Genomic DNA, 57,671 nt, shown 5'->3' on the forward strand with positions numbered 1-57,671 from the left:
TACCTTTGGATACTTTGTTCCTATTTTTATATGACCAATCTTTTCGTATAGTTTTGCATTTGGAAGTGCTGCAACTATAAATTTACACACACCAAGTTTTAAATCTAAAACCTCAAAATAGTCTTTTTCACTTTCAAGAAGCGTATCCTTACCAACTACTCCAATGTCAGCGACACCATGTTCTACGTAAGTTATGGAATCTTTAGCTTTAACTAAAAAATATTTTACATCTTCTTTTGTGTCATTAAAAACAAGCTTTCTTCCTTTATTTTTAAGTTCATCTATGCCGTATCCAACTTTCTCTAAAATCTTTACAGTATCGTTCTCAAGACGCCCCTTAGTTAATGCAATACTTATGCTCATTCTAAGTCACCCCCACTATATACATAAAAAAAATCATCATCATTTTCTTTTAAAAATATTTTAACTCTACTTCCAGAACTCCTTAATTTGTTACTCTCACTAATTGCTTGTACTAAATTATTTTTTCCATAATAAATAGTACATTCTTGTATTTTTGCATCTTCATTTAAACATTCCTTTTCCCAAATTAAATCAACATTAATTGAAAATCCAACTGCCGGCAAATCCCGACCAAAGGATTTTATTAAATTATCATACCGTCCCCCACTTAAAACAGCAGCCCTTGCACCATTTACATATCCTTTAAATATTATTCCTGTGTAATAATTAACCCCTGGAACCATACCCAAATCAAAAGTTATATTATTTTCATAGCCTAATTTATTTAAAATTTCATTTATTCTTTTTAAATATAAAAGAGTATCCTTTATCCTATTGTCAGTTGTCATTTCAATTTCTTTATCTAATATTGTTTCATCTCCAAAAAGCCACGGTAATTTTTTTAAAAAATTTTTACTACTTTCTTGTATATTTAATCCATTTAAAAAATCCTCTAATTCAATTAAACTTTTACCTTCAATTAGAACTGCTAACTTTTCTCTTTCACTTTCATCTATTTTTGTTTGCTCAAATAATGAATTGAAAAACTTAATATTACCTATTTCAATTTTAAAATCTTTTATATTTAAATTTTCAAATGCTTGAAGTGCTGCAGTTAATATTTCAATATCTCCTTCTAATTCCTTAGCTCCAACAAGTTCAACTCCACAGTCAACATATTCATTTTTCTTACCACCAAATGTTCTATTTACCCTAAAAACATTTGATGTATATCTAAGTCTAATAGGTGGCTCCACTTCTTTCATCTTTGTACTTATAACTCTACAAATTGGCACTGTCATATCAGGTCTTAGTGAAAGTATTCTGCCATTACCATCAAAAAATTTATAAACCTCTTCTTCATTAATACCTTCTTTCCCCCTAAAGAAAGTACTATAATACTCTATCGTTGGAGTAATTACTTCATCATAACCCCATTTATCAAATGTATTCTCTAAGCTACTTATTATACTTTTCTTTCTCCTGCATTCATTAAATACTAGATCTCTAGTCCCTTCTGGAATTACATTTTTACTTATCATACATTCGCCCCTAACCATTACTTTATTACGCTAAATCGCTAAATCATTAATATAATAATAAATTACCAATTTATGTATGTCAATCTTTTTTATTTTTAAGCACTACAACATACATGTTAGAATTATCTATAATAAGCTCTTTATCTAAATAATCTTTTGTTATATACGCAACTTCTTCTCCTTTAATTAAGTCTATAGATATTCTTTTCGCCTCACTATTTTTACTATGGATATTATTTATTTTTTCCCTGCTAAAATTATGACATATAACTAATCGCCCATTATTAGCTAATAGACCACTTAAATTTTTAAGTATTTTTCTTTGGTAAACTAGGTGTGGAAACGCATTAAATATTATTATTAACTCAAACTCTCCACTATTTATTTCATATATGTCCTCACATAAATATTCTATATTCTCTTTATCAAATTTTTCCTTTGCTATTTCTATCATTTTAGAAGATATATCAACACCTAAAATATATTTTGGATTATATTTTAATAAATAGCTTTCTAATATGCCTGTACCACAACAGACATCTAATATTCTACTGTCTTCCTTTACGTTTATAACTTCAAGTATTTCTTCTATACGTTCAGTGCTACTTCTTTCATCCCACGTATCTGCCATTTCATCAAAAAATTTCTTAACTCTATGCATTTACAAATCCCCTCTTTTTTAAACTTTTATAAATTAATGGTATTAATACTATTTGAATAATAATTCCAGGAATAGATGTAACAAACGCGCCTATAATAAAAGATGAAAATACAAATGTATTTTTAAAGAGTCCAAAAAATATTATATTTCCAATAAGAGCAACTATTCTTCCAGCTAATAAGGTTATTATAAGTGAAGTAATTATATTATATTTTTTAAGTAAAAATCCAAGCACTCCCCCATAGCATGCAAGCTCTAAGCTCATAATAATTCCAACTGGAATTAGTGGTGGCATTCCAGTTAATACTGAAGATACTATCGGCACTATAAAACCACAAATCATTCCATATTTATAACCACATACTATCGCGCATATTAAAACTGGTATATGCATAGGTAAAAACATATTTCCAGCCATATTTGCAGTGTGAAATATAGATGGTAGTGCAATTCCAATTCCTATAAACATTGCTGTAAATACAATGTTTTTTGTAACTGTAGATTCTTTAATATTTTCCATTTAAACCCCTCCTAATATATATAATTTATCTTATTACATTAATTTACTTATTAGTATTAATTATACATACACTTTTTTACTTTTACAATTTTAAAAATAAAAAAGCACTAGAAAGTTTATTCTTTCTAGTGCTTTTAATACTATTAATTTTATAACTCTATATCTTGTGGCTTTCCAAAGAATTCATAGTTTCTGTTTTCTTTTGGAACTCCAAGGTCTTTAAGATATTTGTTTAATAACTTCATGAATATTGGAGGTCCACAGAAGTAGAACTCCCCGTTTAATGGTAAATTATCTTTAATCCACTCTTCTGAAATATATCCTTTTACATCGTAATCTTTACCAATTACATCACTTTCTAATGGGCTATCAAAAAATACTTTATGAGTAACTAACCCCTTTTTAGCATATTCTTCAATTTCACCTGATAATGCTTGTAATCTTGAGTTTTGATTACATTCTACAAAGTATATTTTATTTCTTTTTCCTACAGCTTCATGTAACATAGATAAAACTGGAGTTATGCCAATTCCTCCACTTAATAAAACTAAAGGTACTTCTTTTGGCTTATCCTTTAATACAAAATTACCAAAAGGCATTCTAACACCTATTGTATCTCCCACTTTAGCTTTATCATGCATATATGAGCTTACTTTTCCACCTTCAATTCTCTTTATACTTAATCTATAATAATCATTATTTGGTTTTAAAGATAAGCTATAAGTTCTAATAAGACCATCATACTCTTTATCATCACTATTAATTCTTATAGGCAAAAATTGTCCTGCCTTATGTGCGATAACCTTGCTTCCGTCACATGGTACCAAATAAAATGATTTTACTTCTGGATTTTCTGAAACTATTTTTTCTATCTTAAACTCTTTTACACCACTCCATGGTTTTGCTATATTTTCAGTCATTATACTTCCCTCACCTTCTCTTGTTTTTTTACTTTTATTATACTTATATTATATCACTTTCTATAAATCTAATATGTATACAAATATAAAATAAAAAAGACTAAACTTTAATTATTTTTAAAGTTTAGTCCTCATAATTCTTATTAATTTGAACTTATATAAGTGTATATTTCTTTAGCAAGTGGTGTAATTATTTTACTTGCATCTCTATATTGCTTGTTTTTAATAAGTTCCTCTGACTCTTTTATTTTACTTTCAATTTCTTTTCTCTTTGCCTCATCAATTCTTTTTAAATTGATACTCTTTATATCATCTAATTGCTTTGTAAGCTTTGCTTCATCTTCTTTTTCTGCCTTTGCAACTAACGCATTCATTTTACTTTCAATTTCTGGCATCGCCTTTACATTTCTGTATTCTATAGCTTGCTTGCTTTGCTTTATTAAGCTTGCGTATTCTTTATCATCACTACCAATTATGTATTGTGAAAATTCGCCTTCCTTACTTAATAAATATTGTTTAAAGCTTTCAACCTTTTTAGTTTGACTTTCTGTAACTGCAACTAAACCTGTTACAACAACTACTGCAATTATTATCCCTATTATTATCTTCTTCATATAATTCATTCACCTTCAAAAATATAGTCTTTTGTCTATTTTACACTAAAGTTATATATAAATTGTTTTCATATTTTTAAACATTTGTTAAAACTTTATTACAATTTAACTTAAATGAAACTCCTCAAAAAATTTATTTAAATAATTTTCCATATAATCTGTTCTTTCTTTGGCTATTACTTTTCCGCTATTTGTAATCATATCACTTTCTAACTTAAGTAATTTTTCATAAAAATGATGTATTATAGACTCACTCTTTTTAATTAAATTATACCCATTATCATCTAATTTAATCCTATCATTATACATATCCTCATTTATATATTGACCAAACATAAATGCTCTTGCAATTCCTATAGCTCCAATAGAGTCTAAATTATCTGAATCCTTTAAAGCTATAGCCTCAATCGGGATATTAATATTATAATCCTCTCCTTCAGAGAAAGAATGTTTATCTGTGCATTCAATACATAATTTTACTTTCTTTATAATATCCTTATGCAAATTAAGTCTTATACAAAGTTCATAAAATACTATACCCATTTCATGAGAATGTCTAAGTTCCTCATTACAATCAACTTTAAGTCTATGAATATCATGCATATAGCTTGCTAAACATATTATATCCTCATCACCATTTAAATTTTCTTTTTTATTTATATATAAAGCCATTTTATATACTCTATCTAAATGATATATATCATGAGCCCCATCTTTACAATGTTTATTAATTAATTTTAGCATTTCTTCTCTTACTAAATTATAATACTTACTCATACCATAGTTCCCCACATTCTATAATTTATTAAACATTCTACTCTTTTAAAGCTAACTCTCTTATTTTATCACCAGCTAGTCTATATACTGTCCATTCACTCATAGGAACAGCTCCCATGCTCTTATAGAATTCTATAGATGGAGTATTCCAATTTAAGCAACTCCACTCCATTCTCTCACATTTTGCTTCATATGCAATGTTTGCAATAACTCTAAATATCTCTTTCCCAATTCCACGCCCTCTATATTCTGGTTTTATATATATATCTTCCAGATAAAAACCTGCTTTACCTATAAAAGTTGAATAATTAAAGAAATATAGTACATAACCTGCTTCCTTGCCATCAACTTCAGCAATCATAACCTCAGCTTCTCTTTTTTCGAAAATAGATTCTATTATGCTATCTTCAGTTGCAACTACTTCATCTAACATATTTTCATAAACTGCAATCTCCTTAATAAGTCCTAATATTAAAGAAGCATCCTCCCTTGCAGTTTTTCTAAGCTTAAACCCATCAATTTTAGTATTTATATAATTCATAATACCCCTCCCAATCCACATATAATATGTTATATTATACCATCTACTTCTTGTAACTTAAAGGTTTAAAAGTAGATCAATATTAAAAGAGCAACTTATAAACCATTAAGATTTATAAGTTGCTCTTTTTAAATGTATCTATTTATTCCATAGCTACAAAATCAACTTTTTCAACATGATTCATAGATGATAAACTATCTAAAAATACAGATATATCACACTCTAAATGTGACATGTCTATAGTTATACTTAGATTAGCAGATCCTCCTATTGGAATACCCTGGTCAATTGTTAGTATGTTTCCACCTTTATCAGATATATGATTTAATATATCTGATAAAACACCTTTTTTGTGCTGTATTATCATACTGAAAGTCATCTTTCTTCCTTGTATACTTTCAACAAATTCAAAAACATGATCTTTATACTTGTAATAAACACTTCTGCTTATTCCGATCATTTTGGTTGCTTCTGTAATTTCTTTTATTTTACCTTCTTTAAGTAACTTCTTTACTTCTAATACCTTTTCGTATACATCTGGTAAAACCTTTTTATCAACAACTAAATAATTACCTTTCATTCGTTACCACCTTCTATAACAATTGCCCCCTTGTTATCTTTAGACAGTTCTAAAACTTCAAAGTTAAGTCCTTCTCTTTTTAATACTTCTTTTATCTTATTGCTAAAGTCGCTACCTTTTAAAACTATTGCCATTATAGTTGGCCCCGCACCGCTTAAGAAAGATGCTAATGCCCCATTATTATATGCTTCTTTCTTAATAATATCAAACTTTTTTATTAAACTTCCCCTATAAATTTCATGAACCCTATCAGTACAAGCATATTTAAGTATATGATCGCTTCCATTTGTAAGTGCTGTTACTAATAAGGCTACCCTACCAATATTAAAAACCACATCTTCCATGCTTATATTTTTCTTTAGAACACTTCTTGCTTTTTCAGTTGATAACTTAAAATCTGGTACTATTGCAACAAATTTTAAATCACTAGCTACTTTCACTGTATCATAAATTGTTTTTCCATCTTCCTTTATTGCAATTACAACTCCCCCAAGAAGTGCTGGTGCAACATTATCTGGATGTCCCTCAATTTCAACTGCAAGATTTAAAAGTTCATTTTCTGATAATTTATTTCCCATTATACCATTTGCTCCAATTAATCCTGCAACTATGCAGCTAGAACTACTTCCAAGCCCCCTTGAAATCGGTATATGTTGTTTAATAATTGAGATTTTCAATCCTTTTACTTTATAATTGTATTTTTCAAAACATCTAATCATTGCTGTATATATAATATTTTCTTCATTACAAAATTCTTCTTCTATTCCTTCAAACTGAAGCCCCTCTTCAATCTCACTGAAAGAATACTCATTATATAAGTTTAAAGCAATCCCTAAAGAATCAAAACCAGGCCCCATATTTGCAGAAGTAGCTGGTACTCTTACTTTAATCATACTAATCCTCACCTTCTAAATACGAGATTAGTTCATCTTTCATAAGTTCTTTAGCACATTCATCTTTATGTCTTACTTCTTTAAACTTTAAATTAGACAAACACTTCGGTATTGCACTGCTACTTTGTTGAAATAAAGCTTTAAGTACTTCAAAGTCATCCATAAATTCCACATCAATTCCTAAAGAATTACATATACTTCTCGGAAACTTATAAGGACTTGCAGTTGATGCTATTAAAACTTTTCTATCATCCATAGTTTTTTTCTTATATTTATCATATACAACATATGCTACAGCTGTATGAGTGTCCATTAAGTAATTTTTTTTAAAAAATTCCTTCCTTATACCTTCATACACCTCTTCTTTAGTTGAAAAATCTCCATAAAAGTCTTTTAGAAAGTCTTTCATCTCATCATTTATTTTATATGATCCACATTCTGAAAGTTCATTCATAAGCTTATTTATCTCTTTTGAATCTCTTCCACTAGCTTCATACAGTAATCTCTCTAAATTAGAAGATACAAGTATATCCATTGATGGTGACTCAGTTAAAATAAGTTCTCTTTCCCTATTATAAATTCCATTCTTAAAGAAATCAGTAAGAACGTTATTTTCATTTGATGCACATATAAATTTATGAATAGGTAGCCCCAGTTGTTTTGCATAATATGCTGCTAGTATATTACCAAAGTTTCCAGTTGGAACAGCAACATTTATTTCTTCACCTTCTTTAATCTTATTTTTATTTAAAAGATTAAAGTATCCATAAAAATAATAAACTATTTGTGGAATAAGTCTTCCTATATTTATTGAATTTGCAGAAGATAAAATATAGCCTTTATCTTTTAATTCTTCTTTAAGTTCATTATCATTAAATATATCCTTTACTCCTCTTTGTGCATTATCAAAATCGCCTATAATAGCTATTACTTTAAGATTTTCACCTTCTTGAGTAATCATTTGCCTCTTTTGAATTTCACTTACTCCATCCCTTGGATAATAAACAACTACTTTAAATCCTTCAATATCTTTGAATCCTGAAAGAGCTGCCTTCCCCGTATCCCCTGATGTTGCTGTAAGTATAACAATATCCTCTTCAATTTTACATACCTTTTTTGCTTCCTTCATTATTTGTGGAAGAAATAAAAGTGCTGCATCTTTAAATGCACATGTAGGTCCATGATATAGTTCTAAAAATTCATTTTTTACTTTAACTTTAAATTTTTTCTTGTAAGCATTTGTAATAGCATTTTTCAAATCATCTTCTTCAATATCAGTAAAGAATCTTCTTATAATATAAAATGCAATTTCTTCATAACTTGCTTGCCTCTCTTGTATTAAATCACCATAAATATTTGGAAAGCTATCTGGAACGAATAAGCCCCCATCTTTTGCAATTCCTTTAATAATTGCTTCCGATGCTCTTATTCCTTCTTCTGCCCCTCTCGTACTTCTAAAAATCATTATAATCACCCCAAAATCATAATTTTAGAAAAATTCCCCTTATTTTATATATAATATCATGTGTTTTCTGTAAACACAACTGTATTTCTTTTAGAAACATCCATTGATTACATTTACATTTTATTAAAGCTCTATATTTCTAAATATATCTACCATTTTTATCCATATAAACATAAAAAATAAGGTAATCATTATTGACTACCTTATTTTACGCATTTCGAATTATAATTGTTCATTAAATTCCATTCCCTATGCAGTTTAATATAATTCCACCCTTTATTGAGACATTATTATTTTTAACAAATTCTTTAGCATCTTCTATTTTCACTTTAATTACTTCTATTTCCTCATCATCTTCAACATTATCAGTGTTAGGTTCTCCGTACACTTCCATCTTGACAATAGCTGTTGTTTCATCTGTCATTCCAACTGATGAGTAGCTTGGTTTTAAGAAAACTTCATAACTTGATGCTTTGAGACCTGTTTCTTCATATAATTCTCTTTTTGCTGCTTCTTCCATCGATTCACCATCATCTATTATTCCTGCTGGTAACTCATAAATATAATCATCAATAGCTGGTCTATATTGCTTAATTACTATAACTTCATCTTCTTTTGTAATTGGAATTATCATAACTCCATCAGCTCTACTATGATCTTTTGTAACGCAGGATAAATTTTTTTCATCTCTTCTGCTTGCAACAAAATATTTTTTCTCATTTCCTTTTTTATTTTCTAGTTGTAGTTCATACATGTTAAGAAACTTATTGTTAGTTTGCTTTTTAATACTTAACCTCTTCATCACTTATCACTCTTTCCTTATTACATAATCTTTTATATTTACACTTATTACATTTATAATCTTCTTCACACATAATAAATGTATCCTTCTCTTTTGGAATATTAAGCTCTTCATCTTTTAATAAAGCATTTATTACGTTTATCTCTAACGATATTCTATTTTTGATATTTATTATATCTTCATCTGTAAATTCATATTCAGAAGATTCTCCTGTAAGTAAATATTCAACTCTGCCTTTTATTTTAGTAACAGGGACTTTATATTTTTCCATTACATATATTAAATAAACTAGAAGCTGTTCTCTATCTTCTTCATTCGGCTTACCAGTCTTCCAATCTACTATTATAACGTTCCCTTCTTTATCTAAATATAATAAATCTATAAGTGAAAATACTTTAACACCTTCAATTAAAAAATAATCAAAATCTCCTTCATCAACTTCTAATATATCTAAATATTCTCCTCTATTTAAATCAAAGAAAGTTTTACTTTCAAAGAAATTTTCAACGCACTGTTCAATTCTTTCTTTTATTTCTAAAATATCATCTCTTTCTAACTTTCCATCATAATAGTATTCTAAAAGCATTTGGCCTTTAGGATAATTATCCCATTTAACTATACTGTCCTTCCTACTACTTTGTTTAACGACAACATTTAAATTTGTTCTTACAAAATCTTTAAGTGCATCAACATCAATTTCTTTATCTATATTATTCTTCTTGAAATCAATAATATTCTTAATTGCTTTATGAAGTATATCTCCAAACACTAACCATATATTAGTTAATTTTTTAAGTCTCCATGCATATTTCTGCTCATTTGAAGCTTCATATTCCCAGCCTCTATGGGAGCCATAATAAGTATAGTAATATTCTCGCAAGCAAGATTTTATTGTCTTAATTCTTGAAATACTCCATGACTTTTCTGGATATTCTTTTATAATGAACTCTCTTTTTGCCATAAATCCCTCCAAATTAATAATAAGTTAGTTCTTTAAATATCTATACATTCATTACAAATGTCATTACTACTGAACTTATTATAAAAAATCCTAATATAATTGTTATTACTATTGCCTTTTCATTTCCATAATTGAAGTCAAATCCCATTCCCATTCTTCTCTCAATTAGTAATGCTGGATCTTTTTTATTGTAATAGAATACTCCCCATTTAAACTTATCATCATCATCAGTATAATATTCTTTTGAATCGCTATCATACTTCTTATAAACATCTTTATTTTTGCTCATTAAATATATTGTATATATTGTAACATATATTACCATTCCAAATGTTAATACCATAGTAATATCAAAACTAGTTTTATTAGGTTTAACAATTCCTAAAGTTAATAGAACTACCCATAACATTATTATTGATAATGAAAAAGCTGTACCACCCATCATACTATTTAATGCTTTCCCACTTATCTCTTTCTTTTCTTGTATTTGATAATAAGTTCCACCATTTAATCTAGCGCTTTTTCTTTTTTTATAATCTAGCGCTGTACAGAAATACATAATAAAAACTAATATTATACTCATAATTGGAATCATAAATAATTCTATTTTTCCTAAAGTAGTCTTTAAATCAGCAAATCCGTCTGGTTCTCCATTAAATCCAAAATGTATTGGCACAAGATCTGGTAGACTGCTATATTTAACTATAGTAAGCACTAATGTAATTATTGCAATTGCAAATGATGCTATAAACCATCTTTTTCTTATATCATAATTATTGTTATCATCAATATTTTTTTTAGAACTTTTTATTTCTATATAAACTTTATTTTCGAATTCTTTTTTCCAACCTATTTCTTCTTTTACCTTTTTCATTTCTTTATTTGCTAAAGAATATAGGTAAAACTGTAAAAATATTATTATAAATATATAAATTAAGCTTACCCAAGCTTTTGGTATTTTAAATATCATAATTGAAAATATAATAGTTAGTAAAATTACGCTTATTACCGCTCTCTTTTTATACTCTCTATCAATTAATTTTATTTTCTCATCTCTTCTATATTTGTTTGGTACTCTAACACCATAAACTATTCCAGTATAGTTGAAATTATTTATATTAAGTGACATACCAATAAATAATATAAACATTGTGCCAATAATAATTTCATAAGTTAAAGCTAATTCATTTGAGCCCATAATAATCCCCTCCTATTTATTAAACTTGTCATATTCTTTTTCAATTAAGTTTACTAATTCCTCTTTCTTAATTCCTCTTGCATAACATTCTGCAACTCTGATTTCAAATTCTCTTTCTAATTTATATTTATAATTTTTAGTTGTATCTTTTAAGTTTAGAGATATAAAGGCTCCCTTCCTCTTATCAATTTGTATGAATCCTTCTTCTTTTAATGCATTATAACTTTTGTTTACAGTGTGCATATTTACTCCGATACTCACAGCTAAACTTCTAACTGAAGGTAAGTCATCTCCATCTTCTAACTCCCCAATTGCTATTCCTTTAACAATCTCGTTTCTTATTTGACTATAAATTGGTTCTTCTGAATCAAAATCAATGCTTAAAATCATTATTTTCCTCCTTTCATACCTGTTATAGTATATGTATAACAATCTGTTATATTTATACTATAACAGATTATTATTTATTTCAATATTTTTATATTTTAAATCTTAAATATTTCTAAATGATATGTATTATTTATAATAACTTATTGATTAATACATATCATTATCATATACTATCTATACTTAGATGTTATTGAAAAAATTTATATAGGAGGTTAATTTATGAAAAAATTATATAAGGTTCCTAGTCTAGGCAAAATAAGCGGTGTTTGCCAAGGTTTATCAGAATACTTTAATGTTGATGTAACTTTAATAAGATTACTTTGGGTTATATTAGGTTTTATATCTTGTGGTGCTGCCATTTTCGGATACATAGCTTGTATTCTTATAATCCCTAATAAAGAGGATGTTATTTAAGAGCCTTTTAAAGTGCTCTTTTTTTTTGTATTTTTTAAATTTTCAGAATATATTTACTTTAATTGGTCAAGCCCTCTATTTCTGCCAAAGTAAATTTTATTAAATAAATCTTCGATAATTTTTTAACAATAACTATTGAAACCTAAAGTTCTTCATTGTAAAATATATAGGTCGGTATTCTTAATGAAACTGAACGCAAATTACAAAATTATATAATTGTTTTTTGCCGAATTATATCCTTATTAAGGGGAATAAGAACGGAGGGTTTAAAAAATGGAAAGAAGTACATCACACAGAACACTTGGACTTCGCAAAATGGTAATCGTAGGTATGCTATCAGGTATATCAATATTCATGGGTCTTACAGGACTTGGATTTATTCCACTTCCATTTATGAAGGCAACAATAATGCATATACCAGTAATAATTGGTGCTATTATTGAAGGACCTATTGTAGGGGCGCTTGTAGGAATGGTCTTTGGGCTATTTTCAATGTATCAAGCATTTACAGCTCCAATGCCAACATCATTTATTTTCTACAATCCTATAATTGCAATTGTTCCAAGAGTATTAGTGGGCATTGTTGCTTACTATGTATATCGTGCACTTAAAAATAAATTTAAAAAGGAATCTATACCAATTGGTGTTGCTGCAGTTCTTGCAACAATAACTAATACAGTAGGTGTTTTAGGATTTACTTATGTATTTTACTTAGAACAATACTCTAAAGCTATTGGTATATCCACATCAGCAACTGGAACTGCTCTTGCTACTATAGGAATTACAAATGGTATTCCAGAAGCTTTATTATCAGCAGTTATTACAATACCAGTAGTTATGACACTTAAAAAAATTAAAAGATAATGAATTTTATGCTCCTATATTTTATAGGAGCTTTTAATATACCATATTAAAAAGGAGCTTATTATGAGAGAAATTAAATTTACTGATATAGATAATATAAAACTTGGTCATTCACAAAATGAGGAAGGAGGAACTGGTTGTTCTGTTATTATATGCAAAGATGGTGCAACAGGTGGCGTCGATGTTCGTGGTGGCGCACCTGGAACTCGTGAAACTGATCTTTTAGATCCATCTGAAATGATAGAGAAAATCCATGCAGTTGTTCTATCAGGTGGAAGTGCTTTCGGTTTAGATGCCTCTTCTGGAGTTATGCAATATTTAGAAGAACATAATGTTGGCTTTGATGTTTCAGTATGTAAAGTTCCAATTGTATGCCAGGCTGTCTTATTTGATTTAACTTTTGGCGATCATAAAATAAGACCAAATAAAATAATGGGGTATAATGCCTGCTTAAATAGTGAAAGCTACGAAGATGACATAAATGGAAATATTGGAGCTGGCTATGGCGCAACTGTCGGCAAAATATTAGGACCTCATACTTCTATGAAAGGTGGTCTTGGTACTTATGCTGTTGAAGTTAATGGTCTTCAAGTTGGTGCTATAGTTGCTGTTAACTGTTTAGGCGATGTTGTTGATCCCTCTAATTCAAAAATTATTGCTGGTGCTTTAAACAAAGAAGATAATACATTTTTAAATAGTGAATCTATTTTAATTAATAATATTAAAAATAAAAAGGAACCATTTAAAGGTAATACTACAATTGGATTAATTGTAACTAATGGTATATTCACTAAAGCTCAATCTAAAAAAATTGCATCTATGGCTCATAATGGCTTTGGAAGAACTATGAGACCTGCTCATACTATGTTTGACGGAGACACGATATTTACTATGGCAACAAACAAAGTTGAAGCTGATGTAACTACTGTAGGTATGCTAGCTGCTAACGTTATGGAAAAAGCAATTATTAGAGCTATAAAGGAAGCAAGATCATTAAAAGGTGTTATATCTTTTAATGATTTAAATAGATAATTGGATTATTTATCCTAATGATATTTAAAATTCCATAATTACCTTAAATATAATAGTTTAGGATTCCTCCTAGGGCACATACTATGAGTGTAAAGTAAATCAAACAAACTTTACAAATTAATTTATCTCGTAAGGAGGAATGTAACATGGCACAAAAATTAGTACCAGAAGCAAAAAACGGATTATCAAAATTCAAGAATGAGGTAGCTAATGAAATGGGCGTTCCATTTTCAGACTACAACGGAGATCTTTCTTCAAAACAATGCGGTAGCGTTGGTGGAGAAATGGTTAAAAGAATGGTTGAACAATACGAGAGTACAATTAAATAATCACTAAACAAGAAAAAATGGTAGAATTTATTCTACCATTTTTTCTTTTACAAGTACTTTATTTTTGAGTCTGTAAGTTATATCTGAATTTTTGGCTATATCATTATTATGAGTAACCATAATTAAGCATTTGTTTTCTTTTTCAACAATATTTCTAAAAAGCTTAATTATATCCTCTGATGTTTTCTCATCTAAATTACCAGTTGGTTCATCGGCTATTATAATTTCTGTTTCTGATACTAACGCTCTTGCAATGGCTACTCTTTGTTGCTGCCCACCACTTAGTGTTAGTACCTTTTGATTACACTGCTCATCTGAAAAACCAACTTTTTTTAACATTTCTAATGCTCTTTCTTTTTCATTTTTAACTTTCAATCCTTTTATTGAAATAGCTGAAATAACATTTTGCAGTGCTGTCATATAAGTTAATAAATTATACCCTTGGAATATTATTGATACACATTTATTTCTAAAGTTTGTTAATCCTATTTCATCTATACTTTTTCCACAATATAATATTTCTCCATCTTTTCTTTTATCAAGACCTGAAATCAAAGATAAAAATGTTGTTTTACCACTTCCTGATGGTCCTATAACTGTATAAAACTTTCCTTTTTCAAAATCAACGCTTAAATTATCTATTATTTTTTTATCTTTATCGTACCAATATGAAACTTCTTTAAGTTCTAATATTTTTTCCATATAATCACCCCTAATCATGCCTACTTAATATTTCTTTTGGTTGTAATTTCATAATGCTTATTGATGGTAGTAATATTCCTATAAGACATATTAATATGGCAATTCCACTCATTTCTAAGTAATCCATTCCTGTTACACTTACATTTAAATCATCTACAACTTCAACTTTAGATGATTCTATATTATTTGGTCCTCTAAAGCTACCTATTCCCATTTCTCCACCAGGCATGCCCATTTCTCCACTAACACTATTTTTACTTTCTTCTACAGCTGTAACTTCTTTTGAAATTAACTTATTTGCCATAACATTACTTATTGAATTGCCAAGCACCGCTGCAGTTCCAAGTGCTAAAACTAAAATCAATAATACTTCAACTATAAACTGTGATATTACTTTATATTTCTTTTCTCCTAGTGAAAGTAATATTCCAATTTCATTTCTTCTCTCTTTTATAGAAAGCATAATTATTAGTGCAAGAATTAATGCACCACAAACTCCAACTATAATAACAGTAGTTTTTGCAAATGAAGCTACATTTTCTATTGGTTTAATCATCTGCTCGTACTCTCTACTATTTGCATCTAGCTTATATTTATCAAAATCAATGTCCAAATTTTTACCGTTTTCTAAAAACGTATCTACATTTACAGGATCATCTAAGTAAAAGACCGCACTATCTACTTTATCTTTATAGTCTGATCCTTTTAATGTATTAGCTACAGTATATGGAGTATAAATCTTATTATATGGATTCATAGCTTCGTTTCTCATAGCACCTTCATTTATTTCTGAAGTACTCTCATATATTCCTATAACTTTAAGTTTAACTTCTTCATCTGTATTTGTTGTTGACTTAACTTTTATTTCATCTCCAACTTTCAAACTATTTTGTTCTGCTAAAGTCTTTTCTATAACAGCAACATTTTTATCTTTATCTTCGCTTGTAATTCCTGTTCCTGAAGTTAAAGTAGATTCACCACTTGTAAATGCACTTACTCCATCTAAGCTTAAAACTCCATCAATGCTTACATTTCCCATGACTCTATTACTATCTGATGGCATTTTCATTCCAAATTCATTATTACTACTTTGACTAGTTGTACTTTCACTACTAGTTATAGGGTTAAATCCATCTGCAACACCTTCTGTTGATGATGTGATATTATATCCTGTAATATGATTTAACGTTAAAACTTTATTAACATCCGCAATTGAAATTGGAGTCCTCTCCATCTTAAATGCCTCTTTACCGCCTCCCTCTGACCTCATTTGCTCTTTTAACTTCTCCATATTAGGAGAAAGAGTTACTGTAGCTCCAAGTTTTTGCCTTGCTAATACTTCAGATTTTTCTGTTGCACTTTGGATTGATAATCCTGAAAGTACGAATACACAAATTGTTGTCATTACAAAAAATAAAATTGCGGATTTACCTATTCTCTCCTTTACACTTAAATATGCCCTAAATAAAAAATCCATGTTTTCCCCTCTTTCCTTTTTGGTATGTTTATATAATAACTATACAAACTGTAAGTAAAGTGAAGCGAACATGAATTCTATATGAAATTAATTATTTTAATTTAAATTGAATATTAAATATGAAATACCCAAGTTCTGTACTTATGTTGTAATCAATATCTTCATGCATATCTAAAAGTGTTTTTACTATATAAAGTCCTAGACCATTCCCTCCAGTTTCTTTATTTCTTGATTTTTCTACTCTATGGAAAGCTTTAAATAAATCTGCTTTATCAACTTCTGAAATTTCATTACATTTATTAATTATTTGTATAGCACCATTTTTTTTAACATTTATATTTATTTCACTATCTTTAAGTGCATATTTAAAACTATTGTTTATTAAGTTAGATAATACTTTCTTTATTATATTTTTATCACCAAATACATTTAAATCAGCCTCTTCAGTTATCTTTAATTTCAATCCTCTCTCATTTCTTAAAAACTTATGAGAACATATAACTTCCTCGATTAATTTATTTAGATTAAATATTTCTTTTCTTAAAGAAACCTCTTCTTCATACTTTGCAAGATTTATTATTTCTGAAACTAAATCCTTAAGTTCTAATGCACTATCTAAACTTTCTCTTAAATATTTATCCCTATCTTTATATGGGCCTATATTATAAATCATCCCTTCAAGTTGACCATTAATAACAGTTATAGGTGTCTTTAATTCATGTGATATTGCTTTTATAAAATCTCTTCTTCTCTTATCTTGTAATTTTTCCTTTTCTATATCACTTAATAATTTCTTATTTACATTTTCAAGATTCCCAATAGTATCTTGAAGATTTGTGCTTATTAAATTAATACTACTTGAAAGTTCTGCTATTTCGTCATCTCCAGAAAACTTCAGCTTTTCATCAAAATTAAGCTTTGATATTTTCTTTGCTACACCATTTATTTTAAGTAAGGGTTTACTTATTACAGCTGAATATATATAAGCTGATAGTATTCCTATGCATATTGTTATTAATATTATAATTGGGAGTATTTTTATCATTATTCTTTTCCCATCATTAAATATTTTAGTTGGTGTATGTATAGTAATAGTACATTCTTTTCCTATTGCTTTAAAATAAAACTGTTTATTTATAGATATTTCTTCATCTTCTCTTTTGAGTTCTTTAAAGGGCTTCCTATTAAATTCATCCATCATCGGTTTTCCAATGAATCCATTAGAAACATATACAAGATCTCCATATACTGTTGTTATTATGACCATACTTCCATTTTCATAAGAAAATGTATTAAGTTCATCTATGTACCCCGTATTTGTATCTTTTTCAAGCTTACTAACAATTTGTTCTGTTGAATTTTTTATATTATTTTGTTTTATACTTAAATACACATTTGGAATTATTAAAAATAATGCGGTATATATTGCTATAGATGTTATAAGTACTAACGACGTTGAAATTATAAATAATTTACTTTTAACTCCAATATCATTCCACTTATTTTTTAAGTACATATCCAACCCCCTTAACTGTATTTATACACTCCTTAGGTATTTTTTTTCTTATGTTCTTAATGTGAGCATCAATTACTCTCATATCACCATAGTAATCATATCCCCAAATTTTATCCATTAACATCTCCCTCGATACTACCGTTGGATAATTTTCTATCATCATCTTTAATATATTGAACTCTTTTAAAGTGAATTCTATTTCATCACCATCTATATAACATTTATAAGTATTTATATTTAAATCGATACAATCAAATTTTAATATATCGTCATTATTACTTCTTTCACTTCTTCTAAGGACGGCTTCTACCCTCTTTATTAATACATGAAAAGAAAATGGTTTTGTTATAAAGTCATCTCCCATTGCATCAAATGCTTTTATTTGGTCTTCATCTTCATTTAATGCAGTTAGAAATATTATCGGCACATCACTTTCTTCTCTTATTAAGTTGCATAAACCATATCCATCTAACTTTGGCATCATAATATCTAATATGATTAAATCATAATTATCTTCTTTAAATTTTGAATATCCTAAAATCCCATCACTTGCACTATGTACGTTATAGTTTTCACTTTTCAAAAACTCAACTATAAGCTCTCTTATTTTTGAATCATCTTCAACTACTAAAACATTCTTCACCTTTAAACAACTCCTCTTTAGTATAATTTTATCATTAAGAAGTTTATTTTTTATCAATTTCACAGAGAATTCACATTGAAACTAACATATTTTTTAAATTATTGTTATACTTCATCTTACCGTGTATAATATCCTTATATATCAATCAACTGTAAAAATGTGGTTGTATAAATACATTTCATTTGAAAGGGGTTACTAATTTGAAAGACTTAACCAAAAAGCTAAAGACTTACTTATTATTATCTACGTATATAATAGTTTTAGCTTATCTTTTATTAAATATTAAATCTGTATTTGGAATTCTTGGTTGGACTCTTAATATTATAAGTCCATTTATTATGGCAATTGCTATTGCCTTTATTTTTAACATTCCAATGAAAATATTCGAAAATACTGTCTTTAAATTTATGGATAATAGTAAATATCCGAATTTAATTAAATTTAGGAGACCTTTATCGATTATATGTACTTTTGTACTTATTATAGGTTTACTTGCTACTTTAATTGTATTTGTAATTCCTCAACTTGTTGCTAGTATGACAACCCTTGTAGATAGCGTTCCATATTATTTAGAAGCATTTGAAAAGCTTGTATCTGATAATTTAGGTTCAATACAAGGATTTGATAAAATTTGGCAAGATGTCTTAAATGCATGGAAAGATATTCTTGGATTTGCAGGACAGTTCTTAGGTGTTACTTTCAATCACATACTTAGTATAACAATTAGTGTTACATCTGGAGTAGTTAACTTCTTCTTAGCAATTGTTTTTGCAATTTATATGCTTGCAAGTAAAGAAAAGCTTATTTTGCAAACAAAAAAAATCCTTTTTGCTTATTTAAAAAAGGATCACTGCGAAAAAATCCTAAAGGTTGGTAGAATATCAAATGAGACTTTCTCAAGCTTTATCGGTGGTCAGTGTTTAGAAGCTGTAATAATTGGTACTCTTTGCTTTATTGGTATGTGGATATTAAATATGCCGTATTCTTTATTAATTGGATTCATAGTTGGTGCAACAAGTTTAATCCCAATATTTGGAGCATTTATTGGAACTATTCCCTCAGCATTTATAATACTTTTAATAGATCCATGGAAAGCATTATTTTTTATAATATTTATAATCGTACTTCAACAAATAGAAGGAAACTTTATATATCCAAGAGTAGTTGGAAATTCAATCGGGTTATCTGCTATATGGGTAATGTTTGCAATGTTATTAGGTGGAGGAACTCTTGGGTTCTTAGGTTTATTAATTGGAATTCCAGCATTTGGAGTAATTTATAAATTATTTAGAGAACATACTAATAACAAATTAATAAAAAAAGAAATTTCAGTAACTGACTTAAGCTACAGTACTGATTCTGAAGATTAAATAAACCAATTAAAAAGCCTGTATCTAGATTTCTAGATACAGGCTTTATTTTATATATTTATTATAGTCCAGCTTCTTTAAACTTATCTTCCATAAACATAGTCGCCTTATAAATATGCCTCTTAATTATTCCAAATATTAAGAATATTACTCCGAATAAACAAAGCATTTTTATGTCATGAATAGTGTCACTCCATATAGGACCTGCAATTCCTTCTCTAAATCCATCAATTGCATAAGTAAATGGCCACAATGGTTGTAGTACTTCGAATATTTTTGGATTAGTTTGAATTGGATATATTCCCCCAGCACCAGCTATTTGGAATACCATTATTACTACTGCTATTGCCTTACCAACATTTCCAAATAATGATACAAGGGTAAATATCATAATTGTAAATACAACAGCTGACAGTAATCCCATGCCCATAAATAACGGTATATTAACAGGATGTACTCCAAGTACTAATATATCTCCAACTAATACTATTATTGTTTGTATTATAGATATTGTTAAAAATAATAATAATTTACCAAAATGCTTTTGCATTACTGATATTTTTTCACCATCTTCAAAATCTTCACATTCAGTTGTAAGTAACGCCAACATTAATAGTGATCCAACCCAAATACCAAGTACAGTATAAAATGGTGTTAATGCAACTCCAAATATACCTGCATCATAAACATCAACTGTCTTTACGTTTATAGGTGATGACATAAATGAAGCCATTGTTTCTGGGTTTTTCTTCATAGTATTTATAGCTTCGTTTAAACTTTCACTAGTTATCTTATTAGTTTCTGTTTGAACTTTTGCTATCTTACTTTTAAAGTCATCTAGCTTAGTTTTTACATCTCCCATTTGGGAAGTTGCAACATCTCCACTTGCTATTCCAAAGCTTGCAAGGGCATTTAGTTGTGGAACTATAGCTTTACTGCTCTCTAAAAGATTATTCGCAGTGTCAGTACCACTTGATAAAGTATTACCTATATTATTAAGTTCAGGTAATGTATTTCCATAGAAATTATTATTTGCTGAAGATAAATTAGTTCCAAAATTTGAATTTAGATCAGTTAAACTTTTTACGATTTTATCAGTACCTTCTCCAATTTTATTTGAATCAACTAATGTCTTTAATGACTTTAATTGCTCTTTATCCTTTGCAATAATTCCTTGAAGTCCATTTAGCTTATCAATTTGAACTTGAATAGCATGACTTGGATGTTTATCATTTATTCCTTGTAAAACACCTTTACTACTTTCTATCATACTATTTAAACTATCTAAAGTTGCCTGCATATCATCTATAGTTTTATCTATAGCTTTAATATCTTGCGTATTACTGTTCATACCATTTAAACTACTTAAAAGACTGTTGTATTTATCTGTTATAACTTGAATTTGTAATAAATCATTCTTTATTCCGTTAGATACATTTTGAATACCCATTTGTGTACTTGATATTAAATCTTTATTACCATATACCATCCCTTGGAGATCATTTATTTGCTTTGTAACTGTTGGAAGATCTCCCTTTACACTATTTAAGTATGTTGATACTTCATTAATATTTTTACTTGATGTATCTAAGTATCCTTGAATTTTATTTAAACTATTTTGAGTTTCATCAATAGTATTTTTAAGTTCTAATATATTAGACTCATTTTTCTTTACATTATCCCCAAAAGTGTTTAAATATTTAAAAGCTTCTTTATTAACTGTATCTATAAAATTATTTTTTATTTCTTCAGTCAATTTTTGTTGCGCAACATCAGTAATTTTTGTTGCTATTGCATTGACCTTTTCATTAGCCTTATATATTATATCTGGCTTCTTTGGATCTTTTGACGCCAGGCTAGTTAAATCGCTTGAGAAGTTTGAAGGTATTTCTATTAATGCATAGTAGTTCCCTTCATTAAGTCCATAATTACCTTCCCAATCAGAAACGAATCTCCAACCTATATCATTATTAGTTTTTAATTGATCAATTATTTCATTACCAACATTAATAGTTTTACCATTAAAGTTTGCTCCACTGTCATTATTTATTACTGCAACTGGTATTTGTCCAGTGTTTACATATGGGTTCCAACATGCTTTTATATTTACCCATGCGTAAAGTGATGGAATTAAAGATAATCCAATTACAATAATAATAGCTGCTGGATTTTTAATTATATTTTTTACATCTCTCTTAAAGACTTTAAATATTTTCCTCATTTTTACACCTCAAAAGTAAAAGTTAATTACTCTGCAATTCCTGATTCTTCAAATTTCTTTTCAAATTTATTAGTATATTTATGAATTCTCTCTTTGAAGAATATTCCTATTAATAAGAATACTGCTGCAAATATAAATAACATTGCAAAATCTAGTACTACCGTACTTATAAGAGGTCCACCTATTGCTTCTCTAAAACCTTCAAGACCATATGTGAATGGGAATAAAGGTTGTAATATTCTAAAGAATAGTGGATCAACTTGTATTGGATATGTTCCTCCAGATCCTGCTATTTGTATTACCATCCATATTATAGATAATGCTTTACCTACATTTCCAAATAATGATACTAATGTATAAATAATAATAGAGAATGTAAATGAACATACTACTCCAAATGCTATTAGAAGTGGTGCATTTACAGTATACACTCCAAGTATTAACTTATCACCAAGTGTTATAATAAGACCTTGTATCATTGCAAGAGAAACAAATGTAATCATCTTACCTAAATATTTTTCTCTCATCGTAAGCTTTTCGCTACCTTCAAAAGGTGTTACTTCAGTTGAAAGTAATGATGTTAAAACTAGACCTCCAACCCATATTGCTAATACTGAGTAAATTGGTGCCATTCCAGAACCATAGTTTGGAATTTTATATATTGATTCATTCTTTACGTTAAATGGATCTGAAATATACTCTCCCATAACTTCTGGATTACTTTGAAGTATTGTAACTATTTCCTCTAAATTACTATCACTTACACTTTCAAGCTTCTTACTTATATCACCAATACTTCCTTCAAAGTACTTAAGTTTTTCTTCTAGCTTACTTGTTGTATCTTTTGTTAAATTACTTCCTTCTATTGCAGTATCTATAAGCGTATCAATACTACTTACCATACCTTTTGAATTTCCTAGTAATTTGTTTGCTTCTTCTGTTGCTTTTATATAATTGTCACATATTTTTGAAATTGCACTCTTTGTTCTTGTGTTATATATATTAAGAGTTCCTTTTACATTGCTACTTGCTGAAGAATTTAATGAATTTATTTCATTTAATATACTTTCATTAAGCTTTCCTGTTTGATTAAATGAATTGCTTAAATCATCTAATCTCTTATTTTCTTCATTAAGAGAATTTTTTACATTATTTAATGAAGAAATTAATTTTGTTATATTATCATTGTTTGATAATTTATTTATTTCTGTTAAATATTTTACTAATGTATCTACATTTCCATTAATAAAACTTATCTCTTGTTTTGCCATAGATATTGTTGTACTAATATTTTGACTCCCTTGATCTTTTACAGCATTATTTAAGCTTTCTACTAATGAACTAACCTTTTTACTTGAAGTCTCTATTTGGTTTAAATTCATCTCTAAACTATTAAATGAGCTATCTAATGTGTTCTTTGTATATTTAGTTAGATCTTTTGATTGGCTAGTACCATCTTGCATTGCACTTATCCCGTTTGTTAATTGAGGAAGTGTTGCCTTAATACTATTTAAGTATGTACTTAAATTGCTTGCATTACTACTTGTACCAGTTAACGCTGAATTAATTAGACTCATATTTTTATTTACAGAAATTATTGCATTTTTCATATCTACTATTTGATTTTTATTGTCAGCTATTTTATTCCCAACTTTATTAAGTGATGAAAAAATTATTTTATTTACTGTAGATACAAAATTAGATTTTATTTCATTTATAAGTTGCTCTTCTGCAACTTCAGTAATTTTACCTGCAACTGGATTTGCCTTAGTATCAACCTTATAAATTATGTCCGGCTTTACCGGATTATCAGTTGTAAGGCTTGTCAAATTTTTCGAAAAGTCCTCAGGTATCTCTATCATCGCATAGTATTTACCACTTACTATCCCTAATTCACCTTGCTTAGAATCAACAAATTTCCATCCAATATCTTTGTTGCTTTCAAGCTCAGCTACTACTTCATCCCCCATATTAAGCTCTTTACCATCAAGTGCTGTTCCTTTATCATTATTAACTACAGCAATTGGCACCGTACTTGTATTCTCGTATGGATTCCAGCATGCTTTTATATTTATCCATGCATATAATGATGGAATAAAACATAAACCAACAATTATAATAATGGCTACTGGATTTTTAACTATAGCTTTCATATCCCTCTTGAATACAGAAAGAATATTTTTCATAATTCACCTCCAAATTTAATTAAATTTACACAATATTATTTATTCTAACAATTTTAAATGTATTGCAATTAAATTTTCTGTTAAGTTTCTATGTATATAATATTCAATATGCTACGAAATATTATTGAATATTATAATAATATTTTTGAATACTATTAATAGAATGTTTGTTTTTTTTTCATAAATTCATTACGCTATTGTGCTAAACTTATTATTATATTTAAATTTAGGAGGACTTTTATGGAAGACAACAAAAAGAAACTAACCTTGATATCATTGATACTTATGATATTCACATCCGTTTTCGGATTTACAAATATCGCTAGAGCATTCTTACTTATGGGATACTCTGCAATTCCTTGGTACATACTTTCAGCAATAACATTTTTCATACCTTATGCATTTATGCTTGCTGAATTTGGAGCTGCCTTTAGAAAAGAAAAAGGTGGAATTTATTCTTGGATGAATAAGTCTATAGGTCCTAAGTATGCTTTCATCGTTACATTTATGTGGTATACATCAAACCTTATATGGATGGTTTCAACATCTTCATCAATTTGGGTACCTTTATCTAACTTGATATTCGGGTCAGATGTTACTTACACTTGGTCACTATTCGGTTTAAGTGCACCTCAAACAATGGCTTTACTTGCTATTATTTTAGTATGCTTTATAACTTTTACAGCATCAAAAGGATTAGATGGTATTAAGAAGTTTACATCAGTTGGTGGTACATTCGTTGCACTATCTAATATAGTATTACTAGTTGGGGGATTTGCTGTTTTAGCTCTTAATGGATTTAAATTAGCTCAACCTATAACAGCTTCAGCCTTAGTTCACTCACCAAATCCATCTTACCAATCACCTATTGGAATACTTGGATTTATGGTATTCGCTATATTTGCTTATGGTGGTCTTGAAGCAGTAAGTGGTCTTGTTGACCAAACTGAAAATCCAGAAAAGACATTCCCAAAAGGTATTAAGATTGCAGCTGTAGTTATAACAGTTGGTTATGCACTTGGTATCCTTTGTGTTGGATTCTTTACAAACTGGACTGTAACTCTTGATAACCAAACAGTTAACATGGCTAATGCAGGATATATTGTAATGGGTAACTTAGGTAATTCAATTGGAATGGCACTTAACCTTAGCGCTAGCGTTTCAGCTCAAATCGGTCTTTGGTTCTCAAGATTCATTGGACTTTCAATGTTCCTAGCATTAATTGGTGCATTCTTCACTTTAACTTATTCACCAATTAAGCAAATGATGGAAGGTACTCCAAGTGAAATTTGGCCAAAATCATGGATTAAACTTGATAAGAACGGTATGCCAAAAAATGCTATGTGGGTTCAATGTTTAATTGTTGTTGTCATAGTATTTATTACATCATTTGGTGGTAAAACAGCTTCATTATTCTTAAATTACTTAATATTAATGAGTAACGTTGCAATGACAATACCTTATATGTTTATTGCTTATGCATTCATATCATTTAAGAAGAAGAAAGATATCGAAAAACCATTTGTTATTTATAAGTCACCAAAAATGATTAAGTTCTGTACATTCATTGTTATCGCAACAATTGCATTTGCAAACTTATTTACAATAATAAAACCAGTGCTTGATACTGGAGATTATGTCGCTACTATATTCCAAATAGCAGGACCTCTATTATTCACAATAATAGCACTTGTGCTTTATGACAGATATGAAAAGAATTATTTAAATAAATAATAAAAAAACGGCTGTTGCTAAATTGCAACAGCCGTTTTTTTATATTAGTTTCGCATTGTCATTAATTTTTATAGTTCCACCCTTAATAACTCTACTAAACACTCCATGTATTGGCATAATACACTTTCCTACTCTATGGAATATCTCACATTCATTGTGACACTTCTTTCCTATTTGTGTTATTTCTAAAATAACATCTCCAATTTGAATTCTTTTACCTATATCTAATTTATCTACTTCAATACCATCAATAACTAAATTTTCTCCAAAGTCACCAAACTTAACATTCCCACCTTGTTCATTAAATTCATCTATCTTTTTAAGTTCAAGAAGGCTTATTTGCCTATGCCACTTACCTGCATGGGCATCATTTTCTATGCCAAACTCTTCTATAAACTTAGCACTTTCAACTTGCACTTTAGCAGTTCCTTTTTTTTCACTCATGCATATAGCTACAATCTTTGCCATACTTTCATCCTCCAATTTCATTCATAAACTTTTCTTCTTTATCTATGCTCTCTTCTTTAAATAAATATTTCTCTGGTTTATTGTAAATAGAATCTCTAATTATATCATTTAATTGTTCATCATCAATTCCATCTATGAATTTCTTTTTTAAATTTATACCACTCTTCCAATTTAAGCATTGCTTTAACATTCCATCTGTTGTAATTCTTATTCTATTACAATCCTCGCAAAAGCAACTACTCATAGCACTAATAAAACCTATTCTTCCTAAAGAATTATTAATTTTAATATATTTTGCAGGCCCATCATGAGAGCTTCTATATACTTCTTTAAACTGAATCTTTGCTTTCTCTATGTAATCCACTATATATTCATTAGATAGTCCTTTAAACTTAATCCCTTCACCTATAGGCATAAGTTCTATAAATCTTATATCTATCTTCTTACTTAAAGTTAAATTAACTAATTCTAATATTTCATTATCATTAATGCCTTCTATTATAACAACATTTAATTTAACTATTATTCCATAATCTAAACACTTATCAATAGCACTAAGTACTTTTCTTATGGAGCCACCTCTAGTAATTTCCTTATATTTTTCTTCGTTTAAAGTGTCTAAGCTTATATTTACTTTTCTTAAACCACTCTTAAATAGTTTATCAAGATTTTCTTCAAGTAATATACCATTTGTTGTTAGACATATCTCTTCAATTCCTTCTATATCATTTATTTTATTTATTAAATCAACTATCCCATCCCTTACTAAAGGTTCCCCTCCCGTAAGTCTAATTTTTCTAATACCTAACTTTGCAGCTGATTGTGCAATTTTATAAATTTCAGAATTAGAGAGTTTATCTTTTTCTTTTTGAAATTTACTTCCCCTCTCTGGCATGCAATAAATGCATCTTAAATTACACTTATCAGTAATAGAAATTCTAAGGTAGTCAATATTTCTTCCATACTTATCTAGAATCTTTCTCACCCCTATATATTAGAAATTAAACTCTCCACTTTTCCCACCAGTCTTCTTGACTAGATGAATATCTTTAATTATCATTCTTTTATCAACTGCCTTACACATATCATATATTGTTAATGCCGCAACAGATACTCCTGTAAGTGCTTCCATCTCAACACCTGTTTTCTCAAATATCTTTGATGTTGCAGTTATTATTATTTCTGAATCTTCTTCATTTATTTCAAAGTCAACACTGCATCCGTTAATCATAATAGGATGGCACATTGGAATTAAATCTGATGTTTTCTTCATTGCCATTATACCTGCAACTCTCGCAACTCCTATAACATCACCTTTTCCAATCTTTCCTTGCTTTATTAATATAATAGTTTCTTTACTAGCACTTATCTTTCCTGATGCAATTGCTATTCTTTCAGTTTTTTCCTTCTTTATGACATCTACCATTATTGCATTTCCATCTTTATCGAAATGTGTTAATTCATTACTCATATTAATTACTCTCCTTTTCCAAATGAACAATGAGGGAATGTGCAAACATCACAGCTTAGGCAAAATCCACCATGACCATATAATGCTAAGTCTCTCATTGTAAGTTTTTCATCACTTAATATTCTAGGTAGCACTAAATCAAATACAGTTCGCTTTGAATACATAACACATCCTGGCAGTCCAAGTATTGGTATATCACCATAATATGATAATAAGAACATTGCGCCTGGAAGTACTGGTGCTCCATAACTTATAAGGTCTGCTCCACATTCCTTTATCGCAGTTGGGGTAACATCATCTGGATCAACAGACATTCCCCCTGTACACACAATCATTTCTGCACCACATCTAAGTGCTCTTTTTATTTCTTTTACAATATCCTCTTTACAATCTTTAAGTATTGTTTGCTCTATAAGTTTACATCCATAATAGTCTAACTTTTTCTTAACAGCAGGCCCAAAAGCATCTTTAATTCTTCCGTGATATACTTCACTTCCTGTTGTAATCATAAATACCTTTTTACCTTTAATTTCTTCTATATTTATAATATTTTTCTTTACACTATTTTCTGCTTCTATTATTTTCTTCTCATCTATTACTAAAGGTATTATTCTTGTAGCTCCTATAATTTCACCCTTTTTAACTGGAGTATTATTATGTATAGTTGATACTATTATATCTCCTAGCATATTTATTTTAAGTAGTTCTTCCTTATCTATTTTAAGGAGTCCATCCTTTTCTGCTATAAAATTTATTTTTCCTTCTTTAATTTCTCCAAACTCAAGACCACTTCCACATACTAAATCTTTAAGTCTTATAGCTGCATCATTTTCATGAAGTATTCCCTCTTCCTTTTCCCAAACATAAATATGCTCCTTGCCAATAGACAAAAGTTCTTCTATATCTTCTTCTCTTATTATATGACCTTTTTTAAAAGCCCTACCTTTAAATTCTCCCGGAATAATCTTTGTAATATCATGACATAAAACCATTCCGATTGATTCCTCTACTTTTACACTCTTCATAGTATATCTCTCCTATTTTAAACTATTCTTTTCAGTATTCTATTATATAAACATGTTAAAGCAATACTTATAACCACTATTACTATAAGTATTGTTCTTGAAGCTAAAATATCGTTATTTTCTATTGCATAATACATTGCCATTGGTACCGTTTGAGTATCTCCTGGTATATTACCTGCAACTAGTATCGTTGCACCAAACTCTCCAAATACCCTTGCGATACTAAGAATCACCCCTGTAAGGATACCCTTTTTAGATAGAGGTAAACTTATTTTTTTAAATACTTGGAATTCACTTGCCCCCATCTCTCTAGCTGCATTTTTAATATCCAAATCAATACCAAGTATTGATGCTTTTATACTTTGATACATTACTGGAAGGGAAACAATAACTCCAACTAAAGCTGCTGCAACCCAAGTAAATATTATACTTGTATCGAATTTATCATATAATATACTTCCTATAAATCCCCGTCTTCCAAATGCTATAAGTATTAAATACCCGACTGCTGATGGTGGAAGAAACATTGGAAAAATCATTATAGTTTCAATTATATTTTTTCCTTTGATTTTCTTTTCAATCAATAAGTTTATTGCAACTAAAGTTATTATTAAGCTAACTATAACAGCTACTACTACAACTTTAAATGATATAAAAAAAGCATTCAAAATCATAATTACTCTTCTACTCCAAATCCATATTGTTTAAATATATCTTTACTATTTTTATCTTTTAAATATTTTATAAATTTATTACAATCATCTCTATTTTTACTATCTTTAATTAAACATAAAGAATATTCAATATTGCTATGATATTTATTTGGAACCTCATATGCTATTTTACTGTTTTTAAGATCCAGTCCATCTGTTTTATATACAAATCCGTAATCTACATCGCCACTTTCAACATAATTTTTTACACTAGTTACACTTTTTGAATAGATTAACTTGTCCCTTAACTTATCCCAAAGCTTTAAATTTTCTAAAGTTTCTTTTGTATACTGACCCGCTGGAACTGTAGCTACTTCTCCTACAGCAATTTTACCTCTAATATTTTTAAGCTCATTAATATCTTTTATATTTTTCTTTACATCGTTTCCTTCTATCAATACAAGTGAGTTAGTTAATATATTGTAGCAATCATTCTTATCTACAATACCGTCCTTAACCAAATCATCTGAATACTTTTTATTTGCTGATAAAAATAAGTCTGTATCTCCACCTTGGACTATTTGCTTTTCTAAAGTTCCAGAACCACCTATATTATATTTAACTTTTATTCCTGTTTCTTTAGTAAACTCGTTACCTATTTTCTCCATAGGTTTTTGAAGACTAGCTGCAATACTTATCTTTAATTCACCTTTATCACTTGATAATTCTTTATCCGTCTTATTGCCGCATCCCATAACCATTATTGAAATCAATAAAAATACTGCTAATATAATCGGTATTACTTTCTTGCACATTCGGAAGCACTTCCTTTTAAAATATCTAATCCATGTTTTAAATCTTCTAATATATAATCTAATATTTCTCCACAAGCCTTTGGGCTCCCTGGCATATTAACTATTAACGTTTTATTTCTTATTCCAGCGGTTCCTCTAGATAACATAGCCCTTTTTGTTATAGTAAAACTATAATTTCTTATAGCTTCAGCTATTCCAAGAGCTTCCTTATGTATAACATCCTTTGTCGCTTCAGGTGTTACATCCCTATCACTGAATCCAGTTCCACCTGTTGTTAATATAAGATCGACTGAAAGTTCATCACACATGTACTTCATCTCTTTACTTAAATTTTCTCTCTCATCAGGGAGAACTACATACCTTTTAACTTCAAAACCATTTTCTTTTACAATATTTTTTATTAATTCTCCGCTCTTATCTTCTCGTTCACCTCTAGATCCTTTATCGCTACTAGTTATTATCCCAAGTGTGTACATTTGGTTTTCCTCCATTTATCTTATTTAACTCTTTAATTAATATATTTGATATTTTAATATAATCATTTATCTTAATAACTTCTACTCCATCTACTTCCATATCTTTATCTGATGCAACACAAATTAGTTTCTCTTTTGAAGTAATTATTGAATGGCTAATGCCTTCTCTGAATACTTCAATTTTTTTCAAATTGCTCCCCTTGTATCCTTCAACTATTATAAAGTCTTTATGTTCAACCATTTTTATAAGGGAGTTTAGACTCACCTCTTCTTCAACCTCTTTAATCATAGCCATTCTATTTTTTGAAGATATAATTATTGTATCTGCGCCAGCCTCTCTATGCCTATACGTATCTTTACCTTTTTTATCTATATCAAATCCATGTACATCATGCTTAATCGTTGCAATAGAATATCCTTTAACCTTCAATTCCCTTATAATTCCTTCAATAAGTGTTGTCTTACCAACTCCAGAACATTCTGCTATTATATTTATTACATATGCCACAATTTATCACTCTTTTCTTTATTAAATAAATCATTGTATTCACTAACAGTATTTATATTTTTGAAGTTTTCTCCGTCTTGTATTTTAATATACTTAACATTTAGTTTATCTAATAAATTCATTAACTTATACTCTTTTGATATTATCATTTCTTCAATAGTTGGTAATATTCTTTTTTTGTATACACTGCATAATGGTTGTATTTTGCCATTTACAACTGGTACTAAAGCTTCTTCTTTAAAGGTATAATTTCCAAGGAAATTTAACACATTTTTTTTTACAAATGGCATATCCGAAGCAACTATAAGTGCTTCATTACAATTACTTTGCTTTAGGGCTGAATAAATCCCTCCAATAGGACCTATATTGCTAAACTCATCTTTAATTAATTTTACATCTTTAAACTCTGAGTATTTATTTAATTCATTACAAGATATTATTTTTTCTTTATAATCTGAAGATTCTTTTAAAATATTATCAATAAATCTTTTACCATTAATATTTAAAAAAGCTTTCGTACTCCCATTCATCCTTATATTTTTACCACCTGACAATATAATTACCGCTCTATTTATCATAATTTATCCTCTACACTAAAACTTCTACTAAGTCTCCTTTTTTAAGAGCCTTATTTTTTGGTACTTCTAATATTCCATTACTATTTATCATTGTGTGAACTTGCCCTGGACTTTGATATACGTTATTTATATGAACTTCATTTAAATTATTTATATTTACTCTTAAAAATCTTCTCTTACCAGTTACTTTATTGAAGTCATCAGCTAAAATACCTATTCTTTTATTTACGTCAATAGGAGGACAGTTCATCATAAAACTTATAACTTTTCTAGCTGTAAGTTCAAAAGTTGTTGCAGCAGCAACTGGTGTTCCTGACAATCCAATATATACTTTCCCACATTTTTCTCCAGCAAACATTGGAGATCCTGGTTTTATATCTACTTTCCAAAATAAAGTATTAAAACCTACTTTCTCAGCACATTTCATAACTATATCTTTTTCACCAACTGATACTCCACCAGTAGAAATGATTAAATCACAGTCGTCGTATAACTTTGATATAGCTTTAATTATTTCACCTTCATCATCGCATATAATATTATAAACGACAGGAATGCAACCAAGCTCTAAAACTCTAGAACTTAAAAAATACCCATTGCTATTGTATATTTTTCCTTCTAATAAATCCTCTCCTGGATTTTGTATCTCATCTCCAGTATTTAATATTCCAACAATAGGCTTTTTATATACTTTTATACTGTCTTTACCTATTGATGCAATTGCCATTATTTCTGATGAAGTTATTACACAATTCTTTCCAAGTATTTTTGTTCCTTCTTTAAAATCTTCTCCTTCATAACAATAATTATCATAAGGATTATGACTTTTAATTATCCGTACAACACCATTTCTCTCTTTAGTATCTTCTTGCCTAACAATACAGTTACACCCCTTAGGAATTGGTGCCCCTGTCATTATTCTTATTGCTTCTCCTTTTTTTACATATTTATCACTTGTGTATCCTGCAAATATTTTATCTATTACTTTAAGATTCACATTAACCTCTGATGCATTTATAACATCTTCACCTCTTAATGCATACCCATCTAATGGTGACCTTGGAAACGGAGGACTATCTATAGTTGAATAAATATCTTCATAAAGCACTCTATTCAATGCATCATTAATATTTATTTTTTCAAATTCAGCATTCTTAACTTTTGATAATATTAAATCATTAGCTTCTTCAAGGCTTATCATGTTAAAAACCTCCTTCTAAATCTTACAAAGCTCACCCTTTACACTAAAGAATGAGCTTTACAATTGAACTTTAACTTATTTACTTCTTTTCTACATTTACTGTTGCATATTTATATGATGGCTCTCTTGAGTAACTATCATATACACCTTTTGTTAATCTATTAGTTTCTATATAATGCATTGGACCATATAATTGATTATATGGTAATCCACTGTTAATCTTTCCATTAACTTCTACAGATATACCATTTGATGATGTAACTATTATTTTGTCACCATCACATATATTTAATTTTTCAGCAATATCTTTGCTTATCTCTATATAAGCTTCCTTAGGTGTTGTTTTATTTACAATTGGTATTTCTCTAGTTCTAGTTTGAGTATGCCACTGTCCTACAGTTCCTCTTCCAGTATTGAATATATATGGATATTCCTTAGTAGGCATATCTATATTTACTTTAACATCTTCATAAATAAATTTCATTTTACCATTTGGAGTATAGAATTTATTATTTTCAAACAGTCTTCTATTATCAGAATCTAATTTTTCGCCTTCTTTAAATGGCCATTGAATTCCCTTACTACCTTCAAGCTTATCATAATCAATACCTGTTATATCACATGGCATCCCTTCTGAACATCTTTTAAGCATATTAAATGCATCCTTTGTAGTATTCCATTTTTCTAAAGCTTTTTCTCTTCCTAATGCTTTTCCTATTCCTTTTAATATTTCAAAATCAGTTAACTCATTAGCTTCCTTTTTTAATAAAGGAACCATCCTTGAAACTCTACGTTCTGTATTTATATATGCACCGGTCTTCTTAACTCCTGGTATTGCAGGAAGGAATAAATCACATATCTTTGCCGTATCTGTATCCGCATATAAATCTTGAACAACTATAAAATCTAACTTATTTCTAGCTTCCATAAAAGTACTATTATCAATCCAAGAATCAACTGGATTAGTTGACACTATCCAAAGTGCTTTTATATCACCTTTTATAGCTCCATTTATTATTTCTGGATATGCCATAGTTGGCTTTTTAGGAATATCTGAATCTTCAATATCCATTATTTCTCTAACAAGCTTTCTATCTTCTTCATTGCCATAATCTCTTCCAGCAAATAAACATGTTGTGTTACTGTATAATCTTGAACCCATAGCATCACTTTGACCTGTTATTGAATTAGGTCCAGTTCCTTCTCTTCCAATGTTTCCAGTCATAACTGCAATATTTATTATAGCTTGAGCTGTTCTCACTGCTTCATAACCTTGATTTACACCCATAGTCCACCAAAGTGATACACTCTTACCATTATGTATTGTATTTGCAAGATTTATTATTCTTTCTTTATCTATACCTGTTTTTAATTCACACTCTTCTAATGAATACTTTTTAACATGCTCCTTAAAACCATCAAAACCTTCTGTATATTTTTCTATATAATCTTCATTAATATATCCTTTTTCTATAAGTATGTTTGCTACTGTATATAATAAAGTTAAATCAGACTTTGGATTTATTCCGTACCATTCATCTGCACCATTTGCAGTTTCTGATTTTCTCGGATCTATAACAATCTTTTTAGCATCTTTATTTTTCCTAATTCTTCCCCATGTTACAGGATGAGCTATAGCTGGATTAGCACCTATGAATATTAAAGTATCAGATAAATCTATATCTTCTAATGAATATGGTGGTGCATCAAATCCTAAAGCTTGCTTATATGCAACTGCTGATGTAGCCATACAAAGTCTTGTATTACCATCTCCATGCATTCCCATAAAGCCTCTTCCTATAAGTCCTAAAAGCGCCATTTCCTCCATTGGCATCTGTCCAGTACTTATAAATGCAGCACTTTCTTTTCCATATTTATTTTGAACTTCTCCCATTCTTTCTGCAAAAACTTTAAATGCTTCATCCCATGATATTTCATGCATTTTACCATCTTCTCCTCTTAAAAGAGGAAGTCTTTGATTTCCATATATGGTACATTGTTTATCTAAATTTAATCCCTTTATACATGCAGTTCCATTATTCACCGGATAATCTTTTGTTCCAACTATTTTTACTATTTTATTATCTTCAATAGTAAAGTTTAAGTTACATCCTGTAGAACAATAATTACATACAGATTGTTTTATTTCCATAATTAATAAATCTCCTTCCAAAGCCAATACTAATTTTTATTTGTTATTTTATTATCAATTGATACAATTCTATCATGTTAATGAAATATCATTCGTGATAAATATCACAAAACTCTTAAATTTAATTGAAACTTAACATTTATATGTGATATTTATCACATATATAATTTAATTTATACTTTATTATTGTTCTGTAATAATAATATTATTTTATTTATTTTATAGGGAGGGATCTATTTGAAGAAATCTTCAAGTAATGTAAATTCCAATGGAGTAGTGAAAATTCTTGCTCTTATTGGTTTTTTATTTTCTTTGTTAATAATTTATCTAATTCAAACTCTTTAAAGTTAATCTTTTAACAATTTACATTTTATATCAAATTTTAGAGGTGATTTTTTGAAAAATAGTAATTTAGTAAAAATAAAGTTAGAGGAATATCCAATAGCTTTTATAGGAACTTGTCTTGGAGCAGTAACATTAACTAACTTATATGATAATTTTGAATTTACTGCTGTTAGATCAATATTTATGTACATAGGATGTATCGCTTTACTGTTTGCACTTCGCAAAGTATTACGTCATCCAAAAGTAGTATGGGAAGAAATGAATAATACTATTCTTATGGCACTATACCCAACTGCTACAATGCTTCTTATGAATATCGGAGCATACTTTTTAAAATATAATTATACTTTTGGAAAAACTATTTGGTTTATTGGACTTATTATAAATGTAGCTTTTGTTATATTCTTTTTAATAAGACATGTTGTTATTGGTTTTAATATGAAATATGTATTACCATGTTGGTACGCATTATTAGTTGGGGTATCCGTATCTTGTACTACTAGTGTTCAAATGCATGAAACTACTTTAGTTAAACCAATATTTTTCTTTGTTATAATATCATTTTTAACCTTTTTACCAGTTGTTATTTATAGACTTTGTACTGTAGAAGTTCCAGATGCACACTATCCATTAATTGCGATTTTTGCAGCGCCTGCAAGTTTATGTACTATAAGTTATATAACATTATATAAAGATGCAAATATATATATAGTAATGTTCTTCTTTACATTAACTTTACTTACAACTTTATATGTTTATATAAACTTCCCTAAATTCTTTTCTTTAAAGTTTAACCCAACTTTTGCTGCCCTTACTTTCCCCCTTGCGGTTTCAACTGCAGCATCATTTAAGGTAAAGGGCTATTTAGCTGGTTTAGGTTATACAGAAGCTTCAAGAATAGTTACTGAAATTTCTGGGATAGAATTTTTTATTGCAACTGCAGTAATTGGATTTGTATTTTATAACTTTATATTTAACCATATATTTAATATTCCATCAAAGAAATTTACTAAATAAAAAAATAGGCAATCTCCTAATATAATGGAGATTGCCTATATTATTTAATCTTCAAAACGTATTTGATCTACAACTGAATCCTTAGTTATCTTTTTTAAAGAAGCTCTAGTTACTACAAATAATACTAATACCATTGCAATTATACAAAATATATTTTCTATTAGAGGAAAACTATAACTAATATACCCAGCTAATTGCTTAAATAAAATGGTAGCTATTGCTGCAATTATATTACCAGATATTATACCAATTATAGAAGTTATCCCAACCAAATACATACCTTCGTTAATTACGACCTTTTTAACCTCTCTATCTGTTAAACCAACAGCTCTTAACATACCGAGTTCTCTTTTTCTTGATATAATACTTGATATCATAGTATTTGCAAAATTCATCATTCCAATAAATGCAATAACAAAAACTATTAAATATCCAACGAATTGAATTCCTTTCTTTTCTTCTTTTAAATCTTCTAAAGTTTGATCAAAGTTTCTAGGTTCATCTATATTTTTATAATTAGAAGTAATACTAGAAATACTATTTGATACTGATTTCATCATACCTTTATTTGTATCTATAAGTACCTTGATATTATCATTTACACCATTAAATATATTAGACTTATTATAAACATATATAGGTTCTGAATATAGTTCAATAATTTGTTCTCCAACTATTGCAGTTATCTTTATATCCCGCTCAACACCATCTTCGCCTTTCACTTTAACTATGTCACCAATTTTGTAAGATGATTCTCCATGTATTAAACAACTAATTCCCTCTGTACCATTTTTAAAGTTACTTTCATTAAATTCACCTAGAACTATATTATTTTTTATTTTTTTAACTAACTGGTCATTTACACCAACTAGTTTTATAAAATTGTTTTCTTCTGATACATTTATAGCTTTTACTCCCTCAATGCTCTTAATTCCTTTTATCTCTTTTATTTCTTCAACGACATCATTACTTATAAGGTTGTCTTCTAATAGCTCCATAAAAGATACATCAACTTCTATATCTGAAATAAACCTCGACTTTACTAATACTTCAACATTCATACTCTTTAGCATTGTTGCAGCAACTATAAATAATATAATAGATAACACTATAGAAATTATAGTTATACTTGTAGCCTTTTTATTTCTCCAAAGATTAACTTTTGCTAAATCTTTAAATACATCATTAGAAGTTTTTCTTCCCTTTTTCTTTATTTTAAAGCTCGACTGCTCAGAATACTTCGTAGCCTCAATAGGAGATAACTTAGATACTTTACGTGCAGGTAATATTACTGATAAAAATACTGTGAAAAGAGTCAATATAATAACAAGCGGAATTACAATAGGATTTATATAAAACCTTAAATCACCATTTATATATACAAATTTTATTACAGCAAATGAACTTACAACTCCTAAAACAAGTCCTATAGGAATTGCTATTGCTGATAATATCATACTTTCATATACGACCATTTTCCTAAGTTGCTTACTTGTAATCCCTATAGTTAATAATAATCCTAAAGCTTTTATTCTTTCTCCAAGTATTATATAAAATATGTTATATATTATGAAAAAAGCTGATATAGTTATTAAAAGAACTAATAATAAATACGGTACAATAGAACTAATATCTTTAGTTGATAATTGTATAATACTTTCGTTTAAATAAACATCCTCTTTATTCTTACCAATAAGGTTTGCTATTTTGTTTAATTCATTCTCATAATCACTTAAATTATTTAACTTAATAAGCGCCATATTTTCTTTACTATTTTTCTCTGCATAAGACTTACTTAAATAAATTCTGTAATTTGGTACATGCAATGACTCCTTTGTTGGATCATATTGTACATTATCAATAACACCAACGATTTTAAATTCTTTATTAAATAAATTGATTTTATCTCCTATATTTTTATTATTTTTATCTAAATATATTTTATCTACTGCAATATCCATTTCACTTATTGGATACTCCCCTTTTATCACTTCTAACAAATACATATCTAAAGCTGTCTTATTTAAATATTCATAATTTATATATGCCTCTTTTGTTTCTTCACTATGAACTGATACTACCTCACCTAATTCTTTTACATTAGAATATTTATCTATACTCTCAAAATCATTTTTCAAATTAACATATAATGAAGCATCATAATTCCCTTCTAAACTTTTAATTGAATTTTCAATCATCTTATTAAAGCTCAATCCATATATACAAATAGCCGTTAAAAAGGCTGTCACTAATGCTATTGTTGCAATTATTATTATATTTTTCTTTTTTCTACTTTTTATATATTGTAAAGCAATCTTTTTTTCCATAATACACCCCTATAAAATGCAATTATGCATTTTTAACCTTACCATCTTCTATTCTTATAACTCTATTCCCTTGTAATGCTATCTCATCATTATGTGTTATAAGTACTAATGTTTGATTGTATTTTTTTGCACAACTTTTTAAAAGAATCATAACTTCCTCTGTATTTTTAGTATCTAAATTCCCTGTTGGTTCATCAGCTAAAACTATTGATGGCCTTGTAGAAAGCGCTCTCCCTATAGCAACTCTTTGTTGTTGCCCTCCTGATAGTTCATTTGGATACCTATCTCTCTTATCCCATATCCCTAAGTTTTTCATAATCTCTTCAATAAATTTTTCATCTACAGCACAACCATCAAGCCTAGTTGGGAGTGTAATATTCTCATATATTGTAAGTACTGGAACTAAATTAAATGCTTGAAATATAAATCCAATATTTCTTCTTCTAAATATACTAAGTTCATCTTTCTTTAAAGAATAAATATCTTTATTACCAATCAAAACTTTTCCTGATGTTGGATAATCCAATCCACCAATCATATGTAACAATGTACTTTTGCCTGAACCTGAAGTTCCAACAATCGCTACGAATTCACCCTTCTTAATTGTAATATCTATTCCATCTACTGCATTAACAGCACTTTCCCCGTATCCATAAACTTTTCTTAAATCAACCATTTTTAACATATCCATAATCAAAACCCCTTTTTTAAATTATATAAATTTATTATAAATAGCCGCACTTACAGTAAAATAACAGGTAAAATAACAATTTTGTTATTTTACCTGTTATAAACTAATTTATAATATGTTTGTATAACGTAATCTCAAAAATAGTGCCTTTATTAATTTCACTTTTTACGTTAATTGTTCCACCTTGCTCTTCAATTATTTTTTTACACAAATATAATCCAAGTCCAGACCCCTCTATAGCTTGTACATAATTATTTAGACTCCTATAAAACCTTTCAAATATTTTATATAAATCATCTTTATCTATTCCTATACCGTTATCTTCAATGATTATAGTTGTTTTCATGTAAGCATTTTTCATACTTACAACTATTTCAGAATTTTTATTACTATACTTTATTGCATTATCTAAAATATTTATTATAGCTTCCTTTGACCACCTAACATCATGTTCTATATTAAAGTCACTAATATCTTTAACATTTATAAGTATATCCTCTGAAATAGCTTTGCCATACATGGCATTTATTGCACCTAAAACTGTATTTTTTATATTCTCTTCCCTCTTATTAATTTGTATACAGTGTATCTCAAGTGCCGCTAATTTAAGAAGACCTTCCGTAATCCATTGAAGCCTTACTATATTCTCTTTATTATCAACTAAAAATTGATTCATTTCACTCTTATCCACATATCCATCTAGAATAAGTTCATTATTCATTTTAATTGATGCTATTGGTGTTTTTAACTGATGAGATAGCTCATTTAAAAGCTTCTTAATACTTTCTCTCTCATTTTCTAATTCATCTATCCAAAGTCTCATTCTAAAGGATAGAATATTAAACCTATGATATGCTATGGGAAATACTCCTTCTTTATTTTCTTCAAGCACTTCAGTATATTCACCTTCTGAAAGCTTCTTAATCTCCAAACTTAATTTACTTACCTTCCCTATTATTATGTATAAAAGAAATCCTAGCACTAAAGTTATTATAGCCATATTTATAATAGTTACTATTTGAATATTTGTTTTTAACCTTTTATAACTCTGTCCAAACCATTTATTATTCTCAATTTTTATATTTTCACTATAAGCATATTTATTTAATATATCCAATCCATTTTTAATACTTACTTCTTCATTATTTGGTTTAATAACTTTTTTAATAATATCTTCATCTATATTATTTTCTTTTAAAATCCCAATAACGTTAGCATATCTCATAAGTTCATCCTGCTGTAATTTTTTAACCTCTGAATTTATATATGCTTTTGATATTATAGTCAGAATTGAAATTAAAGTTATAAATAAAATTATATATTTCTTAAAAAAACTATCCTTAACTTTTATATCAATCATCTTTTAACGCACCCCTGCGCCCAAACATATCCTATACCTCTAATATTTTGTATATATTCTGGCTCTTTATAATTATCTTCAATCTTACCTCTTAATCTTTTTATATTTACAGCAACAACATTTTCATCTACAAAAGAGCCTTCATTATCCCATATAGATTGAAGTATTTGATCTTTTGTTAAAATAATTTGAGGATTACTCATAAAATATTGAATAAGTTTTAACTCCTTTTTACTTAAAAAAACCTCTTCACCAAGCTTTTCAACTTTCATAGATTCAGTACTAAATACAATATCCTTCGATACTAATTTATTAAATCTACTATAGTTATTACTCCTCCTAAGAATTGCATTTATTCGCGATACTAATTCTCTTACGCTAAAAGGTTTAGTAATATAATCATCCGCTCCCATATCTAATCCATTTGTTATTTCTAACTCACTACTTTGAGCTGTTAAAAAAACTATTGGAACATCTGAAGTTTTCCTTATTTCCATACACAAATCAAAACCATTCCCATCTGGCAGATTTACGTCTAATACTATTAGCTTAATATCTTTCTCTTTAAAAGCTTTCTCCCCTTCGGCTATTGTTGTTGCACTAAAAACATTTAACCCTTCCTTTTTCAATGCAAATGAAATCCCTCTATTAAGTGATATATCATCTTCTATTAATAATAAATTCATAACAAACCCCACTTCAAATATTTTCTATAATTTATTTTATATGTAATTCATTATAATTGTAAATATAAATTCATAACATTATAAAAAAAGTGGATTCGAAAAATTTCGAATCCACTTTTATAAAATAATTTTATTCTTTATTAATCTCTATTTGAGAATATTTTTGCTAACAATTGTAATATTTCCATGTATAACCATACTAAAGTTACCATTAATCCAAAAGCAGCATACCATTCCATATACTTTGGTTCACCTTGATTTGCTCCCCTTAATATAAAATCATAATCTTGCATTAAACTAATTGTAGCAACTGCAACCACGATTAAACTAAAAGCAATTCCTAAAGGACCATTAGAGTATATTGGTAACATTATTCCAAAGAAACTTAATACTATTCCAATTAATGAAGTAGCTAATATTGTTACTAACCCAATCATTACACCTTTTCTTGTTCTTTCTGCTAAACTTGGCTTCTTACCATAAATGATTAATGTTACTATAACACAAACCATTGTAAGTAGTATTGCAGGTAATACTATTCCTGGATACATTTGATTAAATAATTGTGAAATACATCCTAAAAATAAACCTTCAAAGGCTGCATAAATAATAGCAGAATATTGGGCTGCTTTTGGGGAAAATGATGTGAAAATTGCAACTATAAAAGTTACTAATGATACCCCAACCATAACACCACTGCTATATGGTATATAGAACCAACTATATATAAATCCTCCTGTAAGTACAGCAAGTAATATAACTATCTTTGTAATAGTTCCTGCTATAGTCATTGTTGTTCCATCTTGAACAGCACTTTTAAAACCAGTAGTTAGTGCTGGATTTGTTCTTCCTAAATTCATCTTAAATCTCTCCTTTCTAAATTTCATCTTATATTATGATTATATTATAACCTTTTTATGTGTCAATTTCTTGTATATACAAACTTTATTTTTTTATTTTTAGTTCATTTTCTTAACCTAACATTTACTCTTTTTGTAATCTAAATCACATTTTTCTTTGCTATTTTAATATATTATTAATACATAAAAGAAATTAGTTTACTCATACTATTTAATGATAAGTAAATTAATATTTTGAGGAGGTAATTATTATGAAGAAATATATATGTGACGTATGTGGATATATTTATGACCCTGCAGTAGGAGATCCTGATAATGGAGTAGATGCTGGAACAAGTTTTGAAGCTATTCCTGAAGATTGGGTTTGTCCTTTATGTGGAGTAGGTAAGGATCAATTCTCAGAAACTAACTAATTAACTAAACTTAGTTTTTAATCCATAAAATAAGAAACACTATAGTTTTATTTCTATAATGTTTCTTATTTTTTTTATTTTAATAGCTATCTCGCGTAAGCTAATTCCCTTTCTTCTCTTTTAAATATTACTTTAAGAAGTATAGGAGTTATTACTGTCGTTATTACAACTACAATTACAACAGGCGCTAAAAAGGCTGGATTCATTAGCCCAACAGCTATACCTTTATTTGCTACTATAAGTGCAACCTCACCTCTCGAAACCATACCTGTACCAATCTGAACCGCTTCATGATTACTATACTTACACATCTTTGCGCCTATAGCACATCCAACGATCTTGCTTAATATAGCAATAATTAATAAAATTATAGTAAATATAAATATTGCTAAACTCATACCTGATAATTCTACCTTTATTCCTATACTTGCAAAGAATATAGGTGATAATAACATATATGACAATGTTTCAAACCTTGCATTAATATACTTTGTTCTTTCTGTATTAGAAATTATAAGACCTGCAATAAATGCTCCTGTTATATCTGCAACTCCAAAGAATTCTTCAGCTGCAAATGCTAAAAGCAAACAAAAAACAAATGATACAATAACAAATCTTCTCATATCTTTATGATATCTTTTCATCCACTTACTAAAGAATTTGTAAAATAAATATCCAACCCCGCCTGAGAATATAAAGAATAATACAATCTTTATTAACACAACTGATATATTGACTTGTGGGTCTGCTATACTAGTAATTATAGTAAGTGCAATAATACCTAATATATCATCAATTAGTGCAGCTCCAAGTATTGTGTTCCCTGCTCTTGTATTTAGCTTTCCAAGCTCTTTTAATGTCTCTACCGTAATACTAACAGATGTTGCTGTAAGTATTACCCCAATAAATATATTTTGCAGTAGAGCACTTGTACTAGCATGAGAAATTTCTCCTCTATTAAAAATATATGCTACTACAAATCCTCCAACTAAAGGAATTATAACTCCTAAAGAAGCTATAACAAATGATGCCTTTCCAGTTTTCTTAAGTTCATTCATATCTGTTTCAAGCCCTGCTGTAAACATAAGTACTATTACCCCAAGTGCTGCCATTTGTTGAATGAATTCAGTCTCATGAAGAACATCTAGCATAGCTGGTCCAAGAACTATACCTGCCATTAATGCTCCAACTACTTGTGGCATTTTAAATTTCTTAGTTATTAATCCAAAGGCTTTTGTACTAAGAAGTATAATTGCTATATCAAATAAAAACCTATATGATAACATATCCCATCTCCCCTTCCCTTTTACTATATGCAATTATAGGTTCATTTACTATATATTTCAAGTTTACCATTTCTCTTAATTATGTTAAAATTTTATGAATTTTATTATTTTTTAATTAACAGAGTCGTATTTCTTTCTTTTCCTTTGTTTTACTTCAAATTTATACATTTACATAAATTTGCTTTAATTGCTATAATACTATATGTTAACTACTAATAAATAAAAGAGAGCGAAATTTCGCTCTCTTTTATTTACCAAATTGTACTTCTTGCTTCTAATAATACATTGTCTAAACCATAATCACTTATTTGTATTTTAGAATTTTCACCCATAAGTTTACTTATAATTTCTTCTTTCTCATCATCAAATGCTCCTGATTTTTGAATTTCTTCAATTACACTATCTAAATCATATATTTTAGCTTCGCCCTCTTCAGCTCCAATTACTCTTGCAATATCTTCTCTAGCCTTTTCTTCATACATATCATAATTTGCATAAATATTTTTTTCTGAATTTAGTTTTATACGCTCTTCATAATATCTATTTCTGTAAGCATAACATCCTTCCACATCAAAAAAAGTTACGGCTTCTCCATCAGGAAATACAATTAAATAATTATCTTTTGGAGTAATATAATCCATACTAATCCCTCCCTAAAACTTCTATAAATAATATAAAAAAAGTGGAACAGAAGAATATTCTTCTCCCATCCCACTTATTCATTTCAATATTATTTTCCGTAACTTTTAGGCTTTGTATACTTCTAAATAACAGGATTAATTGTAATGTTATCTCCTTCTCCGTCAATTTTTACCTTTGAACCGAATCCGATAACTCCTTTAATAATCATTCTAGCTAATTTATTTTCTAAAGTATTTTGAATATATCTCTTAAGTGGTCTTGCACCATAAATTGGATCATATCCTTCTCTAGCTAATATAGCTTTTGCAGAATCTGTTATTTCTAATTTAATATCCTTATCATGTAATCTCTTTTCTACATCTTTTAAGAATATATCAATAATTTTCTTTATACCATTTTCAGTTAATGGTCTAAACATTATAATATCATCAACTCTGTTTAAGAACTCTGGTTTAAATCTAGATTTCATTTCACCCATTACAAGTTCTTTTGCTGCATCTGATACTTTACCATCAACTTGATTTTCTAAAAGGTATTGTGAACCTATATTAGATGTCATTATTATTATTGTATTCTTAAAGTCAACAGTCTTACCTTTGTTGTCTGTAAGTCTACCATCATCAAGTATTTGTAAGAACATATTAAATACATCTGGATGAGCTTTTTCAATTTCATCAAATAATAATACTGAATATGGATGTCTTCTTACAGCTTCTGTTAATTGTCCACCTTCTTCATATCCAACATAACCTGGAGGTGGTCCAACCAATCTTGATACTGATTGTTTTTCCATATATTCTGACATATCAATTCTTATCATACTATCTTCACTATCAAATAATGTTCTTGCTAAAGTTTTAGCAAGTTCTGTTTTACCTACACCAGTTGGTCCTAAGAATATAAATGAACCTATTGGCTTATTTTCATCTTTAAGTCCAGCTCTTGCTCTTAATATAGCATTTGATACTGACTCAACAGCTTCTTCTTGATCTATTACTCTAGATTCAAGTTCTTTATCTAATCTTAGAAGTTTTTCTCTTTCACCTTCTAATAATCTTGTTACTGGAATACCAGTCCATTTTGAAAGAACTTCTGAAACTTCTTCTTCTGTTACTTCTTCTTTTAAAAGAGCTCCTTCTGAATTATCAGCAACTTCTTCTTCCTTACCTTTTATCTTTTCTTCTAATGCTGGAATAACACTATATCTAATTTCTGCTACTTTATTGTAGTCATAATTTCTTTCATATCTTTCTAGTTCACCCTTAGCTTCATCCATTTGTTCTTTTAATTCTCTAAGTTCAACTATGTGTTCTTTTTCCTTTTCATACTTAGCTGTCATTTCATCATTTTGTTCTTTAAGTTCTGCAAGATCTTTTTCAATTACACCTAATCTCTTCTTTGAATTTTCATCTTTTTCTTTTGATAGGGCTTCCTTTTCAGTTTCTAATTGGAATACCTTTCTTCTTACTGCATCAAGTTCAGTTGGAAGAGAGTCAACTTCTGATCTTATCATTGCACCAGCTTCATCAATTAAGTCAATAGCTTTATCTGGTAGATATCTATCTTGTATATATCTATCTGAAAGTTTAGCTGCAGCAACTATAGCTGAATCATGAATTCTTACTCCATGATGGATTTCAAATCTTTCTTTTAATCCTCTTAAAATTGATATTGCATCTTCTACTGAAGGTTCTTTAACTATTACTGGTTGGAATCTTCTTTCAAGTGCTTTATCCTTTTCTATATATTGTCTGTATTCATCAAATGTTGTAGCACCAATACAATGTAACTCTCCTCTTGCAAGAAGTGGTTTAATTAAGTTACCAGCATCCATTGCACCATCTGTTTTACCAGCTCCTACAATTGTGTGAATCTCATCTATAAATAATATTAGCTTTCCTTCACTACTTTGAACTTCTTTAAGTACAGCTTTTAATCTTTCTTCAAATTCTCCTCTGTACTTAGCCCCTGCAATTAAAGATCCCATATCTAGTGAGAATATAATTTTATCCTTTAATCCTTCAGGAACATCTCCATTAACTATTCTTTGAGCTAATCCTTCAACTATTGCAGTTTTACCAACACCAGGTTCTCCGATTAAAACTGGGTTGTTTTTAGTTCTTCTTGATAGAATTCTAACAGCTCTTCTTATTTCTTCATCTCTTCCTATAACAGGATCTAATTTATGACTCTTAACTAAATCATTTAAGTTTGTTCCATATTTAGCTAAAGCATCATAAGTTCCTTCAGGATCTTGAGTATCAACTCTTTGACTTCCACGAACCTCTCTTAGAACTTCCATAAATCTATCTTCAGTTACATTGTAAGATCTTAATAAATCATAAACTATTCCGTCTTTTTCAACTTCAATTATTGCAAGCATTAAATGTTCAACACTTACATAAGAATCTTCAAATTTTTTTGAAATATCCTCAGCTTTTATTAATACTTTTTCAACTTGTCTTGTTATATATACATTTGTTTCTGCTCCAGAACTTGCCTGTACTTTTGGTATTAAATCTAAGCCTTCTTTTATTGAAGATTCAAGTGCTTTTACTGAAACACCCATCTTAGTAAATATATTTGGTATTAATCCGTCTTGTTGTTCAACTAAGCTTGCGAAAAGATGAATTACATCCATTTGTTGATTATCATTTTTCACTGCTATTAAATTTGCTTCATTAAGTGCTTGTTGAACTCTTAAAGTCATTTTATCTACATTCATCCTTAAATTCACCTCTCAATTATCATTAACTTAAATTTATAATAGTATATTAGTCAAAGAAAGTCAAAGACTGTTTTTTGGGCAAATTTATTTATTTAAACCTTTAAATAATGATTAATTGAAAGTTTAACCTATATTGCTTTATTTTTTTCGCAATATCTCTCGTTTACTATTATTAATCTATCTTATTTATGTAAATGAAATTTCTATGAATGGCTCATTATAAGCATATCCATAGTTATAATATATTAAGTTACAAAATTAAATCTATTTTTAATATTCCTTTAAATACCATGTGTTTTAAGACTTTGTTGTTTATATTTTCACTAAATTTTCACAAATTAAAAGGAGGCATAATTGCCTCCCCTTGCTTCTTAACTATATTTTCTTTTGCATCTTCATTGCAAGTGTAAAATATTTTATAGAATCATTAGTATCTTTAATTTTATGATACATATTTGCCATGTCTATATATCTACTATATAAGTCTTTTCTTGTACCAAACTTAACTAATGAATCTAATGATAAATTCATGTAAAGTTCAGCTTCTCCATATCTATCCTGCTTTTGAAGTAACATACCCTTTAAATAATATGCTCTTTCAATAAGCTCTATATGATTTAATTCAATTGCAATATTTATTGCCTTATCAGCAAATTCATCTGCTAACTCAAAAATCTTATTGCTCTTAAGTAATTTTACACCCTTAACGAAAAATCTTCCTAATTTAAATAAATCATCTTCAGGTAAAATTTCCATTGAACTATGTATTTCCTCTAAGGCCTTTTCCTTTTTGCCAACTTTAAAATAAGCATCTGCAAAATCTAATTTCATTTCTGCAATTCCATTAGTATCGTCTTCTAAATATGCATATATTAAATTAAGTTCTTCTTCATTTGCATCACCAGTTGAGAATATACTTATTAATGAACTTGCATAATATATTTTAGCCTTTAACTTTTTATTTTCTACATAATTTATATTTTCTTTTGAAATTTTAATATGCTTCCTAGCTAAATCATATTCATCACATTTTAAATAGCACATACCTTCTCTATATCTCATGTTAGCATACAATTCATTATTAATATTATCATCTTCAATAAGTATATCTAGCACTCTAGTATAATAAGTTCTAGCTTCTCTATATTCTTTACTGTAATACAAGTAATTTGCCATATCTCTAAAATACATTATAGTATTTTCTGAAACATTATTTCTTCTATATAAGTCGTAATATCTTGGAATTATATCTAATATTTCGTTTAGCTTATTGTTATTTAAATAATATCTAAACAACTTATGAGTTAACTCAAAAGCTAATGAAAAATATTCATAATCAACTGCATATTCTAAATTTAACTTAATATCATTTTCAAATTCAGAATCCAATTCATTACCGCTTTCGAAAATCTTAATATTCTCTGTTATTTGCTCATAAACATCTTTAGCTAAATATTTATAATCAAGTTCAAGCTTGTCTGCTATATATATTAAGATTTCCTCATCGGCTTTAACTTTTCCATTTTCTATACAACTCATTTTAGATATTGAAATTTCTTTTCCACATAGCTCTTTTAAAGTAACACCTTTATAAATTCTCGATCTTTTTATTTTTTCTCCTGTTGAAAGTATTTCCATACCTAACCACCCTTCTCATTAGTTATTTAGTATTCCTATTTCTTTAAAAATACTAACCCCTTCATCTAAGTATTTAGCTGCTTTTTCATCATCTTTATTATCAAGATAGAACTTACCAATCATAATCGCAAGCTCTCCTGCTCTTTGATACAGTTCATTACTTTTTGCGAAGTTATAACTATCTAATAGAATGTGTTCTGCTTCAATATCCTTGCTATTTATAACAGCCATTCTATATTTAATTAAATTACATTCTATAGTTTCATCTTTATCATTTTCTGTTAATCTATCTGTAACATCATCTAAAACTGCACCACATCTATCTAAATCTTTTATCTTCAAATAATTTTTACTAATGTTTAGTAATGTATCAATAACTTTATTGTCATTATTTTGTATTCTCATATCTTTTGCAAGTTCATAGTGTCTAAATGATTCCTCTATGTTTTCAAAGTTATAGAATAACTTTCCTAAGTCATTTTCTATATTTGATATATTATTAAAATCATTAAGTTCTTGGTATATTTTCAAAGTTTTCTTAGAATACTTTATTGCATTTTCTAAGTCACCTTTTTTACTATACTCCTCTGATAAGAATAATAGTGTTTTCGCATATTTATCTTTATTATTTATCTTTTCAAACTTTTCTTTAGCTAAGAATGAGTAATCTATTGCTTGTCCTATACTATCCATCTCAAAGTATGTTTTAGCTAAGTAGAAATAAATTTCTCCTAAAAGATAATCTTCACCAATTTCATTATCCATATATACTTTTTCTGCTTGTTTTAAATAACTATTAGCTGAATAGTACGCTTTTAGTTCTAATGTAATTTTAGCTAGATTCAAGAATGTATTAATAATATCTTTATGTTCACTATTTTTTATAAATATAACATTTGCTGATAAGAAATATTGTTGTGCTAATGTTATTTCACCTTTACCAACATGAATGTTAGCTCTTAAATAAAGGATTTTAGCTTTCTTATTCTCTAAATTATATAGTTCTGCATAATAAAGAGCATTTTCTATATACTTTTCAGCAATTAAATATCCTTCATCTAATATATAAGCCTCTGCTATTTGCTCGTAATAAGTACAAACTTTATCAGCTTGGCTTTCTTCTGACTCCATTAAATATTCTACAGTTGTATTTAAATTATTTGCTAAATACTCTAATAAATCCATTGAAGGATTTGATCTACCTGATTCGACTAAGCTAATTTGACCAGGTGTTATTCTGTCTTTAGCTAAATCCTTTAATGTCATATTCAGTTCTTTTCTTTTTCTTTTAATTTTTTCTCCTAAAGATAGAATTTCCATAGCTTCTCATCCTTTTCCATTCTTATTTTGTTAATTATTTTTTAACTTTGTTTACACTTTGTCTAAATTTAGATTTATTATAACACGTTTTCCAAAAAATATACAAGATTCTTGTTAAAGTTTGTTAATTTTTCTTACACTAAAATTTAATTTAAATTAACTTTACCACATATTTAATACAATAAAGTTGAAAATTGTATAAAAAAATAGCTTATCTTTTAAGATAAGCTATTTTTTTATTATTTCATCATTGTCATCATATGGTCGTATGTTTCTCCTGCTACGTTAGCAATTTTTTTCCCTGTTCTTTTCATAGTTTTTCTTGTTTTTCTGTCTAACTGTGGTAAGATTGCCATTCCTACTGCAGTACCAATTAATGCTCCTGCTGCCATTCCTTTGATTAATTTACCCATAAATAACACCTCTTTATTAATTTTATTTATTTAGATTGTATTATTAGAGTATGTAATTAACAGCTTTTTAAACTATGAAATCATTTCTTAACTTACTATTATATACCTAAAGCAGCTTTCGCTAGTGCATCTACTCTATCATTATACTTATCTCCAGAATGTCCTTTTACTTTTTTAAATGAAATTTTTATATCTTTCATTTTTTCTCTCATAAAGTTATGGTAACTAGAAGTTATTTCGTTATTTCTTTTCCAAGTGCCTAATGCCCATGATTCTATTCCTTGATAATCAAATACTATAGTAACTTGCTTATGTCCATTATCCACTGCATATTCAACAGCTTTCATAGCACCTAAAACTTCCCCTGATACATTTCTAAGTGGAATTGCTTTTTCATCAAATCCAACACCATTATCTTCATATATAACATTACCTTCTAATATAGCAACTAATCCATAAGAAAAGTTCTCTTTTTCTAATGAAAAACTTCCGTCAACATAAATAGTTAGTCCTTCATCAGCAATGAAACTTTCTTCTTTTTTTGCGTTAGTACTTTGCTTATCTACTTTAGTACTTCCACCTTCTGTATTTATAAGAATAAACTCTTTTGCTTCATCTAAAGTTTTAAAGCTTTTATATATAGCACCGCTACATCCTATTACTTCCTTCTTACATGCATCCCATGAATTTAAAATTTTAGGAACTCCTGATTTACCTTTAAACACTGAATAATACTTTGCCATAATCGTCTCCTTTAATATGTTCTTTTATAATGTTGCAAGTTCTTGTGCCACACTATATATTTTGTCTATATTTCTTGCACCTGTAAAATTACTTACATATTCAACACCATTTTTTAATACTAATATAAGTTCATTTTTTCCTGACCAGTTTTCTGCAAGAACATTAAATGGAACTTCCTTTGCAATTCTATTAAGGGCAAAGAAAAGAACTGCTAAATCATCAATTTTACCTACAAAAGGTATATTGCTAGGTATCATATCAGTTGGACAAATTATATATGCTATAGATCCAGATACTGCTATTTTTGTTTTCATTGGAACTCTATTATCTTTTAATAACCTACAAATAAGTGCAAGTAAATCTGGTATTAAAAATAAATACTCTGAATATGCCTTCGCATTTTCAGGTAATTTTTCTTCTAGCTTTTCTTTTGTTGTATCTCTACCAACTGTATAGAAATCTTCAGTTTTCTTAGTGTTTTCTAAAATAATTTCTTCATCTTCTATTATTTGTTCTTCTGCTAATTGCTCGCATATAGCATCAGCTTTAATATTATCTCCAGAAATATGTTCTTCTACACTACTTTTTATTTCTTCACTTACTACTTCTGATACTTTTCCAGCAAAGTTTAAATTTATATTTTCAACTTCTGCTGATAAAATATCTTTAGTCACATAAATATTTTTCACATCTATTTTTATAAATGGAACTTTTTCTAATAATTGATTAACATCCACTGTTATTCTATCCTTAGTTGTACAAATTCCAATGTCACCAATAACTTTAATTAATGTTTTTAATGCTAAACTTCTAAAAATTCTAAATATACCTAGCTTGTATACTTTTAATTTTGAAAGCCTACCAACAACTTTTCCATCCACTATATTTAAGTTATCAATTAATACACTAAAATCTATTTTTATTCCTTTTGTGAAGCTTCCCTTTAATTCTATTCCATTATGTATTGTAGCTTCATTTATTTTCAAACCATCTATTTTAAGAAAATCATTTATTATACTTAAAATATCATCTCCTGTTAAATTCACACAAACTTTTGATATATTCACGACTCATCCCCTCCAAATAATAGTTTATTCTCTTTATTTTACCCTTTTATGTTTGTAATGTAAATTATATCTGCTATGTATTATACCGTTTATCAACCTTTAGTTTTGTGTTTTAGTTAAATGTTGTTGTATTAATGTATATATTAATATGTTTAGTGTCAATAATTCAATTATAAAATATAAAAAAATAGGAGTCACTTTATGAAAAACAAGCTTAATGAAACTACTCTTAAAGAATATATAAAAAATTTAAAAGCTCTTGATTCAATTAAACACAAAAAGCCTTCAAATAATTATAAAGAAGCATTTATTAATAAGTTTAATTTCTACGATGAATCTTTAAAGATTAATTACTCAACACCTTTGAACTCATCTTGCCCTCATTGTAAAAGTACCAAATTCATTAGATTTGGTACTTTTAAAGATACACAAAGATACCGCTGTAAAGATTGTCTAAAAACTTTTTCTAATAATACTAATACTTCATTTTCTTATTCTAAAAAATCGCCACTTAAGTGGAATCTTTATATAAGCCTCATGTTTTCTGGCCATACTATTCGATCTTGTGCTAGTATTCTTGAAATAAATATAGCTACTTCATTTTCGTGGCGCCATAAAATCCTTACAAATTTACTTAAGTTTAATGACGAGAAACTATTAACTAATATGATTAGTATCAGTTCTTTTACAAGCCGTGAAAATTTTAAAGGTTGCAGAGAAATTCTTAAAAAAGATAGAGAAAAAGTGAATATATTATTTGCCATAGATAACAATTTAAATTCTTTTGCTGCCATCAATAATATAGGAACCTTTAATGTACAGAATACTTATAGACTTTTGTGTAATAGATTTAATGCTAATTACAATTTAACTTCATATCAAAATAGATTGTTGAATCCAATATCTAATTACTTTTCAATTAAAAATACTGATGAGACCTTTGATCAATTGCAAAACAATAAAGAATTACTTAATGCTTTCAGATTTAATATTAAAACTTGGACTAAGAAATTTAAAGGAATTGCTACAAAGTATCTTGATAGATATCTTGTTTGGTTTGCCCATATATATAAAGAGTTCTTTGTTAATAAATCATTATTTTTAGACCTATTTAACAATTTATTTAATCATAAATATAGCACCCCTGATTTTACTGAGTTTTATTAATATTTTTTTCTTTTCAGCTGCTTGTCTTATTATATTAATTTATATATATTAACTAAAAAACAACATTTATTTAAAACACAATTTTATAAGTTTATATTTTATATAACCGCCCAAAAGCCTCGACAAAATACAAATAATAACTATAAAAACAGACAAGAAATTACAGATATATATTTAAAAAAGGCAACCATAAAAATATGGTTACCTTAAAATTCATAACTAAAATACTGGAATAACAGCTCCATCATATTTCTCATTTATAAATTTTTTAACATCATCAGAAGTCAAAACTTCTGTTAAATCTTTTATTTTTTGACTATCTTTATCTGCTTCTCTTACAGCTATTATATTTGAGTATGGCTCAGCTGCCTTCGAATCCTTATCTTCTGAAATAAGTGAATCTTTCTTAACTGAAAATCCTGAATCTATAGCATAATTTCCGTTAATAACAGCAGCATCAACATCTTCAATTGTTCTTGGAATAGATGCAGCTTCCAATTCTCTAAAGTTTAAATTTTTAGGGTTGCTTATTATATCTTTTGGAGTTATAAGTTCTCCATCTTTTACCTTAATTAGTCCATTTGATTCTAACAGCTTAAGTGCTCTCGCTTCGTTTGAAGGATCATTTGGGATTGCAATTGTTGATCCATCTTTCAGCTCACTAATATTTTTTATTTTCTTTGAATATAATCCTAATGGCTCTAAATGAACTTTTGCAGTATAAGTTAGCCCCAAATTTTCCGCTTTATTTTGTTCATTTAAATATGGTATATGTTGAAAGAAATTTGCATCCAAACTCCCTTCTGATAACGCTTTATTTGGCGTTACATAATCAGTAAACTCTTTTATATCAACCTTATATCCTTTTTCCTCTAATTTAGGTTTTATATGCTCAACTATTTCCTTATGAGGAACTGGTGTAACCCCTATTGTTATTGTTTTATCATCGCCACTCTTACTTCCACAACCTACTAATGCTAATGATAATACTCCTATTAATACTGTTGATAATATTGTTCTCTTTTTCATATTAAAATCCCCCTTTTATTTTTTTGCTTATTACTATTTTGATAGTTTTTTATAAAAATAATTTCCTAAACTTTGTAATCCCTGAACTATAACAATCAATAATATAACTGTTACAATCATATACTCCGTTTGATGTCTATGATATCCATATCTTATTGCAACGTCTCCAAGACCCCCTGCACCTATTGCCCCTGCCATAGCTGAGTATCCAATAACACTAATTATTGTTAATGTTAATCCTGATACTATTGAAGGTACTGCTTCTTTTAACATTACCTTGAATATTATTTGACTATCTGATGCCCCAAATGATTTTGCAGCTTCAATTACACCACTATTAACTTCTCTAAATGCGCCCTCAATTATTCTTGCAATAAATGGTGCTGTTGCAATAGTAAGTGGTACTATCATAGCTTCTTTTCCAACTGTAGTTCCTACAATTATTTTGCTTAATGGAAATACTGCAACCATAAGTATTACAAATGGAAAACTTCTTAAAATATTTACTATAAAATCTAATACACTATAAACTCCTTTGTTTGGTCTTAACCCCTCCTTAGCTGTTAATGTCAAAACTATAGCAAGCATAAATCCTAATATAAGAGCAAACAATGTTGATAAAACAACCATATAGCCTGTCTCCCACGTAGCTTTTAAAATCTCTTCAAACATTTATAACACCTCCCATTGAACATTTTTTCCATTTAAATAATTTGTTACTATTTCCTCATCACAGTCATCAATATTTATGACTAAATTACCAAGCACACTATCTCTGAATCTTTCTAGCTTGCCCCAAACTATTGAAAAATCAGCATTTGTATCCCTTGCCATTTTTGTAATAAGTGCATTTTCTGATGAATCCTTAGGAAAGAATATCTTTATATTTATTCCCTTTTCCGGAAGCAAATCTATATCATTTTCACCAAGGAATTTTTTAAGAGAAAGTCCAGGTTTTAAAAACAAATCCTCAGCTCTTCCTTGTGATCTAATACGCCCTCCTTCTAATAATGTAATTCTCTCACAAACTTCTTTTACCACCTCCATTTGATGTGTTACCATTACTATCGTAATTCCAATTTGCTTATTTATTTTTAAAATTAATGATAATATGTCTTTAGTTGTTTTAGGATCTAAAGCTGATGTAGCTTCATCACAAAAAAGTATATTAGGTTCAAGGGCTAATGCCCTTGCTATAGCAACCCTTTGCTTTTGTCCACCACTTAATGCAGCTGGTTTACTTTTAAGTTTATCTTCAAGATCCACTAGTTTTAAAAGTTCTAATACTCTTTCTTTAATTTTATCTTTTTTATATCCCCAAAGTTCTAAGGGAAGGGATATATTTTCATAAACATTCTTCCTCTCTAATAAGTTAAAGTTTTGAAATATCATTCCAATATCTTTTCTAAGTTCTCTTATCTCATTTTTATTTAACGTTCCAATATTTTTACCATTAACAGTAATGTAACCCTCATTATAACTTTCTAATCCATTTAAGCATCTTAAAAGAGTAGATTTTCCAGCTCCACTATGTCCTATTATTCCATATATTTCCCCTTTATTTATTTCCAAAGAAATATCTTTTAAAACTTCTAATTCCCCAAAGTTTTTCTTCAAATTTTCTATCTTTATCATATTCAAAAGCCCCCTTTTTTTAGGTAATAAAAAATGCACTAGAGAATAAAATCTCTAGTGCATGAAAGTTACTTGCCCTATTAATATATTCCCTTATCTATCAGTTATAAAAACTGCTGGATTTAGCACCACACACAAGTAATAAAATTTATAATTTATAACCTCATAAAAATAAATGAGAATTAAAACTAAACCTTACTATTACTTTAGTAGGTTGCCGGGTTTCATAGGGCCAGTCCCTCCACCACTCTTGATAAGAATGCATAATTTAATTTTTAAATAGTCTTTTCAAATTTTATCCATCTGATAGACTTATATATAATATAATATGTTATTAACAGTTTGTCAATAACCTTATTATAAAAATATAATACATTTAATTTTCTACAATATTTTTTCTAAACAAATAAATTCCCCGCTTTTGCCTTCAAGATTAATTACACCTACTTTTTTAAATCCACTCTTTATGTATAACCCTTGTGCTCGTTCATTTGTTATATTAGTATCTAGTCTTATTGACTTTAAATTTCGTCTCTTTCCTTCTTCCTCAATGAATGTAATTAATCTTTTTCCGTTACCCATTCTTTGAAATTCTGGATTTACCATTAGTCTATGAGGAACTAATGCTTTTTGTGAACTGC

Annotated in this window: 58 protein-coding genes and 1 riboswitch (1 of these 59 running past the window's edge); of the genes, 9 read left to right on the forward strand and 49 right to left on the reverse strand. The window is 28.3% G+C overall.

The genetic code is table 11. The features are described from left to right. The 15 genes from hisG to RSF37_RS02250 all read right to left on the reverse strand — a co-directional run. Positions 1-363 (reverse strand): ATP phosphoribosyltransferase (hisG, locus tag RSF37_RS02180; RefSeq protein WP_332562742.1); only part of this gene is annotated, 363 nt, incomplete at its 3' end. Continuing rightward, the gene (gene hisZ, locus RSF37_RS02185; RefSeq protein WP_332562743.1) at positions 360-1,505 is read right to left on the reverse strand and encodes an ATP phosphoribosyltransferase regulatory subunit; all 1,146 of its coding nucleotides are present in this window, start codon (positions 1,503-1,505) and stop codon (positions 360-362) included. The genes hisZ and hisG, both read right to left, overlap by 4 nt. Before the next feature lie 79 nt (positions 1,506-1,584). Continuing rightward, a complete protein-coding gene (locus tag RSF37_RS02190) occupies positions 1,585-2,166 on the reverse strand; it encodes a class I SAM-dependent methyltransferase (protein ID WP_332562744.1) in 582 nt (193 codons plus the stop codon). Next, complete coding sequence (locus RSF37_RS02195) at positions 2,159-2,686, reverse strand: ECF transporter S component (protein ID WP_332562745.1); 528 nt, start codon at positions 2,684-2,686, stop codon at positions 2,159-2,161. Before RSF37_RS02195 ends, RSF37_RS02190 begins: the two co-directional genes overlap by 8 nt. 149 nt (positions 2,687-2,835) lie before the next feature. After that, entirely contained in the window at positions 2,836-3,606 is a 771-nt protein-coding gene (locus RSF37_RS02200) for an FAD-binding oxidoreductase (protein ID WP_332562746.1), read from the reverse strand. Positions 3,607-3,749: 143 nt separating this feature from the next. After that, positions 3,750-4,220, reverse strand: coding sequence for a hypothetical protein (locus RSF37_RS02205; RefSeq protein WP_332562747.1), 471 nt, complete (start codon positions 4,218-4,220; stop codon positions 3,750-3,752). 105 nt (positions 4,221-4,325) lie between these two features. Continuing rightward, the gene (locus RSF37_RS02210; protein ID WP_332562748.1) at positions 4,326-4,997 is read right to left on the reverse strand and encodes an HD domain-containing protein; all 672 of its coding nucleotides are present in this window, start codon (positions 4,995-4,997) and stop codon (positions 4,326-4,328) included. A gap of 37 nt (positions 4,998-5,034) precedes the next feature. Continuing rightward, on the reverse strand, positions 5,035-5,538 hold the full coding sequence (locus tag RSF37_RS02215; protein WP_332562749.1) for a GNAT family N-acetyltransferase: 504 nt from the start codon (positions 5,536-5,538) through the stop codon (positions 5,035-5,037). 142 nt (positions 5,539-5,680) lie between these two features. Then, positions 5,681-6,118, reverse strand: coding sequence for an ACT domain-containing protein (locus RSF37_RS02220; RefSeq protein ID WP_332562750.1), 438 nt, complete (start codon positions 6,116-6,118; stop codon positions 5,681-5,683). Beyond that, on the reverse strand, positions 6,115-7,011 hold the full coding sequence (gene thrB / locus RSF37_RS02225) for a homoserine kinase (RefSeq protein WP_332562751.1): 897 nt from the start codon (positions 7,009-7,011) through the stop codon (positions 6,115-6,117). Before thrB ends, RSF37_RS02220 begins: the two co-directional genes overlap by 4 nt. Position 7,012: 1 nt before the next feature. Next, on the reverse strand, positions 7,013-8,476 hold the full coding sequence (gene thrC / locus RSF37_RS02230; RefSeq protein ID WP_332562752.1) for a threonine synthase: 1,464 nt from the start codon (positions 8,474-8,476) through the stop codon (positions 7,013-7,015). A gap of 235 nt (positions 8,477-8,711) precedes the next feature. Beyond that, positions 8,712-9,278, reverse strand: coding sequence for an NUDIX hydrolase (locus RSF37_RS02235; protein WP_332562753.1), 567 nt, complete (start codon positions 9,276-9,278; stop codon positions 8,712-8,714). After that, positions 9,259-10,239 (reverse strand): PD-(D/E)XK nuclease family protein, encoded by a 981-nt coding sequence (locus RSF37_RS02240; RefSeq protein ID WP_332562754.1) that lies wholly within the window; start codon positions 10,237-10,239, stop codon positions 9,259-9,261. Before RSF37_RS02240 ends, RSF37_RS02235 begins: the two co-directional genes overlap by 20 nt. Before the next feature lie 40 nt (positions 10,240-10,279). Then, positions 10,280-11,437, reverse strand: coding sequence for a DUF1648 domain-containing protein (locus RSF37_RS02245; protein ID WP_332562755.1), 1,158 nt, complete (start codon positions 11,435-11,437; stop codon positions 10,280-10,282). 12 nt (positions 11,438-11,449) lie between these two features. Continuing rightward, positions 11,450-11,827: a GntR family transcriptional regulator gene (locus RSF37_RS02250; RefSeq protein ID WP_332562756.1), complete on the reverse strand. Its 378-nt coding sequence runs from the start codon at positions 11,825-11,827 to the stop codon at positions 11,450-11,452. A 219-nt stretch (positions 11,828-12,046) separates the two neighbouring features. On the opposite strand from RSF37_RS02250, the gene RSF37_RS02255 reads away from it, so the two are divergent. The 4 genes from RSF37_RS02255 (at position 12,047) to RSF37_RS02270 (ending at position 14,466) form a co-directional block, all read left to right on the forward strand. Continuing rightward, positions 12,047-12,241 (forward strand): PspC domain-containing protein, encoded by a 195-nt coding sequence (locus RSF37_RS02255; RefSeq protein ID WP_332562757.1) that lies wholly within the window; start codon positions 12,047-12,049, stop codon positions 12,239-12,241. Between the two features lie 273 nt (positions 12,242-12,514). Beyond that, positions 12,515-13,105, forward strand: coding sequence for an ECF transporter S component (locus RSF37_RS02260; RefSeq protein ID WP_332562758.1), 591 nt, complete (start codon positions 12,515-12,517; stop codon positions 13,103-13,105). Between the two features lie 63 nt (positions 13,106-13,168). Further along, positions 13,169-14,137: a P1 family peptidase gene (locus RSF37_RS02265; RefSeq protein ID WP_332562759.1), complete on the forward strand. Its 969-nt coding sequence runs from the start codon at positions 13,169-13,171 to the stop codon at positions 14,135-14,137. Between the two features lie 146 nt (positions 14,138-14,283). After that, positions 14,284-14,466, forward strand: coding sequence for an alpha/beta-type small acid-soluble spore protein (locus RSF37_RS02270; protein WP_332562760.1), 183 nt, complete (start codon positions 14,284-14,286; stop codon positions 14,464-14,466). Between the two features lie 27 nt (positions 14,467-14,493). On the opposite strand, the gene RSF37_RS02275 is transcribed toward RSF37_RS02270, so the two are convergent. The 4 genes from RSF37_RS02275 to RSF37_RS02290 all read right to left on the reverse strand — a co-directional run bounded on the left by RSF37_RS02275 (position 14,494) and on the right by RSF37_RS02290 (position 18,804). After that, on the reverse strand, positions 14,494-15,168 hold the full coding sequence (locus RSF37_RS02275) for an ABC transporter ATP-binding protein (RefSeq protein ID WP_332562761.1): 675 nt from the start codon (positions 15,166-15,168) through the stop codon (positions 14,494-14,496). Positions 15,169-15,178: 10 nt separating this feature from the next. Continuing rightward, positions 15,179-16,645: an ABC transporter permease gene (locus RSF37_RS02280; RefSeq protein ID WP_332562762.1), complete on the reverse strand. Its 1,467-nt coding sequence runs from the start codon at positions 16,643-16,645 to the stop codon at positions 15,179-15,181. Between the two features lie 91 nt (positions 16,646-16,736). Next, on the reverse strand, positions 16,737-18,161 hold the full coding sequence (locus RSF37_RS02285) for a HAMP domain-containing sensor histidine kinase (RefSeq protein ID WP_332562763.1): 1,425 nt from the start codon (positions 18,159-18,161) through the stop codon (positions 16,737-16,739). Beyond that, positions 18,145-18,804, reverse strand: coding sequence for a response regulator transcription factor (locus RSF37_RS02290; protein WP_332562764.1), 660 nt, complete (start codon positions 18,802-18,804; stop codon positions 18,145-18,147). The genes RSF37_RS02285 and RSF37_RS02290 overlap by 17 nt, the downstream gene beginning before the upstream one ends. A gap of 200 nt (positions 18,805-19,004) precedes the next feature. On the opposite strand from RSF37_RS02290, the gene RSF37_RS02295 reads away from it, so the two are divergent. After that, on the forward strand, positions 19,005-20,174 hold the full coding sequence (locus tag RSF37_RS02295; RefSeq protein ID WP_332562765.1) for an AI-2E family transporter: 1,170 nt from the start codon (positions 19,005-19,007) through the stop codon (positions 20,172-20,174). Positions 20,175-20,235: 61 nt separating this feature from the next. Here RSF37_RS02295 and RSF37_RS02300 read toward each other — a convergent pair whose 3' ends face one another. Together RSF37_RS02300 and RSF37_RS02305 are read right to left on the reverse strand one after the other, a co-directional pair. Next, entirely contained in the window at positions 20,236-22,395 is a 2,160-nt protein-coding gene (locus tag RSF37_RS02300) for a YhgE/Pip domain-containing protein (protein WP_332562766.1), read from the reverse strand. Between the two features lie 26 nt (positions 22,396-22,421). Continuing rightward, positions 22,422-24,581: a YhgE/Pip domain-containing protein gene (locus RSF37_RS02305; protein ID WP_332562767.1), complete on the reverse strand. Its 2,160-nt coding sequence runs from the start codon at positions 24,579-24,581 to the stop codon at positions 22,422-22,424. A gap of 240 nt (positions 24,582-24,821) precedes the next feature. Here RSF37_RS02305 and yjeM point away from each other — a divergent pair, with 240 nt between their 5' ends. Next, a complete protein-coding gene (gene yjeM, locus RSF37_RS02310) occupies positions 24,822-26,315 on the forward strand; it encodes a glutamate/gamma-aminobutyrate family transporter YjeM (RefSeq protein WP_332562768.1) in 1,494 nt (497 codons plus the stop codon). Between the two features lie 39 nt (positions 26,316-26,354). Here the strand turns inward: yjeM and RSF37_RS02315 are convergent, their stop codons facing one another. From RSF37_RS02315 to RSF37_RS02365, 11 genes are all read right to left on the reverse strand, one after another. Continuing rightward, positions 26,355-26,783, reverse strand: coding sequence for an MOSC domain-containing protein (locus tag RSF37_RS02315; protein ID WP_332562769.1), 429 nt, complete (start codon positions 26,781-26,783; stop codon positions 26,355-26,357). 4 nt (positions 26,784-26,787) lie between these two features. Next, positions 26,788-27,768, reverse strand: a complete 981-nt coding sequence (gene moaA, locus RSF37_RS02320; protein WP_442878699.1) for a GTP 3',8-cyclase MoaA — start codon at positions 27,766-27,768, stop codon at positions 26,788-26,790. A 9-nt stretch (positions 27,769-27,777) separates the two neighbouring features. Then, positions 27,778-28,254: a cyclic pyranopterin monophosphate synthase MoaC gene (moaC, locus tag RSF37_RS02325; protein ID WP_332562770.1), complete on the reverse strand. Its 477-nt coding sequence runs from the start codon at positions 28,252-28,254 to the stop codon at positions 27,778-27,780. 5 nt (positions 28,255-28,259) lie between these two features. Continuing rightward, positions 28,260-29,279 (reverse strand): molybdopterin-binding protein, encoded by a 1,020-nt coding sequence (locus RSF37_RS02330; protein WP_332562771.1) that lies wholly within the window; start codon positions 29,277-29,279, stop codon positions 28,260-28,262. A 17-nt stretch (positions 29,280-29,296) separates the two neighbouring features. Further along, complete coding sequence (gene modB / locus RSF37_RS02335; RefSeq protein WP_332562772.1) at positions 29,297-29,953, reverse strand: molybdate ABC transporter permease subunit; 657 nt, start codon at positions 29,951-29,953, stop codon at positions 29,297-29,299. A gap of 2 nt (positions 29,954-29,955) precedes the next feature. Then, positions 29,956-30,747: a molybdate ABC transporter substrate-binding protein gene (modA, locus tag RSF37_RS02340; RefSeq protein ID WP_332562773.1), complete on the reverse strand. Its 792-nt coding sequence runs from the start codon at positions 30,745-30,747 to the stop codon at positions 29,956-29,958. Further along, on the reverse strand, positions 30,732-31,223 hold the full coding sequence (locus RSF37_RS02345; protein WP_332562774.1) for a MogA/MoaB family molybdenum cofactor biosynthesis protein: 492 nt from the start codon (positions 31,221-31,223) through the stop codon (positions 30,732-30,734). The genes modA and RSF37_RS02345 overlap by 16 nt, the downstream gene beginning before the upstream one ends. Further along, positions 31,198-31,731 (reverse strand): molybdopterin-guanine dinucleotide biosynthesis protein B, encoded by a 534-nt coding sequence (gene mobB, locus RSF37_RS02350; protein ID WP_332562775.1) that lies wholly within the window; start codon positions 31,729-31,731, stop codon positions 31,198-31,200. The genes RSF37_RS02345 and mobB overlap by 26 nt, the downstream gene beginning before the upstream one ends. Next, complete coding sequence (locus tag RSF37_RS02355; protein WP_332562776.1) at positions 31,719-32,309, reverse strand: molybdenum cofactor guanylyltransferase; 591 nt, start codon at positions 32,307-32,309, stop codon at positions 31,719-31,721. The genes mobB and RSF37_RS02355 overlap by 13 nt, the downstream gene beginning before the upstream one ends. Positions 32,310-32,319: 10 nt before the next feature. Continuing rightward, complete coding sequence (locus RSF37_RS02360) at positions 32,320-33,510, reverse strand: molybdopterin molybdotransferase MoeA (RefSeq protein WP_332562777.1); 1,191 nt, start codon at positions 33,508-33,510, stop codon at positions 32,320-32,322. Between the two features lie 79 nt (positions 33,511-33,589). Next, positions 33,590-35,662 (reverse strand): molybdopterin oxidoreductase family protein, encoded by a 2,073-nt coding sequence (locus tag RSF37_RS02365; protein ID WP_332562778.1) that lies wholly within the window; start codon positions 35,660-35,662, stop codon positions 33,590-33,592. 396 nt (positions 35,663-36,058) lie between these two features. Between RSF37_RS02365 and RSF37_RS02370 the strand changes: the two genes are divergently transcribed. Then, positions 36,059-37,024: a TDT family transporter gene (locus RSF37_RS02370; protein ID WP_332562779.1), complete on the forward strand. Its 966-nt coding sequence runs from the start codon at positions 36,059-36,061 to the stop codon at positions 37,022-37,024. Between the two features lie 44 nt (positions 37,025-37,068). Here RSF37_RS02370 and RSF37_RS02375 read toward each other — a convergent pair whose 3' ends face one another. The 5 genes from RSF37_RS02375 to RSF37_RS02395 all read right to left on the reverse strand — a co-directional run bounded on the left by RSF37_RS02375 (position 37,069) and on the right by RSF37_RS02395 (position 42,948). Beyond that, on the reverse strand, positions 37,069-39,351 hold the full coding sequence (locus tag RSF37_RS02375; protein WP_332562780.1) for an ABC transporter permease: 2,283 nt from the start codon (positions 39,349-39,351) through the stop codon (positions 37,069-37,071). A 22-nt stretch (positions 39,352-39,373) separates the two neighbouring features. Next, complete coding sequence (locus RSF37_RS02380) at positions 39,374-40,042, reverse strand: ABC transporter ATP-binding protein (RefSeq protein WP_332562781.1); 669 nt, start codon at positions 40,040-40,042, stop codon at positions 39,374-39,376. A 103-nt stretch (positions 40,043-40,145) separates the two neighbouring features. Next, positions 40,146-41,402, reverse strand: coding sequence for a sensor histidine kinase (locus tag RSF37_RS02385; protein WP_332562782.1), 1,257 nt, complete (start codon positions 41,400-41,402; stop codon positions 40,146-40,148). Beyond that, positions 41,399-42,088 (reverse strand): response regulator transcription factor, encoded by a 690-nt coding sequence (locus RSF37_RS02390; protein ID WP_332562783.1) that lies wholly within the window; start codon positions 42,086-42,088, stop codon positions 41,399-41,401. The genes RSF37_RS02385 and RSF37_RS02390 overlap by 4 nt, the downstream gene beginning before the upstream one ends. Positions 42,089-42,228: 140 nt before the next feature. Continuing rightward, positions 42,229-42,948, reverse strand: coding sequence for a Bax inhibitor-1/YccA family protein (locus RSF37_RS02395; protein WP_332562784.1), 720 nt, complete (start codon positions 42,946-42,948; stop codon positions 42,229-42,231). Positions 42,949-43,199: 251 nt separating this feature from the next. Here RSF37_RS02395 and rd point away from each other — a divergent pair, with 251 nt between their 5' ends. Next, on the forward strand, positions 43,200-43,361 hold the full coding sequence (rd, locus tag RSF37_RS02400) for a rubredoxin (RefSeq protein WP_332562785.1): 162 nt from the start codon (positions 43,200-43,202) through the stop codon (positions 43,359-43,361). An 86-nt stretch (positions 43,362-43,447) separates the two neighbouring features. On the opposite strand, the gene RSF37_RS02405 is transcribed toward rd, so the two are convergent. The 8 genes from RSF37_RS02405 to RSF37_RS02440 form a co-directional block, all read right to left on the reverse strand. Next, complete coding sequence (locus RSF37_RS02405; protein ID WP_332562786.1) at positions 43,448-44,647, reverse strand: cation:proton antiporter; 1,200 nt, start codon at positions 44,645-44,647, stop codon at positions 43,448-43,450. Between the two features lie 251 nt (positions 44,648-44,898). After that, on the reverse strand, positions 44,899-45,288 hold the full coding sequence (locus RSF37_RS02410) for a hypothetical protein (protein WP_332562787.1): 390 nt from the start codon (positions 45,286-45,288) through the stop codon (positions 44,899-44,901). Between the two features lie 122 nt (positions 45,289-45,410). After that, positions 45,411-48,014 (reverse strand): ATP-dependent chaperone ClpB, encoded by a 2,604-nt coding sequence (gene clpB, locus RSF37_RS02415; RefSeq protein WP_332562788.1) that lies wholly within the window; start codon positions 48,012-48,014, stop codon positions 45,411-45,413. Between the two features lie 378 nt (positions 48,015-48,392). Beyond that, on the reverse strand, positions 48,393-49,655 hold the full coding sequence (locus RSF37_RS02420; RefSeq protein WP_332562789.1) for a helix-turn-helix transcriptional regulator: 1,263 nt from the start codon (positions 49,653-49,655) through the stop codon (positions 48,393-48,395). 18 nt (positions 49,656-49,673) lie between these two features. Beyond that, positions 49,674-50,975: a helix-turn-helix domain-containing protein gene (locus RSF37_RS02425; protein WP_332562790.1), complete on the reverse strand. Its 1,302-nt coding sequence runs from the start codon at positions 50,973-50,975 to the stop codon at positions 49,674-49,676. Positions 50,976-51,214: 239 nt separating this feature from the next. Beyond that, positions 51,215-51,388: a hypothetical protein gene (locus tag RSF37_RS02430; protein ID WP_332562791.1), complete on the reverse strand. Its 174-nt coding sequence runs from the start codon at positions 51,386-51,388 to the stop codon at positions 51,215-51,217. 98 nt (positions 51,389-51,486) lie between these two features. Next, complete coding sequence (locus RSF37_RS02435; protein WP_332562792.1) at positions 51,487-52,131, reverse strand: ribonuclease H family protein; 645 nt, start codon at positions 52,129-52,131, stop codon at positions 51,487-51,489. 24 nt (positions 52,132-52,155) lie between these two features. Further along, a complete protein-coding gene (locus RSF37_RS02440; RefSeq protein WP_332562793.1) occupies positions 52,156-53,199 on the reverse strand; it encodes a YkvA family protein in 1,044 nt (347 codons plus the stop codon). Positions 53,200-53,400: 201 nt separating this feature from the next. Between RSF37_RS02440 and RSF37_RS02445 the strand changes: the two genes are divergently transcribed. Then, a complete protein-coding gene (locus RSF37_RS02445; protein WP_332562794.1) occupies positions 53,401-54,366 on the forward strand; it encodes a transposase-like zinc-binding domain-containing protein in 966 nt (321 codons plus the stop codon). A gap of 219 nt (positions 54,367-54,585) precedes the next feature. Here the strand turns inward: RSF37_RS02445 and RSF37_RS02450 are convergent, their stop codons facing one another. From RSF37_RS02450 to RSF37_RS02465, 4 genes are all read right to left on the reverse strand, one after another. After that, a complete protein-coding gene (locus RSF37_RS02450; RefSeq protein WP_332562795.1) occupies positions 54,586-55,395 on the reverse strand; it encodes a MetQ/NlpA family ABC transporter substrate-binding protein in 810 nt (269 codons plus the stop codon). A gap of 33 nt (positions 55,396-55,428) precedes the next feature. Further along, positions 55,429-56,067 (reverse strand): methionine ABC transporter permease, encoded by a 639-nt coding sequence (locus tag RSF37_RS02455; protein WP_332562796.1) that lies wholly within the window; start codon positions 56,065-56,067, stop codon positions 55,429-55,431. Further along, complete coding sequence (locus RSF37_RS02460; protein WP_332562797.1) at positions 56,068-57,030, reverse strand: methionine ABC transporter ATP-binding protein; 963 nt, start codon at positions 57,028-57,030, stop codon at positions 56,068-56,070. It abuts the gene before it with no gap. A gap of 90 nt (positions 57,031-57,120) precedes the next feature. Further along, positions 57,121-57,290, reverse strand: a riboswitch (SAM riboswitch). A gap of 124 nt (positions 57,291-57,414) precedes the next feature. Further along, positions 57,415-57,671: the 3' portion of a GNAT family N-acetyltransferase gene (locus tag RSF37_RS02465; protein ID WP_332562798.1), read on the reverse strand. It continues 253 nt past the right edge of the window; 257 of the gene's 510 nt are visible here — the last part of the coding sequence; its start codon lies beyond the right edge, outside the window; the stop codon is at positions 57,415-57,417.

The organism is Clostridium sp. (genome assembly GCF_036643715.1).
GTDB lineage: Bacteria > Bacillota > Clostridia > Clostridiales > Clostridiaceae > Clostridium.

Coding starts and splice junctions, on each gene's coding strand:
- RSF37_RS02390 (WP_332562783.1), bottom strand. CDS start 42,088: ATGAATTTATTATTAATAGAAGATGATATATCACTTAATAGAGGGATT.
- RSF37_RS02365 (WP_332562778.1), bottom strand. CDS start 35,662: ATGGAAATAAAACAATCTGTATGTAATTATTGTTCTACAGGATGTAAC.
- RSF37_RS02455 (WP_332562796.1), bottom strand. CDS start 56,067: ATGTTTGAAGAGATTTTAAAAGCTACGTGGGAGACAGGCTATATGGTT.
- RSF37_RS02240 (WP_332562754.1), bottom strand. CDS start 10,239: ATGGCAAAAAGAGAGTTCATTATAAAAGAATATCCAGAAAAGTCATGG.
- modA (WP_332562773.1), bottom strand. CDS start 30,747: ATGTGCAAGAAAGTAATACCGATTATATTAGCAGTATTTTTATTGATT.
- RSF37_RS02235 (WP_332562753.1), bottom strand. CDS start 9,278: ATGAAGAGGTTAAGTATTAAAAAGCAAACTAACAATAAGTTTCTTAAC.
- RSF37_RS02405 (WP_332562786.1), bottom strand. CDS start 44,647: ATGTTATCATATAGGTTTTTATTTGATATAGCAATTATACTTCTTAGT.
- RSF37_RS02250 (WP_332562756.1), bottom strand. CDS start 11,827: ATGATTTTAAGCATTGATTTTGATTCAGAAGAACCAATTTATAGTCAA.
- RSF37_RS02395 (WP_332562784.1), bottom strand. CDS start 42,948: ATGAATTTAGGAAGAACAAATCCAGCACTAACTACTGGTTTTAAAAGT.
- clpB (WP_332562788.1), bottom strand. CDS start 48,014: ATGAATGTAGATAAAATGACTTTAAGAGTTCAACAAGCACTTAATGAA.
- RSF37_RS02280 (WP_332562762.1), bottom strand. CDS start 16,645: ATGGATTTTTTATTTAGGGCATATTTAAGTGTAAAGGAGAGAATAGGT.
- RSF37_RS02430 (WP_332562791.1), bottom strand. CDS start 51,388: ATGGGTAAATTAATCAAAGGAATGGCAGCAGGAGCATTAATTGGTACT.
- RSF37_RS02300 (WP_332562766.1), bottom strand. CDS start 22,395: ATGAGGAAAATATTTAAAGTCTTTAAGAGAGATGTAAAAAATATAATT.
- hisZ (WP_332562743.1), bottom strand. CDS start 1,505: ATGATAAGTAAAAATGTAATTCCAGAAGGGACTAGAGATCTAGTATTT.
- RSF37_RS02315 (WP_332562769.1), bottom strand. CDS start 26,783: ATGGCAAAGATTGTAGCTATATGCATGAGTGAAAAAAAAGGAACTGCT.
- RSF37_RS02285 (WP_332562763.1), bottom strand. CDS start 18,161: ATGTACTTAAAAAATAAGTGGAATGATATTGGAGTTAAAAGTAAATTA.
- moaC (WP_332562770.1), bottom strand. CDS start 28,254: ATGAGTAATGAATTAACACATTTCGATAAAGATGGAAATGCAATAATG.
- RSF37_RS02360 (WP_332562777.1), bottom strand. CDS start 33,510: ATGATAAGCCTTGAAGAAGCTAATGATTTAATATTATCAAAAGTTAAG.
- yjeM (WP_332562768.1), top strand. CDS start 24,822: ATGGAAGACAACAAAAAGAAACTAACCTTGATATCATTGATACTTATG.
- RSF37_RS02450 (WP_332562795.1), bottom strand. CDS start 55,395: ATGAAAAAGAGAACAATATTATCAACAGTATTAATAGGAGTATTATCA.
- thrC (WP_332562752.1), bottom strand. CDS start 8,476: ATGATTTTTAGAAGTACGAGAGGGGCAGAAGAAGGAATAAGAGCATCG.
- RSF37_RS02305 (WP_332562767.1), bottom strand. CDS start 24,581: ATGAAAAATATTCTTTCTGTATTCAAGAGGGATATGAAAGCTATAGTT.
- thrB (WP_332562751.1), bottom strand. CDS start 7,011: ATGATTAAAGTAAGAGTACCAGCTACTTCTGCAAATATGGGGCCTGGT.
- RSF37_RS02270 (WP_332562760.1), top strand. CDS start 14,284: ATGGCACAAAAATTAGTACCAGAAGCAAAAAACGGATTATCAAAATTC.
- modB (WP_332562772.1), bottom strand. CDS start 29,953: ATGATTTTGAATGCTTTTTTTATATCATTTAAAGTTGTAGTAGTAGCT.
- RSF37_RS02385 (WP_332562782.1), bottom strand. CDS start 41,402: ATGATTGATATAAAAGTTAAGGATAGTTTTTTTAAGAAATATATAATT.
- RSF37_RS02215 (WP_332562749.1), bottom strand. CDS start 5,538: ATGAATTATATAAATACTAAAATTGATGGGTTTAAGCTTAGAAAAACT.
- RSF37_RS02275 (WP_332562761.1), bottom strand. CDS start 15,168: ATGGAAAAAATATTAGAACTTAAAGAAGTTTCATATTGGTACGATAAA.
- RSF37_RS02420 (WP_332562789.1), bottom strand. CDS start 49,655: ATGGAAATACTTTCAACAGGAGAAAAAATAAAAAGATCGAGAATTTAT.
- RSF37_RS02355 (WP_332562776.1), bottom strand. CDS start 32,309: ATGATAAATAGAGCGGTAATTATATTGTCAGGTGGTAAAAATATAAGG.
- RSF37_RS02260 (WP_332562758.1), top strand. CDS start 12,515: ATGGAAAGAAGTACATCACACAGAACACTTGGACTTCGCAAAATGGTA.
- RSF37_RS02330 (WP_332562771.1), bottom strand. CDS start 29,279: ATGAAGAGTGTAAAAGTAGAGGAATCAATCGGAATGGTTTTATGTCAT.
- RSF37_RS02460 (WP_332562797.1), bottom strand. CDS start 57,030: ATGATAAAGATAGAAAATTTGAAGAAAAACTTTGGGGAATTAGAAGTT.
- RSF37_RS02195 (WP_332562745.1), bottom strand. CDS start 2,686: ATGGAAAATATTAAAGAATCTACAGTTACAAAAAACATTGTATTTACA.
- RSF37_RS02210 (WP_332562748.1), bottom strand. CDS start 4,997: ATGAGTAAGTATTATAATTTAGTAAGAGAAGAAATGCTAAAATTAATT.
- RSF37_RS02380 (WP_332562781.1), bottom strand. CDS start 40,042: ATGGATATGTTAAAAATGGTTGATTTAAGAAAAGTTTATGGATACGGG.
- RSF37_RS02245 (WP_332562755.1), bottom strand. CDS start 11,437: ATGGGCTCAAATGAATTAGCTTTAACTTATGAAATTATTATTGGCACA.
- RSF37_RS02190 (WP_332562744.1), bottom strand. CDS start 2,166: ATGCATAGAGTTAAGAAATTTTTTGATGAAATGGCAGATACGTGGGAT.
- rd (WP_332562785.1), top strand. CDS start 43,200: ATGAAGAAATATATATGTGACGTATGTGGATATATTTATGACCCTGCA.
- RSF37_RS02200 (WP_332562746.1), bottom strand. CDS start 3,606: ATGACTGAAAATATAGCAAAACCATGGAGTGGTGTAAAAGAGTTTAAG.
- RSF37_RS02375 (WP_332562780.1), bottom strand. CDS start 39,351: ATGGAAAAAAAGATTGCTTTACAATATATAAAAAGTAGAAAAAAGAAA.
- RSF37_RS02205 (WP_332562747.1), bottom strand. CDS start 4,220: ATGAAGAAGATAATAATAGGGATAATAATTGCAGTAGTTGTTGTAACA.
- RSF37_RS02435 (WP_332562792.1), bottom strand. CDS start 52,131: ATGGCAAAGTATTATTCAGTGTTTAAAGGTAAATCAGGAGTTCCTAAA.
- RSF37_RS02265 (WP_332562759.1), top strand. CDS start 13,169: ATGAGAGAAATTAAATTTACTGATATAGATAATATAAAACTTGGTCAT.
- RSF37_RS02410 (WP_332562787.1), bottom strand. CDS start 45,288: ATGGATTATATTACTCCAAAAGATAATTATTTAATTGTATTTCCTGAT.
- RSF37_RS02445 (WP_332562794.1), top strand. CDS start 53,401: ATGAAAAACAAGCTTAATGAAACTACTCTTAAAGAATATATAAAAAAT.
- RSF37_RS02255 (WP_332562757.1), top strand. CDS start 12,047: ATGAAAAAATTATATAAGGTTCCTAGTCTAGGCAAAATAAGCGGTGTT.
- RSF37_RS02220 (WP_332562750.1), bottom strand. CDS start 6,118: ATGAAAGGTAATTATTTAGTTGTTGATAAAAAGGTTTTACCAGATGTA.
- RSF37_RS02345 (WP_332562774.1), bottom strand. CDS start 31,223: ATGTACACACTTGGGATAATAACTAGTAGCGATAAAGGATCTAGAGGT.
- RSF37_RS02425 (WP_332562790.1), bottom strand. CDS start 50,975: ATGGAAATTCTATCTTTAGGAGAAAAAATTAAAAGAAAAAGAAAAGAA.